This is a genomic window from Pantoea sp. NPDC088449, assembly GCF_044753225.1.
In the GTDB taxonomy this organism is placed as follows: domain Bacteria; phylum Pseudomonadota; class Gammaproteobacteria; order Enterobacterales; family Enterobacteriaceae; genus Pantoea; species Pantoea floridensis.
The window spans coordinates 115,344-172,687 of record NZ_JBIVMT010000005.1; the positions used below are offsets into that span (position 1 = coordinate 115,344).

Annotated in this window: 52 protein-coding genes and 1 tRNA gene (2 of these 53 cut by a window edge); 20 read left to right on the forward strand and 33 right to left on the reverse strand. The window is 55.7% G+C overall.

Going from position 1 to position 57,344, the window contains the following annotated elements; all coding sequences use genetic code 11:
- Positions 1–282, reverse strand: the 5' end (the start) of a protein-coding gene (locus ACIP6T_RS20535) for a xylose ABC transporter ATP-binding protein (protein ID WP_400458648.1). Its footprint begins 1,245 nt before the window's first position; 282 of the gene's 1,527 nt are visible here — the first part of the coding sequence; it begins with the start codon at positions 280–282; its stop codon lies off the left edge, out of view.
- A gap of 22 nt (positions 283–304) precedes the next feature.
- Positions 305–1,297 (reverse strand): D-xylose ABC transporter substrate-binding protein, encoded by a 993-nt coding sequence (gene xylF, locus ACIP6T_RS20540; RefSeq protein ID WP_400458763.1) that lies wholly within the window; start codon positions 1,295–1,297, stop codon positions 305–307.
- Positions 1,298–1,651: 354 nt separating this feature from the next.
- Between xylF and xylA the strand changes: the two genes are divergently transcribed.
- The 3 genes from xylA to ACIP6T_RS20555 all read left to right on the forward strand — a co-directional run bounded on the left by xylA (position 1,652) and on the right by ACIP6T_RS20555 (position 5,571).
- Complete coding sequence (gene xylA, locus ACIP6T_RS20545) at positions 1,652–2,974, forward strand: xylose isomerase (protein WP_097095417.1); 1,323 nt, start codon at positions 1,652–1,654, stop codon at positions 2,972–2,974.
- Positions 2,975–2,991: 17 nt separating this feature from the next.
- Positions 2,992–4,434 (forward strand): xylulokinase, encoded by a 1,443-nt coding sequence (gene xylB / locus ACIP6T_RS20550; RefSeq protein WP_400458650.1) that lies wholly within the window; start codon positions 2,992–2,994, stop codon positions 4,432–4,434.
- Positions 4,435–4,638: 204 nt separating this feature from the next.
- On the forward strand, positions 4,639–5,571 hold the full coding sequence (locus ACIP6T_RS20555; protein WP_400458652.1) for a GlxA family transcriptional regulator: 933 nt from the start codon (positions 4,639–4,641) through the stop codon (positions 5,569–5,571).
- Here ACIP6T_RS20555 and ACIP6T_RS20560 read toward each other — a convergent pair.
- The 10 genes from ACIP6T_RS20560 to ACIP6T_RS20605 form a co-directional block, all read right to left on the reverse strand.
- The gene (locus ACIP6T_RS20560) at positions 5,556–6,551 is read right to left on the reverse strand and encodes an acyltransferase (protein WP_400458654.1); all 996 of its coding nucleotides are present in this window, start codon (positions 6,549–6,551) and stop codon (positions 5,556–5,558) included. The genes ACIP6T_RS20555 and ACIP6T_RS20560 overlap by 16 nt on opposite strands.
- A gap of 154 nt (positions 6,552–6,705) precedes the next feature.
- A complete protein-coding gene (locus tag ACIP6T_RS20565; RefSeq protein ID WP_400458656.1) occupies positions 6,706–7,821 on the reverse strand; it encodes a mandelate racemase/muconate lactonizing enzyme family protein in 1,116 nt (371 codons plus the stop codon).
- A gap of 32 nt (positions 7,822–7,853) precedes the next feature.
- On the reverse strand, positions 7,854–8,615 hold the full coding sequence (locus ACIP6T_RS20570; protein ID WP_400458658.1) for a GntR family transcriptional regulator: 762 nt from the start codon (positions 8,613–8,615) through the stop codon (positions 7,854–7,856).
- A 1-nt stretch (position 8,616) separates the two neighbouring features.
- Positions 8,617–10,005, reverse strand: coding sequence for a dihydroorotase family protein (locus ACIP6T_RS20575; protein WP_400458660.1), 1,389 nt, complete (start codon positions 10,003–10,005; stop codon positions 8,617–8,619).
- Positions 10,002–10,928, reverse strand: coding sequence for an ABC transporter substrate-binding protein (locus ACIP6T_RS20580; protein WP_400458661.1), 927 nt, complete (start codon positions 10,926–10,928; stop codon positions 10,002–10,004). The genes ACIP6T_RS20575 and ACIP6T_RS20580 overlap by 4 nt, the downstream gene beginning before the upstream one ends.
- Positions 10,928–11,980 (reverse strand): alpha-hydroxy acid oxidase, encoded by a 1,053-nt coding sequence (locus ACIP6T_RS20585; protein WP_400458663.1) that lies wholly within the window; start codon positions 11,978–11,980, stop codon positions 10,928–10,930. The genes ACIP6T_RS20580 and ACIP6T_RS20585 overlap by 1 nt, the downstream gene beginning before the upstream one ends.
- Complete coding sequence (locus ACIP6T_RS20590) at positions 11,967–13,493, reverse strand: amino acid ABC transporter permease/ATP-binding protein (RefSeq protein WP_400458664.1); 1,527 nt, start codon at positions 13,491–13,493, stop codon at positions 11,967–11,969. The genes ACIP6T_RS20585 and ACIP6T_RS20590 overlap by 14 nt, the downstream gene beginning before the upstream one ends.
- 64 nt (positions 13,494–13,557) lie before the next feature.
- Entirely contained in the window at positions 13,558–14,454 is an 897-nt protein-coding gene (locus ACIP6T_RS20595; protein WP_400458665.1) for a transporter substrate-binding domain-containing protein, read from the reverse strand.
- A gap of 202 nt (positions 14,455–14,656) precedes the next feature.
- Complete coding sequence (locus ACIP6T_RS20600) at positions 14,657–15,628, reverse strand: D-2-hydroxyacid dehydrogenase (RefSeq protein ID WP_400458667.1); 972 nt, start codon at positions 15,626–15,628, stop codon at positions 14,657–14,659.
- The gene (locus tag ACIP6T_RS20605; RefSeq protein ID WP_336778571.1) at positions 15,628–16,020 is read right to left on the reverse strand and encodes a Rid family detoxifying hydrolase; all 393 of its coding nucleotides are present in this window, start codon (positions 16,018–16,020) and stop codon (positions 15,628–15,630) included. Before ACIP6T_RS20605 ends, ACIP6T_RS20600 begins: the two co-directional genes overlap by 1 nt.
- Before the next feature lie 347 nt (positions 16,021–16,367).
- On the opposite strand from ACIP6T_RS20605, the gene glyQ reads away from it, so the two are divergent.
- Positions 16,368–17,279, forward strand: coding sequence for a glycine--tRNA ligase subunit alpha (gene glyQ, locus ACIP6T_RS20610; protein WP_008105242.1), 912 nt, complete (start codon positions 16,368–16,370; stop codon positions 17,277–17,279).
- A gap of 9 nt (positions 17,280–17,288) precedes the next feature.
- The gene (glyS, locus tag ACIP6T_RS20615) at positions 17,289–19,358 is read left to right on the forward strand and encodes a glycine--tRNA ligase subunit beta (protein ID WP_400458669.1); all 2,070 of its coding nucleotides are present in this window, start codon (positions 17,289–17,291) and stop codon (positions 19,356–19,358) included.
- Between the two features lie 82 nt (positions 19,359–19,440).
- Here glyS and ACIP6T_RS20620 read toward each other — a convergent pair whose 3' ends face one another.
- The 9 genes from ACIP6T_RS20620 to fdnG form a co-directional block, all read right to left on the reverse strand.
- The gene (locus ACIP6T_RS20620; RefSeq protein WP_097095412.1) at positions 19,441–19,731 is read right to left on the reverse strand and encodes a type II toxin-antitoxin system RelE/ParE family toxin; all 291 of its coding nucleotides are present in this window, start codon (positions 19,729–19,731) and stop codon (positions 19,441–19,443) included.
- Complete coding sequence (locus ACIP6T_RS20625; protein ID WP_061719305.1) at positions 19,697–19,981, reverse strand: type II toxin-antitoxin system ParD family antitoxin; 285 nt, start codon at positions 19,979–19,981, stop codon at positions 19,697–19,699. Before ACIP6T_RS20625 ends, ACIP6T_RS20620 begins: the two co-directional genes overlap by 35 nt.
- Before the next feature lie 111 nt (positions 19,982–20,092).
- Positions 20,093–21,946, reverse strand: coding sequence for a selenocysteine-specific translation elongation factor (selB, locus tag ACIP6T_RS20630; RefSeq protein WP_400458672.1), 1,854 nt, complete (start codon positions 21,944–21,946; stop codon positions 20,093–20,095).
- Positions 21,943–23,322 (reverse strand): L-seryl-tRNA(Sec) selenium transferase, encoded by a 1,380-nt coding sequence (gene selA, locus ACIP6T_RS20635; protein ID WP_400458674.1) that lies wholly within the window; start codon positions 23,320–23,322, stop codon positions 21,943–21,945. The genes selB and selA overlap by 4 nt, the downstream gene beginning before the upstream one ends.
- Positions 23,323–23,330: 8 nt before the next feature.
- Positions 23,331–23,942, reverse strand: a complete 612-nt coding sequence (locus ACIP6T_RS20640) for a glutathione S-transferase (protein WP_400458676.1) — start codon at positions 23,940–23,942, stop codon at positions 23,331–23,333.
- Positions 23,943–24,011: 69 nt separating this feature from the next.
- Positions 24,012–24,938 carry a formate dehydrogenase accessory protein FdhE gene (gene fdhE, locus ACIP6T_RS20645; protein ID WP_097095408.1) on the reverse strand — a complete coding sequence of 309 codons (927 nt, stop codon included), beginning with the start codon at positions 24,936–24,938 and terminating at the stop codon, positions 24,012–24,014.
- Positions 24,938–25,579 carry a formate dehydrogenase cytochrome b556 subunit gene (gene fdoI, locus ACIP6T_RS20650; RefSeq protein WP_400458678.1) on the reverse strand — a complete coding sequence of 214 codons (642 nt, stop codon included), beginning with the start codon at positions 25,577–25,579 and terminating at the stop codon, positions 24,938–24,940. Before fdoI ends, fdhE begins: the two co-directional genes overlap by 1 nt.
- A complete protein-coding gene (fdxH, locus tag ACIP6T_RS20655; RefSeq protein ID WP_097095406.1) occupies positions 25,579–26,478 on the reverse strand; it encodes a formate dehydrogenase subunit beta in 900 nt (299 codons plus the stop codon). Before fdxH ends, fdoI begins: the two co-directional genes overlap by 1 nt.
- Positions 26,479–26,489: 11 nt before the next feature.
- Positions 26,490–29,537 carry a formate dehydrogenase-N subunit alpha gene (gene fdnG, locus ACIP6T_RS20660; protein ID WP_400458680.1) on the reverse strand — a complete coding sequence of 1,016 codons (3,048 nt, stop codon included), beginning with the start codon at positions 29,535–29,537 and terminating at the stop codon, positions 26,490–26,492.
- A 153-nt stretch (positions 29,538–29,690) separates the two neighbouring features.
- On the opposite strand from fdnG, the gene fdhD reads away from it, so the two are divergent.
- On the forward strand, positions 29,691–30,482 hold the full coding sequence (fdhD, locus tag ACIP6T_RS20665) for a formate dehydrogenase accessory sulfurtransferase FdhD (RefSeq protein ID WP_400458682.1): 792 nt from the start codon (positions 29,691–29,693) through the stop codon (positions 30,480–30,482).
- Here fdhD and ACIP6T_RS20670 read toward each other — a convergent pair.
- On the reverse strand, positions 30,479–31,255 hold the full coding sequence (locus tag ACIP6T_RS20670) for a DeoR/GlpR family DNA-binding transcription regulator (protein ID WP_345827553.1): 777 nt from the start codon (positions 31,253–31,255) through the stop codon (positions 30,479–30,481). The two genes, fdhD and ACIP6T_RS20670, sit on opposite strands and share 4 nt — an antisense overlap.
- A gap of 174 nt (positions 31,256–31,429) precedes the next feature.
- Here ACIP6T_RS20670 and ACIP6T_RS20675 point away from each other — a divergent pair, with 174 nt between their 5' ends.
- Entirely contained in the window at positions 31,430–32,770 is a 1,341-nt protein-coding gene (locus ACIP6T_RS20675; RefSeq protein ID WP_400458684.1) for an aspartate aminotransferase family protein, read from the forward strand.
- A 96-nt stretch (positions 32,771–32,866) separates the two neighbouring features.
- On the opposite strand, the gene alsE is transcribed toward ACIP6T_RS20675, so the two are convergent.
- From alsE to ACIP6T_RS20695, 4 genes are read right to left on the reverse strand one after another with little or no spacing between them, the layout of a single operon-like run.
- On the reverse strand, positions 32,867–33,547 hold the full coding sequence (gene alsE / locus ACIP6T_RS20680; RefSeq protein ID WP_400458686.1) for a D-allulose 6-phosphate 3-epimerase: 681 nt from the start codon (positions 33,545–33,547) through the stop codon (positions 32,867–32,869).
- 49 nt (positions 33,548–33,596) lie between these two features.
- Complete coding sequence (locus ACIP6T_RS20685) at positions 33,597–34,856, reverse strand: PTS ascorbate transporter subunit IIC (protein ID WP_097095400.1); 1,260 nt, start codon at positions 34,854–34,856, stop codon at positions 33,597–33,599.
- Positions 34,857–34,898: 42 nt separating this feature from the next.
- Positions 34,899–35,165, reverse strand: coding sequence for a PTS sugar transporter subunit IIB (locus ACIP6T_RS20690; RefSeq protein WP_097095399.1), 267 nt, complete (start codon positions 35,163–35,165; stop codon positions 34,899–34,901).
- 18 nt (positions 35,166–35,183) lie between these two features.
- Positions 35,184–35,624, reverse strand: a complete 441-nt coding sequence (locus ACIP6T_RS20695) for a PTS sugar transporter subunit IIA (protein ID WP_400458688.1) — start codon at positions 35,622–35,624, stop codon at positions 35,184–35,186.
- 292 nt (positions 35,625–35,916) lie between these two features.
- Here ACIP6T_RS20695 and ACIP6T_RS20700 point away from each other — a divergent pair, with 292 nt between their 5' ends.
- The 3 genes from ACIP6T_RS20700 to ACIP6T_RS20710 all read left to right on the forward strand — a co-directional run bounded on the left by ACIP6T_RS20700 (position 35,917) and on the right by ACIP6T_RS20710 (position 38,873).
- On the forward strand, positions 35,917–36,942 hold the full coding sequence (locus tag ACIP6T_RS20700) for a LacI family DNA-binding transcriptional regulator (protein WP_097095397.1): 1,026 nt from the start codon (positions 35,917–35,919) through the stop codon (positions 36,940–36,942).
- Between the two features lie 159 nt (positions 36,943–37,101).
- Positions 37,102–37,719, forward strand: a complete 618-nt coding sequence (gene sodA / locus ACIP6T_RS20705) for a superoxide dismutase [Mn] (protein WP_007893384.1) — start codon at positions 37,102–37,104, stop codon at positions 37,717–37,719.
- A gap of 191 nt (positions 37,720–37,910) precedes the next feature.
- Positions 37,911–38,873 (forward strand): VirK/YbjX family protein, encoded by a 963-nt coding sequence (locus ACIP6T_RS20710; RefSeq protein WP_097095396.1) that lies wholly within the window; start codon positions 37,911–37,913, stop codon positions 38,871–38,873.
- Positions 38,874–38,880: 7 nt separating this feature from the next.
- Here ACIP6T_RS20710 and ACIP6T_RS20715 read toward each other — a convergent pair whose 3' ends face one another.
- From ACIP6T_RS20715 to ACIP6T_RS20740, 6 genes are all read right to left on the reverse strand, one after another.
- Positions 38,881–39,243 carry a YibL family ribosome-associated protein gene (locus ACIP6T_RS20715; protein WP_097095395.1) on the reverse strand — a complete coding sequence of 121 codons (363 nt, stop codon included), beginning with the start codon at positions 39,241–39,243 and terminating at the stop codon, positions 38,881–38,883.
- Between the two features lie 181 nt (positions 39,244–39,424).
- Positions 39,425–39,970, reverse strand: a complete 546-nt coding sequence (gene mtlR, locus ACIP6T_RS20720; RefSeq protein WP_400458692.1) for a mannitol operon repressor MtlR — start codon at positions 39,968–39,970, stop codon at positions 39,425–39,427.
- 60 nt (positions 39,971–40,030) lie between these two features.
- Entirely contained in the window at positions 40,031–41,179 is a 1,149-nt protein-coding gene (gene mtlD, locus ACIP6T_RS20725; RefSeq protein WP_097095393.1) for a mannitol-1-phosphate 5-dehydrogenase, read from the reverse strand.
- Positions 41,180–41,273: 94 nt separating this feature from the next.
- Positions 41,274–43,208: a PTS mannitol transporter subunit IICBA gene (locus tag ACIP6T_RS20730; RefSeq protein WP_400458693.1), complete on the reverse strand. Its 1,935-nt coding sequence runs from the start codon at positions 43,206–43,208 to the stop codon at positions 41,274–41,276.
- A gap of 629 nt (positions 43,209–43,837) precedes the next feature.
- On the reverse strand, positions 43,838–44,551 hold the full coding sequence (locus tag ACIP6T_RS20735) for a DUF3053 domain-containing protein (RefSeq protein ID WP_097095392.1): 714 nt from the start codon (positions 44,549–44,551) through the stop codon (positions 43,838–43,840).
- 139 nt (positions 44,552–44,690) lie between these two features.
- Positions 44,691–46,289 (reverse strand): gamma-glutamyltransferase family protein, encoded by a 1,599-nt coding sequence (locus ACIP6T_RS20740; protein WP_400458695.1) that lies wholly within the window; start codon positions 46,287–46,289, stop codon positions 44,691–44,693.
- Positions 46,290–46,769: 480 nt separating this feature from the next.
- On the opposite strand from ACIP6T_RS20740, the gene ACIP6T_RS20745 reads away from it, so the two are divergent.
- Positions 46,770–47,066 carry an HTH-type transcriptional regulator gene (locus ACIP6T_RS20745; RefSeq protein ID WP_007893362.1) on the forward strand — a complete coding sequence of 99 codons (297 nt, stop codon included), beginning with the start codon at positions 46,770–46,772 and terminating at the stop codon, positions 47,064–47,066.
- Positions 47,067–47,112: 46 nt separating this feature from the next.
- Here ACIP6T_RS20745 and ACIP6T_RS20750 read toward each other — a convergent pair whose 3' ends face one another.
- Positions 47,113–47,706, reverse strand: a complete 594-nt coding sequence (locus ACIP6T_RS20750) for an HD domain-containing protein (RefSeq protein WP_097095389.1) — start codon at positions 47,704–47,706, stop codon at positions 47,113–47,115.
- Between the two features lie 62 nt (positions 47,707–47,768).
- Between ACIP6T_RS20750 and ACIP6T_RS20755 the strand changes: the two genes are divergently transcribed.
- The 9 genes from ACIP6T_RS20755 to dppF all read left to right on the forward strand — a co-directional run.
- The gene (locus ACIP6T_RS20755; RefSeq protein WP_097095388.1) at positions 47,769–48,233 is read left to right on the forward strand and encodes a MarR family winged helix-turn-helix transcriptional regulator; all 465 of its coding nucleotides are present in this window, start codon (positions 47,769–47,771) and stop codon (positions 48,231–48,233) included.
- Between the two features lie 95 nt (positions 48,234–48,328).
- Positions 48,329–48,757: an organic hydroperoxide resistance protein gene (locus tag ACIP6T_RS20760; protein ID WP_097095387.1), complete on the forward strand. Its 429-nt coding sequence runs from the start codon at positions 48,329–48,331 to the stop codon at positions 48,755–48,757.
- 267 nt (positions 48,758–49,024) lie between these two features.
- Positions 49,025–50,716 (forward strand): kdo(2)-lipid A phosphoethanolamine 7''-transferase, encoded by a 1,692-nt coding sequence (eptB, locus tag ACIP6T_RS20765; RefSeq protein WP_097095386.1) that lies wholly within the window; start codon positions 49,025–49,027, stop codon positions 50,714–50,716.
- A gap of 125 nt (positions 50,717–50,841) precedes the next feature.
- A tRNA-Pro gene (locus ACIP6T_RS20770) sits at positions 50,842–50,918 on the forward strand.
- Positions 50,919–51,617: 699 nt separating this feature from the next.
- Entirely contained in the window at positions 51,618–53,228 is a 1,611-nt protein-coding gene (gene dppA / locus ACIP6T_RS20775) for a dipeptide ABC transporter periplasmic-binding protein DppA (RefSeq protein ID WP_007890813.1), read from the forward strand.
- 198 nt (positions 53,229–53,426) lie between these two features.
- On the forward strand, positions 53,427–54,446 hold the full coding sequence (dppB, locus tag ACIP6T_RS20780) for a dipeptide ABC transporter permease DppB (protein WP_097095384.1): 1,020 nt from the start codon (positions 53,427–53,429) through the stop codon (positions 54,444–54,446).
- Positions 54,447–54,455: 9 nt separating this feature from the next.
- The gene (gene dppC / locus ACIP6T_RS20785; protein ID WP_061719333.1) at positions 54,456–55,358 is read left to right on the forward strand and encodes a dipeptide ABC transporter permease DppC; all 903 of its coding nucleotides are present in this window, start codon (positions 54,456–54,458) and stop codon (positions 55,356–55,358) included.
- Positions 55,359–55,370: 12 nt separating this feature from the next.
- The gene (dppD, locus tag ACIP6T_RS20790; protein WP_097095383.1) at positions 55,371–56,357 is read left to right on the forward strand and encodes a dipeptide ABC transporter ATP-binding protein; all 987 of its coding nucleotides are present in this window, start codon (positions 55,371–55,373) and stop codon (positions 56,355–56,357) included.
- On the forward strand, positions 56,347–57,344 hold the 5' portion of the coding sequence (gene dppF, locus ACIP6T_RS20795; RefSeq protein WP_097095382.1) for a dipeptide ABC transporter ATP-binding subunit DppF. It continues 13 nt past the right edge of the window; only the first 998 of its 1,011 coding nucleotides appear in the window; the start codon lies at positions 56,347–56,349; the stop codon falls past the right edge of the window. The genes dppD and dppF overlap by 11 nt, the downstream gene beginning before the upstream one ends.

Genomic DNA, 57,344 nt, shown 5'->3' on the forward strand with positions numbered 1-57,344 from the left:
TCGCACCAGCGCCAGCTCTTGATGAATAATCACAATCCCTTTGCGCTCGGTATCACGAATGGTCTGCGCCTGGATTTCATCACCTGCAAACTGGATAGTGCCATCGAAGTCACCGTGTGGATAAAGCCCGCACAGGATCTTCATCAGTGTCGATTTTCCTGAGCCGTTTTCACCGCACAGTGACATCACTTCACCCGCTTCCAGCCGCAGGCTAACGTCATCCAGTGCTTTCACCGTGCCGAAACGCTTTGTGATATGGTTCATTTCCAGCAACATCGACATCTCTCCTTCACCGGCTCACTTTTTAAAGTTCGCTCTGCTTGTGGAAGCCATCTTTAACAACTGTGCTTTCAATATTGTCTTTGTTTACGGAGATCGGTTTCAGCAGACGTGATGGCACATCTTTAAGGCCATTATTGAGTTTGCCGTTGCTGGTCGGCTGTTGATTGTCACCCAGTTGCACGGCGATTTTGGCTGCTTCGGTGGCAAGCTCTGTGATGGGTTTATAAACCGTCATGGTTTGTGTGCCGTTCATAATGCGTTTGATAGCGGCAAGATCGGCATCCTGCCCGGAGATGGCAACTTTGCCCGAAAGCCCCTGCGCACTAAGCGCCTGAATCGCCCCCCCGGCGGTGGCATCATTCGAGGCCACAACGGCATCAATATGGTTACCGTTAGCGGTTAACGCATTTTCCATAATTTTCAGGGCATTTTCCGGCAGCCAGGCATCAACCCACTGATCGCCCACCACTTTAATACTGCCATTATCAATATAAGGTTTTAACACTTTCATCTGACCTGCGCGGAACAGGCGAGCATTATTATCAACGGGCGACCCCCCCATTAGAAAATAATTCCCTTTTGGTACCTGTTTCACAATGCTTTCAGCCTGCAATTCGCCAACCTTTTCATTATCAAAAGAGATATAAAAATCAATGTCAGCGTTATTAATCATGCGGTCATAGGCCAGAACTTTAATACCTTCACGTTTCGCTTCTGCCACGACATTACTTAAAACCTGGCCGTTATAAGGGATGATGACTAACACATCGACGCCGCGATTTATCATATTCTCAATTTGCGACATCTGGGTTTCTTCATTGCCGTTTGCCGATTGCACAAACACTTTGGCACCCATAGATTCAGCTTGTTTAACAAAGATATCGCGGTCTTTCTGCCAACGCTCCAGGCGTAAATCATCAATGGCCATACCGATTTTTACTTCTTTAGCACTACCAGCATGACTAAACAGAGCCAGTGCTGCGCAGACGGCTAACAGTGAATGTTTTATCTTCATGGTGTTCATCCTGTAGGTTGAGGCTATTGTCGTTGTAAGGAAAAACCAGGCCGATGAATTGTTGCGCTGAGTTTCTGACAACATCAATTACTGATTTTTATCTGGCCATTACGTTTTTTGGTTTATTTGCGATTTTATGAGCGCGATCGGGATTTAATTGTTTTCAGAAAAAGGAATGGTGTGGAGTAGATGAAAGGGGATAATGAAAATAACAACATTATTTTGCGAGCTGGCGCACAAATAATAATTATCTCACTGCGAGTGTTAAATATCGTAATTGAGAAGCAGTAAATTACATTATCACAATGAAGGCTCAAAGCTGACCATTCGGGTCCTCATGCTAAGGAGCTTTATATGCACGCCTATTTCGACCAGCTTGACCGCGTTCGTTATGAAGGGACCGCAACGCATAATCCGCTGGCGTTCCGCCATTACAACCCAGAAGAAGTGATCCTGGGGAAAACCATGGCTGAGCATCTGCGTTTTGCGGCCTGTTACTGGCACACTTTCTGCTGGAATGGCGCGGATATGTTTGGCGTTGGCGCATTTGATCGACCTTGGCAGAAGCAGGGCGATGCGCTCACGCTGGCGCAGCAAAAGGCGGATGTCGCTTTTGAATTTTTCCAGAAGCTGAACGTACCCTATTACTGCTTCCATGATGTAGATGTCTCTCCGGAAGGCGACTCGCTGCAACGCTATCGAGAGAACTTTGCCGTCATGACGGATAAGTTGCTGCAAAAGCAGCAGGAAACCGGCGTGAAGTTGCTGTGGGGAACCGCAAACTGCTTTACTCATCCGCGCTACGGCGCCGGGGCGGCCACTAATCCGGATCCGGAAATTTTTGCCTGGGCGGCGACTCAGGTGTGCAGTGCGATGCAGGCGACACAAACCCTTGGCGGCGAAAATTATGTGTTATGGGGCGGCCGCGAAGGTTATGAAACCTTGCTGAATACCGACCTGCGCCAGGAGCGCGAGCAGATTGGCCGGTTTATGCAGATGGTGGTGGAACATAAGCACAAAATCGGTTTCAACGGCATGTTGCTGATTGAGCCGAAGCCACAGGAGCCTACAAAACATCAGTATGATTATGATGTGGCGACGGTTTATGGCTTCCTGAAGCAGTTTGGGCTGGAGAAAGAGATTAAGGTGAATGTGGAGGCTAACCACGCCACGCTGGCGGGTCACTCGTTCCACCACGAAATTGCTACCGCTATCGCGCTCGGTATTTTTGGTTCGGTAGATGCAAACCGCGGTGATGCTCAGTGCGGCTGGGACACTGACCAATTCCCCATCAGCGTCGAAGAGAACGCTCTGGTGCTGTACGAAATTATCAAAGCGGGCGGATTTACCACCGGCGGCTTAAACTTTGATGCCAAAGTGCGGCGTCAGAGCACGGATAAATATGATCTGTTCTATGGCCATATCGGGGCGATGGATACGATGGCGCTGGCATTAAAAGTTGCGGCACGCATGGTAGCGGATGGCGAGCTGGATAAGCGCGTAGCACAGCGTTATAGCGGCTGGAACGGGGAGTTTGGTCAGCAGATTCTGAAAGGAGAGTTCTCACTTGCAGCGCTGGCAGAGCAAGCAGAACAACAACAGTTCAATCCACAACATCGCAGTGGCCGTCAGGAACAGCTGGAAAACCTGGTGAATCACTATCTGTTTGATTTTTAAATTTTCAGGAGCGCAGCATGGTTATCGGCATCGATTTGGGCACCTCCGGCGTGAAAGTGGTGTTGCTGGATGCAGTCGGCAAGGTGATTGCCGTGGCGAGTGCGCCGCTGGAGATCTCACGCCCGCAGCCGCTGTGGAGCGAACAGGATCCGGAAAGCTGGTGGCAGGCGACAGATAAAGCCATGCAGACGCTGGGGCAGCAGCACGATCTCAGCGGCGTTAAGGCGATTGGCCTGAGCGGCCAGATGCACGGTGCTACCTTGCTGGATAGCGATAATCAGGTGCTGCGCCCGGCGATTTTATGGAATGACGGGCGCAGCGGCGAGCAGTGCCGCGAGCTGGAGCAGCGCGTGCCGGATGCGCGTCACATCACCGGCAATCTGATGATGCCCGGCTTTACCGCACCCAAGCTGCTGTGGGTGAAACAGCATGAGCCGCAGCTGTTTGCGCAGGTGGCTAAGGTGCTGCTGCCGAAAGATTATCTGCGCTGGCGTATGAGCGGTGACTTCGCCAGCGATATGTCGGATGCGGCGGGAACCCTGTGGCTGGATGTGGCACAGCGTGACTGGAGCGATGTGATGCTCAACGCCTGTGATTTGCAGCGCAGCCAGATGCCGCAGCTGTTTGAGGGCAATCAGATCACCGGCAGCTTATTGCCGGATGTTGCCACGCGCTGGGGTATGCAAGCCGTACCGCTGGTGGCGGGCGGTGGCGATAATGCGGCGGGCGCCGTGGGTGTTGGTATGGTCGAGCCGGGACAAGGCATGCTTTCACTTGGCACGTCCGGTGTTTATTTCGTAGTGAGCGACGGCTATCTCAGCAATCCAGCGCGTGCCGTGCACAGCTTCTGCCATGCGCTGCCACAGCGCTGGCATTTGATGTCAGTAATGTTAAGCGCTGCGTCCTGCCTCGATTGGGCAGCGGCGCTGACCGGCTGCGAGAGTGTGCCGCAGCTGCTGGCCGAAGCAGAAAACGCGCGCAGCGATGCCTCGCCGCTGTGGTTCCTGCCGTATCTCTCTGGTGAGCGTACGCCGCACAACAATCCGCAGGCGCAGGGCGCATTCTTTGGTTTAACGCATCAACATGGCCGACCGGAGCTGGCGCGCGCGGTGCTGGAAGGCGTGGGTTTTGCATTGGCTGAAGGCATGGATGCGGTGCACGAGTGTGGTGTGCAGCCAAAAACCGTGATGCTGATTGGCGGCGGCGCGCGCAGTGCATACTGGCGGCAGATGTTGGCCGATATTAGCGGGCTGACGCTGGATTATTGTCACGGCGGCGAAGTCGGCCCGGCGCTGGGTGCGGCGAGATTAGCGCAGCTGGCAATTGATGCAGATAGCGAATGGCCGTCGCTGGCGTTGGCGCAGCGGCATCAGCCCGATGCGGCGCGTCATCAGGCCTATCAGCCGCAGCGCGACAAGTTTGCGCGCTTGTATCAGCAGTTAAAGCCGTTGATGTCTTAATGATGGCTGGATTTGGCAGGTGCTGGGGATTTTTATTAGATATGATAAGTGAGTAATGTCAGATGGTGTGGCCTGATTTGGTCGCCATGAATGGCGACCCTACGCTGTAGGGGCGGCATTCATGCCGCCCTGGCCGAACGTCGCACCTAATTTGGCATTTATGCTGCCCTGGCTGAAGACCTCACCCCTAACCCGGAGCCCATCATGCCACAACACGTCTTCTTCCTTGTCCTTCCCGGCGTGATGGCGCTGGATCTCACCGGCCCGGCGGAAACCCTGCAGCTGGCCGACGGTCACTTCGCGCTGCACTACGTCGGCCCGCAGCCCAGCGTGCTGTGCTCCACCGGCATGACCATCGCAGACGTTGCGCCTCTACCGGCACAGCTTCCTGAAAACAGCCTGCTGGTGGTGCCAGGCGTCTATGATTCACGCGTATGGTTTGATACCGCACCGGCGGCGCTGGCGCGTGACTGGCTGCGTCAGCAGCAAGCGGACATTGATGCTAAGCGCATCACATTGATCTGTATCTGTTCTGGTGCTTTGCTCTCCGCTCAGGCGGGATTGCTGGATGGCGTGCAATGCACCACCCATCATGATGTTCTGCCACGTTTGAAAGCCGCCGCACCCGCTGCATTGGTGAAAGATAACCGCGTGTTCGTGGAAGATGGTGGCATCTGGACCAGCGCTGGCATTACCGCGGGGATCGACTTGGCGCTCCATCTGATCAATCGCTTATGTGGTGCGCAACAGGCGCTGAAGGTGGCGCGCGAGATGGTGGTGTGGTTCCGCCGTTCGGGCGATGATCCGCAACTCTCGCCGTGGCTGCGCTATCGCAACCATCTGCATCCGGCGATTCATCGCGCGCAGGACCTGATGATTGCCCATCCCGAGCACGACTGGTCGCTTACCGCACTCGCCGAGCGGGCGCACGTCAGCGAGCGTCATCTTACGCGGCTGTTCCGTCAGCATCTGGGGATCAGCGTACGTGAGTATCATGAGCAGCTGCGTTTGGTGATTGCACGTCAACGTCAGCAGCAGGGCGAAGCGGCGGAAAAAGCGGCGCTGGCGGCCGGATTCTCCTCGGCACGCCAGCTGAAGCGAGCGTATCAGCGTTGGGACGATCAGCTCACCAGATGACGTTTATCGATGCGTTTTAACAGCATCGCTAGCAGCAAACTGCCAAGGAGCGTAACGCCCATCACCCAAGGTAAATCGAGCCACGGCCGCGACATGTCGTCGTAATGATGGGTGCGCAGATAATGGATAAACAGCGCGTGGAAACCATAAATCGGCAGTGAAAAGCGCGAGATCGTCGCCAGCCCCGGCAGGGCGCGCTGATTCAACCTATTTTTGAACACTATCAGTAGGCTAATTGCAGCAATAAACACCAGCGGTCCGCAGTAGAGATACCATGTATCATTGAACGCGCCGTTGATTTTCAGCATCTGTTTAGTGCCGAGTGCAATGCCAATCACGCAGGCGATAAAGCCTAATCCAGCCAGCCAGCTAATGCCGCGCTTATCCGTCTCCATACAGCCAATCGCGCGACCGAGCAGCGCATACAGCAGGTAATAAATGCTGTCGCCGCTGACATAAAGATTCACCGGCAGCCAGTGGAATGGCCCCAGCGACTGGCTCACGGTATTGGGATTCGCCAGTACCGCCAACACGATGACCAACATGGCCACGTAGCGCGGCGCCACGCTTTTCACCTGAATCAACGGTGAAAGCAGATAGATGCCGATAATGGCGAAGAAGAACCACAGGTGATAGAAGACCGGTTTTTGCAGCAGTTTGAGCAGCGATCGTCCTTCACTGATCGGCGTCAGCCAGGTGATATATGCCAGCGCCACCGCGCTGTAAAACAGCAGGCACAGCACGATGCGCAGCAGATGCCGCCCCTGCGCGCTGCGTTCGCCGAAGAACAGATAGCCTGAGATCATAAAGAATAGCGGAACGCAGACGCGCGACGCCGAGTTAAGCAGGTTCGCCACATCCCAGCTGGTGCCGGTTACCGCCATGGGCCCGGTGATGTACCAGGTGGTGGTGTGAATGACGATCACCATCAGGCAGGCAACCGCGCGTAAGTTATCGATCCAGTAGATTTTTTGCTGCATGGCGTCCTCTTGCATTCACTGCGAAGAAGGGTAGCCAGTGAGCCGCGCGCCAACAACCTTTTGCGTTGGAATTCAGATCACTCTGTTACCAGGTGCGCATGAATGCGCACCCTACGCTGGATCCGTCGTAGGGTCGCCATTCATGGCGACTCGATTAATCGCGCACCAAAAACTTCTCGATCACCGCTTCATCGGGCTCAACGCCAAGGCCCGGCTCGCTCGGCAGCCACGCGTAGCCGTCGGCGATGCGCACCGGATTTCTCGCCAGCGAGCGGCTGATCTCGCCCGGCTCAACGCAATACTCCATCACCAGCGCATTCTCGATCGCGCAGAGGAAATGCAGCGAAGCGGCGGTATTGATGTCGGTGGTGAAGTTGTGGTTGCACACTTTGCGGCCACGGCTGTGTGCGTAGCTGGCGATCTCCATCGCCTGCGTAAAGCCGGTGCGCGTCAGGTCGATCTGCACGATATCGATGCCGCCTTCATCAATCAGGCGCTGGAAGCCAACGACCGAACACTCTTGCTCACCGGCGGCGATATGTTGCTGGCAGGCGGCGGAAACCTGGCCGTAACCGGCGTAGTTATCGGGGTGCAGCGGCTCCTCGATCCAGAACAGATTGAGATGTTCATAGCGCTGGCTGCGGCGAATTGTGGTTTTGGCATCCCAAACGTGACCAACGTCCAGCATCAGATCCACGTTATCACCCATCGCGTTACGCAGCGCTTCAAGGTAGCGCAGGTCCAGCGCTTCGTCGGTGCCAAACGGCTCCCAGCCAAACTTCACGCCGCTGTGGCCGGTGTCGATGGCGTGCTGGGCACGGGCAACGGTCTCTTCCACGCTGAACTGGAACATGTTGGAGGAGTAAACGCGCATCTTGTCACGTAGCGCACCGCCCAGCAGTTCGACGATCGGCTTACCAAGGGCTTTACCTTTGATGTCCCACAGCGCGATGTCGATGCCGGCCATCGCCTGCAACACCGCGCCGCTGCGTCCGTAGTAGATGGTAGCGCGGTGCATTTTCTTCCACAGCCGACCGGTTTCCAGCGGGTTTTCGCCGATCAACAGCGATTTCAGGCCGGTTACCATGGTGTGCGAATAGGGCGCTTCGATGATGGCTTTGGTGACATACGGGCTGCCATCCACTTCGCCCCAGCCGGTAATGCCGGCATCGGTGGTGATTTTGATCAGCAGCGCATCCTGAGAACTGTCGGTGCGTTGCTCAATGACGGGCAGGCGCAGGTAAAACGCCTCAACGTTGATGATTTTCATGCTGTTTTCCCTGGTGTAAAGGCACTTCAAAATTAGCCGAGAGCGGAACGGTGCTGCCGGCGCTGCGTTATCAGGGTTTCGTAATCCACGTCCAGCGCCTGAATGCGGATGTGGTTCTCAACCTCGTCGGTCATTTTGGCGATGTCGCCATCGGCAAACACATTGATCAGCCGCTGGTGCTCTTCAATGATGTCGCTCATCGATTTGCCCATGGTGGAGAGACCAAAAATCACCGTCAGCTGACGGGCAATTGACTCCCACAAGTTGCTCAGCACCGGGTTGTGCGCAAAGCTGCACAGCGTGCGGTGGAAATCGGTATCGGCTGAGGCAAAACCGTAAACGTCATCGTTTTGCATCATCGCCTGCATCTGCGCCACGCCCTGATACAGCTGGTTAAGCTGCTCGGTGCCGTTGCGTCCGGCCTCAATGGCGCGGCGACAGGCCAGCGTTTCCAGCGGGATGCGCACATCGATAATCTGCTCCAGCCGCTGATGCGAAATCTCCATCAGGCGGATGCCTTTGTACGGCTCGCTGGTGACGATGCCCTGGCTCTCGAGAATGCGCAGCGCTTCACGAATCGGCACGCGGCTCATGCCCAGCCTGGCCACCAGTTCCGGTTCGGCGATGCGGTCGCCGGGCAAAATCAGGCCGCGTGACGCCGCGCTGAGAATGGCATCCACGGCGTGATCGACCAGCGTGCGCGGACGTGCCGCACTCCAGCTGTTATCGGTTGCCGCTTCCTGCGCCAGCGGAGCGCTATTTATACGACTAGCGGTAGACGGTTTTCCTGCCATGTTATTTTCCTGTTTCAACCTGTCGGGTCACGAACTGACCGAAGCCGGGCTCAACCTGCATCTGGTCATCCTCGAATACCGTGACGCCACGAATCAATGTGCGCACCACTTTACCCTGACAGCGCATCCCTTCAAATGCGCTCCACTTGCCGAGACCCTGGAAATTCGCCCCTTCCACCGTCCAGCTCTGGCGGGCGTCGTAGAACACCAGATCGGCGTCGAAGCCTGGTGCAATCGCGCCTTTTTTGCCCCACAGCTGGAAGGCCTTGGCGGGGCCGCTGGCGGTCATGCGCGCGAACTCGCTGAGTGATACGCCGCGCTCGATATGGGCGGCGCTGAAGAACATCGGGCTGAGCGTTTCCACGCCGGTCAGGCCCATGCCCGCCTCCCAGATGCTGGCTTCACCCGCCTGTTTTTGTGCGGGCGTGTAGGGGCAATGGTCGGAGGCGATCATGTCGACATCGCCGCGCAGCAGCACCTGCCATAGCGCATCCAACACCGGACGCGGGCGGATGGGCGGTCCGCAGCGCGCGTTGGGGCCGATGCGCACCAGGTCGTCCTCGTCAAGCAGCAGATAGTGCGGACAGGTTTCGAAACTGGCGCGCACGCGGCCTTTGGCGGCAACGATGGTTTCCGCCGCCCGCGCCGAGCTGACGTGCACGATATGGCAGCGCGCGCCGGTCTCTTCGGCGATGGATAAAACGCGTCCCACCGCTTCAATCTCTGCGATTTCCGGACCGGCCTGCGCGTGGGCGCGGATATCTTTGCGCCCGGCGCGGCGCAGTTCGCTGCCGGCCCCGATGAGAATCTCGTGGTTTTCGGCGTGCACGCCAATCAGCCCGTCGAAGGTTGCCAGCTCGCGCATGGCGCGCAGCAGGCCATCGTCGTCGAGACGCGGCAAACCTTTCTCGTCGGTGGCTTCGCCATTGGGTGCGCCGCTGCATAGAAAGGCTTTGAACGCCAGCGCACCGGCCTGATCCAGCGCCGCCAGTTCGTGCACGTTGCGGCCATCAAGGCCGGCCCACATGGCGTAATCCACCGAACAGTTGTCGGCCAGCCAGCTTTTTTTAGCGCTGAAGTTGGCCAGTGAAGTGGCGGGCGGCAACGAGTGCGGCATCTCAACGATAGTAGTCACGCCGTGCGCAGCCGCGCCGCGTGTGCCTTCGCGCAGCTCCTGCTCGGGAAAGTCGTGCGAGCCAGTGAAATGGGTGTGCACATCGATGGCGCCGGGTACGATGATCAGGCCCTGCGCATCAATCACCTCATCAACGCCGTGGGTGATGGCACCGGGCGTTAACAGCCCGCTGATTTTGCCGTTTTCCAGTAACAGATCGGCCGGGGCCGCACCGCTTTCGCTGACCACCAGGCCATTAATAATTAACTGTTTCATCGTTGTGCTCCTGCCTGCGTGACCAGCGCCGTATACGGCACCGGTTGTGAAGGATCGAGCCAGCCGATAGCGCCTAACAGCTGGCTGAAATGGTCAAACTCAGCGCGCGGAATCACGCCGTCCGGCGCAAAAACGTTGGCCTGCTGATAGGCCTCCAGGCCGCGCACCAGCGCATCGTGCGGATAATCGGGATAAAAGGGCTGCACCTGCTGCGCCAGTTCAGCGGCACTGTGCGTGGCGATCCACGTTAACGCCTGACCAACGGCATGAGAAAAGGCGGCGAAGGCGGGCGCTTTCTCCTGCAACACATCGGCGCGCGCAATGTAGGCGCTCCACGGCACGTGGCCGCATAAGGTGGCGAGGCTGCTGATGCTGCTGAGCTGCCCGGCGGCGATGGCGGGCGCCAGCATGTGCATGGCGTGCAGCGCATAATCGACCTCTCCGCACGCCACCGCCGCCAAATCGCGCGCTTGATCGCCGCTGCCAGCAACCAGCTCAACCTCATGCTGCAAGCCGTGGCGCGCCAGCAGCCAGCGGAAGGTCAGCGTGGCGGTGCCGACATTGCCGACATCCAGCACGCGCTTGCCGCGCAGGTCGCTAAGCTGGAAATCCGGCTGCGGCTGAGCCGCCGCGAGAAACCACGGATTGGCGGCCACCGAGGCGCAGAAACATTGCAGCTCCGCACCGTGCTGCTGGAAATGCTTCATCACCACCATCGGGCCACCGAGCGTCAGATCGGCCGTGCGATCTAACACCGCAGGGACTTGCCCGCCCTGCACGGTGTGTCCGCCCGATTCGCTGGTAGTGAAATGCACCTGCAGCTGCTGTGCGGCGAACAGGCCGAGGCTGTGCGCCAGATAGTGGGCGCAGTAATAGATGCGTGATTCACTGGCATCGCCCTGATTGAAAATTAACGTCTGCATCAGCTGCGTACCTCGGTGAGAAAACTGCCGTTAAGTGCCGCCATGTCGCTGACGCCGCACCAGTGGCTGATGGCGGTAATCTCATTGATCCAACCGGAGAGCAGCTCGAATACTGCACTCTCGCCACCGGCGACTAACGCACTGATGATCGGTCGCACGCTGAGAGACAGCGACGCGCCGAGACAGCGCGCTACCACCGCATCGCTGCCGCAGCGTACGCCGCCATCCAGCAGCAGCGGCAGCCGGGTTACCGCCTGCAAATCGGGCAGCTGATCGACCGGCGTAGCCCAGCGCGCGCTCTGGCGCAAACCAATATTGGAGGCAATCAATCCGCTGACGCCGTGCTGCGCCGCCTGCGCGGCATCGTCATGATGCAGAACGCCTTTCAGCCACAGCGGCAAGTGATGATTGGCGCAGTGCGCCGCCACCTCGTCAATCTCCTGCCAGCGCCACACCGGAAAAGCCGGCAGCGGCTCAACACCTGGCTGCGTGCCGCCGATGGTGTGCCAGCCGCGCTGTTTTAAGGCGTCGCCGATGGAGAAGCCGCCGGGCTGTAATCCGGCCACCGGATGCACCGGCGCCAGCACCGTCAGCACGATGTTTTGAAATCCGGCCTGCGCGGCCTGGTCGATTAACGCTTTGATGCGGCCGACATCGCCCGCCGCGCGCAGCTGCAGCCAGCAGCGATGGTACTCCGCGCCAATCTGCTCCAGCGGCGTGACGGTCTCCTCGGAGATCACCAGCGGCAGCTGTAGGCGTTTGCAGGCGCGGGCAATCGGCAACAGGCCTTCTTCATGGAAAATGCGGTCACCGGCGAAGGCGCCGACGCCAATCGGCGCGGACCAGCGCTGTTCATGCAGCGAAATCTGTGTGTCGATGCTGTCATTGCCTTGCAGAACGCGCGGCAGCAGACGATAGCGGCGCAAAGTTTGCTGATTGGCATCCGCTTCGTTACCGCGCGCATCGGCAGGCTGGCCTTGCATATAGCGGAACAACGCATCGCCGAGGCGCGCGCGCGCGGTCAGTTCAAACGGCAGTTCAGGCGTTGGCATGCTGCACCTCCGCCGCATTTTCATGTTCAAGGAAGGTGGCGAAGGCTGGCGTTTGCGGATTTTGCAGAATTTCTGGTGTGCCTTCTTCAATCAGTGCACCGTTTTGCAGAAACACCACGCGATCGGCAACGCCCGCCGCAAAGGCGATGTCGTGGGTGCTGATGATCATGGTGATGCCGGTTTGCGCCAGGCTGCGCATGGTTTGGTTCACTTCGCGCACCAGTTCCGGATCGAGCGCCGAGGTGGGCTCATCAAACAGCAGAATTTGCGGTTCGGCCGCCAGCGCACGCGCAATGCCAACGCGCTGTTTTTGTCCGCCGGAGAGCTCATGCGGCAGCGAGGCGGCAAAATCACCGAGTCCTACCATCTTCAGCGCACGCATCGCTTTGGCGCGGGCGATTTCCGGCTGCGCACCTTGTACGCGCAGCAGAATGCTCATCACGTTTTCCAGCGCGGTGAGGTGATCGAATAATGCGAAGTGCTGGAACACGATACCAATGCCCGATTTGGCGCGGTTCACCGGCAGATGACGCTGCGCCAGCGCGCGACCTTTTTCGTCGCTGCCCATGAAATGGCCTTCGGTTTGAATGGTGCCGCTGCTGCGCGGCGTCAGCGCCAGAATCGATTTCAGCAGGGTGCTTTTACCGGAACCGGAGCGACCGAGCAGCACCACCACTTCACCGCGACGCACGGTTAACGACAGCGATTTCAGCACCGCTTTCCCGGCATACTCAACGCACAGCTTATCCACTTCCAGCACCGGCGCGGCGGTTTGCGTATCCCAGCGCCGTTTCGGTAGTTGCATCGGCATCACGTCTGCTTCCGGCGGCAGTTTCGCCAGGCGTGCGCGTGCCCGACGTGCGCGTTCATCGAGATTGTAGAACTTCTCCAGCCACCATTGGCCGCCCGCCAGCAGGGTGGAAAGAATCAGGTAGATGCCGCCTGACGCGACCAGCACCGGAATAAACAGGAAGTTTTGCGACACGATTGCCTGGCCGCGCATCGTCAACTCATTGACGCCCACCACCGACGCCAGCGAAGTGGATTTCAGCAGCCCAACGGTTTCATTACCCATGGTGGGCAGAATGGCCCGCAGCGCCTGCGGGATCACCACGTGGATCATCTCTTTGCTGCGCGAATAACCGAACGCCTGCGCCGCCATGCTCTGATCGCGATCGGTCGCCATGATGCCGCCGCGAATGATTTCGGCGCAGAAGGCGGTTTCATTGATCATCAGGGCGACCAGCGCGCTGGTAAACGGGCTTAAACGCAGGCCGAATTCCGGCAGCACGTTGTACAGCAGAATCAGCTGCAGCAGCACCGGTGTGCCGCGCAGCGTATAGATGTAGATTTTCACCGGCACGCGGATAAACCCGTGCTTTGAGCTGCTGGCTAACGCCAGGAAAAAGCCAATCAAAATGCCGCCCGCCAGCGCACCAACCAACAGCTGCACGGCAATTACGGCACCTTCCCAGAGGTAGGGGAAAGTCAGGTACTTAAGAAATTCATCCAAGGCGTTATCCTCCTCAACGCCTCGCTTGAGTGGTTTACCCAAACGAGGTGGCTGAGTTTATGCATTAACCACGCGCAACCACCGGGCGTTCGGCAGCGCTGCCCTGGCCCCAGTAATCCAGCAGTTTTTTCTGTACGCCGCTCTCCTGAATCACCTTCATCGCGTCCAGTACCGCAGCGCGCAGCGTGGCGTTGTCTTTGGCAATCGGGAAGCCGACCATGATCGGCAAATCCACGGTGAAGCCGCTCTGCAGCGTTTTGTCTGCTTTGGCGATGGCGATGGCTGAACCGGCTTCGGTCAGATACACATCGGCGCGACCACTTTTCACCGCCTGAATGCTGTTGTCGGTGTTCTGCACCATCAGCATGCTCACTTCCGGTTTACCGGCAGCGCTGCATTTGGCGCTCTGCTCCGGCACCAGCTTATTGGCTTCGTAGGAACCCGCCGCGGCGGCTACGGTTTTGCCGCACAGGTCATCAACACTGTTGATTTTCTTCGGGTTGCCCTGGGCCAGAATCGAACCATCCTGTACCTGCATTGAGGCGACGAAAGCGATCTGTTTCATGCGCTCTTCAGTGACGTACAGCATTGGACCGATGTCGGCGCGGCCGCTGGCGATCGAGGTGAGCAGCACGTTAAACGAGCCGCTTTGATAACTGTGTTTGGCGCCAAGGCAGCTGCTGATGCGCTCGAACAGGGAGGGATCGAGACCTTCAATGATGCTGGGATCTTTTTCCGAGGGCGCTTCAAAGCCTTTGGTGTAGCCGCCGAGGCCAACCACCAGATCTTTGCCTTTCAGCGCGGGATACTTGGTTTGCAGCGCTTTGCACTGCGCCATGGCGGCGAAGTCGCTGGCGGTGGGCGTGATGGGATCGGTGCTGGCGGCGTGAGCGCTGGAGATGCCCGCCAGTAAGCTGCCGGTAAGGCCAGAGACTAATAAAGCAATGCGTGCAAATTTCATAATAAGGTTCCCCTGGTGCTGGTGAATGAGAAAGCGATGACCTTGTGTTTTATGAACGTCTTTGGTGTGTGTGGGTGCTGCTTGTCCCTCACCCCAGCCCTCTCCCGCAAGCGGGAGAGGGGGCCGATAGTGCGGGCTGGAAATCTTTTCATCCCCTCTCCCATAAATGGGAGAGGGTTAGGGTGAGGGGAAAAGCGCACCCTTAATATCCTCTTGCCGCATCAACCTGGTTGCGCAGCGGTTGTCCTTGGCGAAATCGCGCCAGATTATCGAGAAACACCTCAAGACAACCGGCGAGGTAAGCGCTGTGATCGTCGAGGCTGCAGTGCGGCGTCATCACCACCCCGGGCGTGTGCCACAGTGGGTCGTCGGCCGGTAATGGCTCTTGCGGATACACATCCAGCACCGCGCCCGCCAGTTCACCTGCCTGCAGTTTTTCGCGCAGGGCGGAGTAATCGAACACATCGGCGCGGCCGACAATCACGATACCGGCGCGCGCGGGCAAGCGATCCAGACGCTGGCGATCGAACAGGTTGTGCGTTTGTGGCGTCAGCGGCAGCGTAGAAACCACCACATCAACCTGCGGCAGCACGTCATCCATGGCATCAATGCGGATGCAGCGCGCCACGTTGGCATCGCACTGGCCGCTGCGCGTCACGCCAATCACGCGGTACCCTTGCGCGCTCAGCAGATTCGCCGCCGCCGCACCAATGCCGCCCACGCCCAGCAGCAGCACGGTTTTTCCGCGTGCGCAGCCGCCAAACGCCGGATGCCATACACGCTGCGCCTGATCCTGCAGAAAACCGGGAATGCCAAAGTTAAACATCAGCGCCGCCATCAAAATGAACTCGGCCCCTTTATCACCATGCACGCCGGAGGCATTAGTGAGCGTTACGCCCGGTGGCCAGTGCGCCAGCCACTGCTCAACGCCAGCGGACATCACCTGCACCCAGCCGAGGCGTGGCGTGCTGAACTGGTCGAGCGCCAGCTTGCGGCCGCTCCACAGAATGTCGCAGCGGGCAAGGAAGCTGGCGGTCTGCGCCGCATCGCTGTTTTCGCTTAGCGTGAAGTGATTACGCAGTTGCGCATGCGCATCCAACTGCTGTTGCAACTGCTCGAGCGAAAGATGGAGCGCGTGCGGGGCGCTGGCGTCGTTCTCGATGTGGATATGCATCAGCGCATCGCCGTCACTTCCATCTCGACCAGCAGGTCTGGATGGTTGAGCTGAATACCTACGGTGGCGCGTGCCGGGAAGGGGAACTGAAAGAATTCACTGTAAGCAGCATTCATCTCGCTGAAGGTGCTGAGGTCGGTGAGGTAGATCGTTACGCGCACCACGTTGTCGAAGGTCATTTGCGCTTCGCTCAGCAGGTCGCCGACGTTTTTCAGCACCTGGCGCGTCTGGCTGGCGATGTCATGACCTACAATCTCGCCACTGTAAGGATCAATCGCCACCTGGCCAGAAATAAACAACATCGGTTCATGTAGCACGGCAGCGGAGAGCGGCGCAGGCCCCATGGGGCGGTCGCTGGCATTCATTCCGGGATAACTAAGCGCAATCTTCATGGTGAAATCTCAGGTGAAACTGTTTCACCGCAATTTCGTATACGATTATACAAGTGTCAATGTGCGATTTTAAACCATTGGGTCAAAAAGGTGATGTGCATCACGTAATAGGATTTGCTGATAATTAAATCAATATCATGAATTAAATGGGTTTATTGAGTTCGTTATGCTGTGTAGTAGCGGCTTGTTTGAATCGTATACGATTTTCTTATCCATACGTTTTAGCCGTTTAAACCGCGCGGTAATTGCGCTTTTGCTGGCCTGGATTTCCGGCTGCACAATCTGCGGTCAAAGGGTATACTGGCGCACTCTTTTTTTAACCGATCCGTATCGCGTGCGAATTCAACATGCAAAAGTTTGATACCAAGACCTTTCAGGGCCTGATCCTGACCTTGCAGGATTACTGGGCGCGTCAAGGCTGCACCATCGTCCAACCGTTGGACATGGAAGTGGGCGCCGGCACCTCTCACCCGATGACTTGCCTGCGTGCCTTAGGCCCAGAGCCGATGGCCACCGCCTACGTGCAGCCATCGCGTCGTCCAACTGACGGACGCTACGGTGAAAACCCGAACCGTTTGCAGCACTATTACCAGTTCCAGGTGGTGATTAAGCCCAACCCGGACAATCTTCAGGAGCTGTACCTTGGGTCGCTGAAAGAGCTGGGTATGGATCCGACCATTCACGATATTCGCTTTGTCGAAGATAACTGGGAAAACCCAACGCTCGGTGCGTGGGGACTCGGTTGGGAAGTGTGGCTGAACGGCATGGAAGTGACGCAGTTTACGTACTTCCAGCAGGTGGGCGGCCTTGAGTGTAAGCCGGTAACCGGCGAGATCACTTACGGCTTAGAGCGTCTGGCGATGTACATCCAGGGCGTAGACAGCGTTTACGATCTGGTGTGGAGCGATGGTCCGTTCGGCAAAACCACTTACGGCGAAGTGTTCCATCAGAACGAAGTGGAGCAGTCGACCTACAACTTCGAATACGCTGACGTCGACTTCCTTTTCACCTGCTTCGAGCAGTATGAGAAAGAAGCGCAGCAGCTGCTGGCGCTGGAAAAACCGCTGCCGCTGCCTGCCTACGAGCGCATTCTGAAAGCGGCACACAGCTTTAACCTGCTGGACGCCCGCAAGGCGATTTCAGTCACCGAACGCCAGCGCTATATCCTGCGTATCCGCACCCTGACGAAAGCCGTGGCGGAAGCCTATTACGCGTCCCGCGAGGCGCTTGGCTTCCCAATGTGCAATAAAAACAAGTAAGAGGCAGCCATGACCGATAAAACTTTCCTGGTGGAAATTGGCACCGAAGAGTTGCCTCCGAAAGCGCTGCGCAGCCTGGCAGAAGCCTTTGCTGCGCACTTCACCGCTGAACTTGATAGCGCCGGTCTGGCGCATGGCGAAGTGAGCTGGTTTGCCGCGCCGCGCCGTCTGGCGCTGAAAGTGGCTACCCTTGCCGCCGCGCAGCCGGATCGCGAAGTTGAAAAACGTGGCCCGGCTATCGCCGCTGCGTTTGATGCCGACGGCAAGGCGACCAAAGCGGCCGAAGGCTGGGCGCGTGGCAACGGCATCACCGTTGATCAGGCTGAGCGCCTGAGCACCGATAAAGGCGAATGGCTGGTGCATCGCGCAGCGATCACTGGCGAAAGCGCGCAGGCGCTGCTGCCCGCGATGGTCGCGACTGCGCTGAGCAAGCTGCCGATTCCTAAGCTAATGCGCTGGGGTGCGAGCGACGTGCAGTTTGTGCGCCCGGTACACACCGTTACGCTGCTGCTCGGCGATGAGTTGATTCCCGCGAAGATTCTCGGTATTGAGTCCGATCGCGTGATTCGCGGTCATCGCTTTATGGGCGAGCCAGAGTTCACCATCGACAACGCCGATCAGTATCCGCAGCTGCTGCTGGAGCGTGGCAACGTTGTCGCTGATTACGCCGCGCGTAAAGCCAAAATCAAAGCGGATGCTGAAGCGGCAGCGCATAAAATTGGCGGCATCGCCGATCTGAGCGAAAGCCTGCTGGAAGAAGTGACCTCGCTGGTGGAATGGCCGGTGGTGCTGACGGCGAAGTTCGAAGAGAAGTTCCTCGCGGTACCGGCTGAAGCGCTGGTGTACACCATGAAAGGTGACCAGAAGTACTTCCCGGTGTACGACGCGGCGGGCAAACTGCTGCCGAATTTCATCTTCGTAACCAACATTGAATCCAAAGATCCGCAGCAGATCATCTCCGGTAACGAGAAGGTGGTGCGCCCGCGTTTGGCGGATGCGGAATTCTTCTTCAACACTGACCGCAAACAGCGTCTGGAAGATAACCTGCCGCGTCTGGAAACGGTCCTGTTCCAGAAAGAGCTGGGTACGTTGCGCGATAAAACTGACCGCATTCAGGCGCTGGCTGGCTGGATTGCGGCGCAGATTGGCGCCGATGTCAATCACGCGACCCGCGCCGGCTTGCTGTCGAAATGTGACCTGATGACCAACATGGTCTTCGAGTTCACCGATACGCAGGGCGTGATGGGCATGCACTACGCGCGCCACGATGGCGAAGCGGAAGATGTGGCCGTGGCCCTGAACGAGCAGTATCAGCCGCGCTTTGCCGGTGACGATCTGCCGTCGAATCCTGTCGCCTGTGCTGTAGCGATTGCTGACAAGATGGATACCCTCGCGGGCATCTTTGGTATTGGTCAGCATCCTAAAGGCGATAAAGACCCGTTCGCATTGCGTCGCGCGGCGCTGGGCGTGCTGCGCATCATCGTTGAGAAAAACCTGCCGCTCGATCTGCAAACGCTAACCGAAGAAGCGGTGCGTCTGTACGGTAGCAAGCTGAGCAACGCGAAAGTTGTCGATGAAGTGATCGACTTTATGCTGGGCCGTTTCCGTACCTGGTATCAGGAAGAGGGCCACAGCGTTGACACCATTCAGGCGGTGTTGGCGCGTCGTCCAACTCGTCCGGCAGACTTCGATGCGCGCATGAAGGCGGTTTCGCATTTCCGTACGCTGGAAGCCGCAGCCACGCTGGCCGCGGCCAACAAACGCGTGTCGAATATCCTGGCGAAGTCGACCGAAACCCTGAATGACAGCGTGCAGGCGTCCCTGCTGAAAGAGAACGAAGAGATCCAGCTGGCGACCTTCGTGACCGCGCTGGGCGATAAGCTGCAGCCGTTCTTTGCAGAGGGTCGCTATCAGGATGCGCTGGTGGAACTGGCACAACTGCGTGAAGCGGTGGACAACTTCTTCGATAAAGTGATGGTTAACGCTGACGATCAGGCGGTGCGTATTAACCGTCTGACGCTGCTGGCACAGCTCCGTCAGCTGTTCCTGCAGGTAGCGGATATTTCGCTGTTGCAGTAATTGGCTTGGTCGCCATAAATGGCGACCCTACGCTGTAGGGGCCGGATAAATCGGAAGGGACGAGAAATCGTCCCTTGTTGTTTTAAAATTCGGCGCTGATTTCCTGCGAGTGGTGCAAGATGCGGCCGATAAAGATTTCATCCACTTCAGCGCGATAGATCACAACATGCTGTCCGAGAGGCAGCGAATAGATCTGCTTACCTAAATCTGGTCGTTTGCGACCTAAATCAAACATGGCGAGTTTGTCGAAGAGCTGAGCAAATCTGGAGCTATAATCATCAGCTAACTGCTCGCCATAATTCCAGTATCCATAAATCCAGATCTTCATCAGATCCGCATCAGCTTCCGGTTTTATCGTGATGGTCCTTTTCATAAATGCCTACCCTGGCTTTTGCACGTCTTAGAAAATCTTCATGATCCCACTCTTTTCCTGGGCCGCTTTCGAAACCCTCTCTGACTAACTCTCTGAGCTTCTCCAGCTTCGATTCCGCCTGTTTCTCACGCAGCAAACGCAGCGAGTCGCGTACCACTTCGCTTTGCGTACGGTAGTCGCCGGACTCAACCAGAGATTCAACAAACTCGCGCAGTTCATCGCCTAAATCGATCGTCATGGTACGTGCCATTATCGTTATCCACTGTAAGAGTATTTCTTACATTCTGGCACTTTTTTGCGCAACGGGGAATGCGCGTTGCAGCGCAGTTACAGATAAAACTGCGAGGCAACGCGAGAGATTTTAAGCAGAAGAGGTGGGGAACAGGCGTGCGTCGCGCAGCAGATGATCGTTGCCACGACGGCGGGTGAAGCCGCTGCGGTCAAAGAATTCCAGAATCTGCACCGCCACTTTACGCCCGGTACCGAGTTGGTTGCGGAAATCGGCGGCGCTGGTGCTGCCACCTTGCGCGGCGCGCTGGCGAATCAGATCGGCGAAGATCTGGATCTGGTCGCTGCGATAGTAGCGATCGCGCACGATCGCTGTAATGTGCCCGAGGCGGGCAGCGGTAAGCAGCAGCGAGCGAATGGTCTGCTCATCCTGCTGTAACGTCAGCGCGATATCGCGTACCCATAGCGGCTGGTCGCTAAACAGCGGGCCAACCTGCTGCCACACTATTTCTTCCTGCGGGTTAAAGCGCGGTTCGAAATCAGGCAGATGGAGCCAGCCCTGTCGCTGTTGCAGCTGACCTTGTGCCAGCAGTTGCTCAATCAGCGCGAAGACCCATGCGGCCGGTTGATGCGACATTGCTACCCGGCGCAGACGATCCTGCCCGATGCCCGGCACTTCCGGATGCTGCTGATGAAAATGCGCCAACGCCTCCAGCAGCGTCTGTTGCCACGCTGCGGCCTGTTCGGCACTCATTAGCGCGTTGCCAAGCTGCACCGGTGCAATATGCTCGATTAATGCGTTCAGCGCGGGAGCGGTGAGCTGGCGTGCCCAGCTCAGCTCAGCCGATTCGGTCGGTTGATACGTCAGATGCGCGCGCAGGTTGGCGTCATCGCCTTCTGATGCGGCCAGTTGTTGCAGCCAGGCAAGGTAATCCGCCTGACGTTTGCCGCGCTTTTTGCTGTTAAGCAGCAGCACGCGCGCGCCGCCCAACGTTTGCTGGGCGTTGCTGTCGCGGATAATCAGCCGATCGTTCTCTGCCAGCCAGAGCGGTTCATTCAGCACTATTTCTGCCAGATTATCGGCCAGGAGCATAATGCGTCCGGTAACGTGGCTGGCGGCATGATGGACATGAATGGGCTGCGAGGTGCTTTTTAGCGGCTGCAGCAAGCGCAGCGCCACGGTTAAACGCGTGGTGCCTTGCGGTTGTGGTTCTGCCAGCAGCCAGTCGCCGCGGGCGATCTGCGCTTTTTCCACATCGCCAACGATATTCAGCGCGATGCGCTCACCGGCCTGCGCCCGCGTCACCGATTGGTTTTGCGCATGCAGCGCGCGCACGCGCAGTGGCACATTCAGGCTGCTAAGCCACAGCGTGTCGCCGACGTTGATCTCCCCCGACAGCGCGGTGCCGGTAACCACTAAACCGGTGCCTTTTAGCGTGAAGGCGCGATCGATGGCGAGACGAAAACGGTAGCGAGTGTCGAACGCCGGCTCCTGCAGGGGGCTGAGATGCCGCCGCAGCGCATCGATGCCGTGCTGCGTGTGGCTGCTGGTGACAAATTGTGGCACCGCCAGCCAGCCAAGCTGTTGCGTGAGCTGAGCTACCTGCTGCTGCACTTCGGCGATGCGCGCTTCATCCACGCGATCGGCTTTGGTCAGCGCCACGCTGAGCGGCGGCTGGCCGGCCATGCTCAGCAATTGCAGATGTTCGCGCGTTTGCGGCATCACGCCATCGTCACAGGCCACCACCAGCAGCGCATGATGAATGCCGCCAATGCCGGCCAGCATATTGGCGAGGAATTTTTCGTGGCCCGGTACATCAATAAAGCCGAGCACGCGCCCATCCGGCTGCGGCCAGTAGGCGTAGCCGAGATCGATAGTCATACCGCGCCGTTTCTCTTCCGGCAGGCGATCGGCATCGACGCCGGTTAATGCTTGCAACAGTGCGGTTTTGCCGTGATCGACGTGCCCAGCGGTGGCAATAATCATGCGACTAACGCCTGAATCAGGGCGGTTTCATCATCGAGGCAGCGTAAATCCAGCCACAGTTTGCCTTCCTGAATGCGACCAATCACCGGGCGCGCCAGGCTACGCCAGCGTTGCGACAAGTGGTTTAGGTGACTGCCGCGACCATCGCGCGGTGTAAAGGTGATGGCATAACTAGGAATGCGCTCAACCGGCAGCGATCCGCTACCAATTTGTGATGAACACGCCGCGATCGCCAGTGAAAAATCAGCGCTATAACGTTGCGCTAAGGGCGGCAGTACCCGTTCAGCCTGCTGCAGAATATTCTGCGAGCTGCGCGTCAGCAGCCGTAGCGTCGGCAAGACTTCACGCAAGGTTTCTGGCTGACGATACAGTTGCAAGGTCGCTTCCAGCGCGGCGAGCGTCATTTTATCAACGCGCAGAGCACGCTTCAGCGGATGCGATTGCAGCTGCTCAATCAGCGCTTTTTTACCGATGATGATGCCAGCCTGCGGTCCGCCTAACAGCTTGTCGCCAGAGAAACTGACTAAACTGACGCCGGCGGCAATCAGCTGCTGCGGCATCGGCTCGGCAGGTAGGCCAAACCCGGTCATATCTATTAGCGAACCGCTGCCAAGATCGGTAATCACCGGCAATTGATACGCTTCGCCTAACTCAACCAACTCCGCTTCGGTTACCGCATGGGTAAAGCCCTGAATCTGGTAATTACTGGTATGCACCTTCATCAACAGGCCGCTATTTTCTGCGATCGCGGCGCGATAATCCTTCAGGTGAGTACGATTGGTGGTGCCAACTTCAACCAGTGTGCAGCCCGCTTGACGCATTACGTCAGGAATACGGAAAGCGCCGCCAATTTCGACCAGCTCGCCGCGCGAGACTATCACTTCACGCCCCGGCGCTAAGGCCGCCAGCATCAGTAAAACTGCCGCCGCGTTGTTATTGACGATGCATGCCGCTTCGGCGCCGGTTAACTCGCACAGCAGCGCACTGACGGCATTATCGCGATGGCCACGGGCCGCCTCATCCAGCGCGTATTCCAGCGTTACCGGCTGGCGTAAACAGTTAACCACCGCTTCAATGGCGCGATCGCTCAGTTGTGCGCGGCCGAGATTGGTGTGCAGCACCGTGCCGGTGAGATTAAACACCGGGCGTAGCGCACTTTGCTGCTGTCGTGCTGCACGCCGTAATGCTTCCTGCGGCCAGTTGGCGTGCCAGGCGGGCAAGGTTTGATGCTGCTGAATGTGTTCACGCGCTTCCTGCTGCATGGCGCGTAGCTGATGGGTGGTAAAGGCGGTACCGGTTTGAGCAAGCAGCGGCTGCAGCGCGGGATCGCGCAGCAGGCTATCGATCGCAGGTAGTTGGCTGTACAGGGTTTTCATCGGATGGCTTAACAAGTGGGGGGGACGGTGCGGGCAAAACTTTCCCGTTCAAACAGGGTTTCAGCCAGCTTCACCAGCGCCGGGCGATTAACGCACCAGTTTGGCATGACGCGGCGGAAGTTGAGATAGCCAAGCATACAGCCGGTGGCAATATCGGCCAGATTGAGCGCGCCGCTATTGAGCAGTTCCCCCTGCGCGGCGGCGGTTTCCAGTGCATCAAGGCCGCGCTGGATTTTATCGCGATTGCGCAGCAGTACCTCCTCGGATTGCCGATCGCCGGGACGCATTTGCTCACGCACGATCATCACCGCGGCGTCATTGATGCCGTCGGCCAGTTTTTCCAGCTGACGGATTTGCAAAGCGCGGAGGGGATCTTCGGGCAGCAGGGCGGGCGCGTCACCGCGCAGTTCAATTACCTGCGCAATGATGGAGGAGTCAAACCAGGTGAGCTGATTGTCATCAATTAGCGCCGGCACTTTGCCCAGCGGATTGTATTGCGGCACATGAGTGTCGTCGGTCCACGGAGATTGATTCACGAATTCAAAAACCAGACCTTTTTCCAGCAAAATCACTGAGATTTTGCGTACAAAAGGGCTGGTGTAGCTGCCAATCAATTTCATCGTTCGCCTCCGTGTTGAATGAACTCATGAAGAAGGTCGCCATGAATGGCGACCCTACAAACGGAACGTTTAATCGCCGGGGAACATAAACGGATTCAAACTGCTGCGTGCGAATCCTTCCTGCTCCATGCGGGCATCCAGCACCAGCGAGGCCAAATCATCGGCGACGGGCTCCACGGCGGGATCCTTCTCCTGATACAGCATCTTCAGGTAGGTGCCGCAGTCGCCGCAGCTTTCTGCTTTCACCGCCGCTTTTTCACTGTCCAGCGACCAGTAATGCAGATCGCCAGTTTGTTCGCAGTTGGAGCATTTGCTGCGCACTACATACCATTCGCTTTCACACAGATTGCAGTGCAGATAGCGTAATCCCTGCTGGCCCACGCTCATGTGCACCACGCTGGTCACCGGCACGCTGGCGCACACCGGACAGAACTGGCGATGCTCGCCATATTCCGCGCGCGCTTTGCCAGGAATCAATGCCGCCATCTGCGCCCAGTAGATCGACAGCGCCGCCCAGATAAAGGGCGATTTGTCGCTGCTGACCTGGGCAAAATCACCTTCCAGCAGCGCCTGTGCCAGATTTTCCAGCTCGGTGGTGGAGGCTTTTTCCAGATTCTCCAGCACCGCCAGCGCCTGACCGCTCATCTCCGGCTTCAGCTCGGCAATCAGCGAATGCAGCAGACGTTGCCAGTGCGCATCGCGCGGATAGGTGTGGATATCGAGCGGCGGTTTGCCCTGCTCGGCGCTTTGCGCCAGCCGCTGCTGCAGATCAAGCTGCAGCGGATGGTCATACAGCACGATCTCCTGCGCCTCGGCGATCACCGCGGCAAAGCGCAGGTAATCACCCAGCGGATTCTTCGCGGCCAGATCGCGCAAACGCGCCGCGCGGCGGCTATACAGATTTTTCAACCGGGGGAAAAGTAACGGCGGAACCTGCTCCGCCGTGTGCTTTTCGCCTTTCTCCAGCTGGTCCTGCGGGATGATGCGAATACTCATCAGGGACGTTTTTCCTGTTGTGTTTGGCGTTGGCGCTGCTCGCGATACCAGCGTGGATGATGTTTCTTCGCCCACGCGGCCGGAACCCAGCCCTCAACCATGGCGGTAATGGTGCCTTTTACCCACAACGCGGCGTAAATGTGCACCATAATCACCACGATCAGCGCCACAGCTGAGACCGAATGCACCACTAAGGCGGCGCGAATCAGCGGAATGGCAAAGGCGCCGGCAAAGTAAGGGCGCCAGATGGCAATCCCGCTCACCAGCAGCAAGACTAAGCTGATGATAGCAGCCCAGAACACACACTTCTGCCCGAAGTTGTATTTGCCGGTGTCGCCCACCTCTTCGTTTTGCACGATTTTGCGGATGTTTTTCGCCCACACCAGGTCTTCACGGTTGATCAGATTATGTTTCCAATAACGTAAGAACATGATGATAAAGGCGGCAAACATCACTACACCGACAAACGGATGCAGGATGCGCGCCAGCTGCGGCGTGCCAAGAACGTGCATCAGCCAGTTAAACGAAGGGAAAAAGAAACCCAGTCCGCTCAGCGCGGCGAAGACAAAACAGAACGCCACAATCCAGTGATTGATGCGTTCCGGTGCGCTGTAGCGCACCAGACGATCGCGTTTTTTCATTATTCGCGCTCCTCTTTTTCGTGCAGGTTCTCGTCTTCATCCTCTTCCACGCGGTTCGGACCTACGCCGACGTAGTGGAACACCGAGGCAGCAAAGGTGGCGGCAAAACCGATGGCCGCCAGCGGTTTCCAGATCCCCTTCCAGAACGTCACCGCCGGGCTGATGCTCGGATTTTCCGGCAAACCGTGATAGAGCTGCGGCTTGTCGGCGTGATGCAGCACGTACATCACGTGTGTGCCGCCTACGCCTGCGGGATCGTACAAGCCCGCATTGGCATAACCGCGCGTGTTGAGCTCGGCCACGCGTTCACCCGCCAGCGCCTGCATATCGCTTTTGCTGCCGAAATGAATCGCACCGGTCGGGCAGGTTTTCACGCATGCCGGTTCCTGGCCCACATTGACACGATCGACGCACAGCGTGCATTTATACACGCGGTTATCATCTTTATTCAGACGCGGCACGTCGAACGGACAGCCCGCAATGCAGTAGCCGCAGCCAATGCACTGTTCGGACTGAAAATCGACGATGCCGTTAGCGTACTGAATAATCGCACCTTCAGAGGGGCAGGCTTTCAGACAGCCGGGATCGGCGCAGTGCATGCAGCCATCCTTGCGGATCAGCCACTCTAACTTGCCGTTCTCCTCCACTTCTGAGAAGCGCATCACCGTCCAGGATTTGGCGGTCAAATCGGCGGGGTTGTCATATACCCCCACGTTATGCCCCACTTCATCGCGGATATCGTTCCACTCTGAACACGCCACCTGACACGCTTTGCAGCCGATACAGGTGGTCACGTCGATCAGTTTCGCCACTTCCTGCTGATGGTTACGCGCCTGCGGGGCAGGCGTGAGTCCATTGGTGGCGGAGCGGCGGATAATGTCTTGAGATTGATAAGCCATATTCGTTCTCCTTACACCTTCTCGACGTTGACCAGGAACGCCTTGAATTCTGGCGTTTGCGTGTTGGCATCACCGACAAACGGCGTCAGGGTATTAGCGATAAAGCCTTTCTTCGCCACGCCCTGATAGCCCCAGTGAATCGGAATGCCGATGGTATCGACGATTTTGCCGTCGACGTTCAGTGGACGGATGCGCTTGGTGACCACCGCTTTGGCTTTGATATAGCCGCGATTGGAGCTCACTTTCACCGTATCGCCCTGCGCGATGCCGAGCTTATTGGCCAGCTTCTCGCCGATTTCAATAAACTGCTCCGGCTGCGCGATGGCGTTGAGCCGCGCGTGCTTGGTCCAGTAATGGAAATGCTCGGTGAGACGATAGGTGGTGCCGACATACGGGAACTGCTCCGCCTGGCCCATCGAGGCCAAATCGTCCTTGAACACGCGCGCCGCCGGGTTGGATATCACATTCGGATGCAGTGGGTTGGTGCCAATCGGCGTTTCAAACGGCTCGTAGTGTTCCGGGAACGGACCTTCGGCCATTTTGTCGAGCGCAAACAGGCGACCAAGACCTTCTGGCTGCATGATGAACGGCCCGACATCGCTGCCCGGCGCGGCGGCGCTGTAGTCCGGCACATCCATGCCGCCCCATTTGCTGCCATCCCACTTCAGGATCTGACGTTTCGGATCCCACGGATTGCCTTGCGGATCCGCTGAGGCGCGGTTGTAGAGAATGCGGCGGTTGAGCGGCCATGCCCAGCTCCAGTTCAGCGTGTTGCCGAGTCCGGTTGGATCGGTGTTGTCACGGCGCGCCATCTGGTTGCCTTCTGGCGTCCAGCTGCCGGCGAAAATCCAGCAGCCGCTGCTGGTACTGCCGTCATCTTTCAGATGGGCAAAGGTGCTGAGCTGTTGGCCTTTTTTCACCAGCAGCGTGCCTTTGTCATCGAACACGTCCGCCAGCGCTTTACCGTTGCTCTCCATCGCCACTTCTTCCGGGGCAGGATTTTCAGGCGTTTTATAGTTCCAGCTCATGTTCAGCACCTGCTCAGGCAGCGCACCGCCTTCACTGGCGTACATCTTGCGCAGGCGAGAGTAAATGCCGGAAAGAATCTCGCCATCATTCAGCGCTTCGCCTGGCGCATCCTGGCCTTTGAAGTGCCACTGCAGCCAGCGACCGGAGTTAACGATGGAACCGTTCTCTTCGGCGAAGCAGGTGGACGGTAAGCGGAACACTTCGGTTTGAATCTGTGACGGATCAACATCATTAAATTCGTCGTGATTCTCCCAGAAGGTGGCGGTTTCGGTGTTGAGCGGGTCAATGGTGACCAGGAACTTCAGCTTCGACAGCGAAGCGATCACTTTGCGCTTATTCGGGAACGACGCCACCGGGTTAAAGCCCTGACACAGATAGCCGTTGACCTTACCTTGCGACATCATTTCGAAGTACTGCAGCACATCGTAGCCTTTGTCCCACTTCGGCAACCAATCGAAGCCCCAGCTATTTTCCTTCTGGGCTTTGTCGCCGAAGAAGGCTTTCATCTGGCTGACAAAGAATTTCGGATAGTTGCTCCAGTAGTTCACCTGATCCGGCAGCAGCGCTTTTGGCGTATTGGCAGCCAGATAGGTTTGCAGATCGGCTTGTTTCTCCGAAGGCAAAGTCATGTAACCCGGCAGGCTTTGCGACAGCAGGCCGAGATCGGTGAGCCCCTGAATATTGGAGTGGCCGCGCAGCGCATTTACGCCGCCGCCAATCATGCCCATGTTGCCGAGCAGCAGCTGAATCATCGCCATGGTGCGGATGTTCTGCGCGCCCACCGAGTGCTGCGTCCAGCCGAGCGCATACAGGAACGAGGTGGTACGATCGCGCGCGCTGGTTTCGCCAATCAGTTCGCAAACGTGCAGGAAGTCTGCTTTCGGCGTACCGCAGATACGTTCGACGATCTCCGGCGTGTAGCGGCTGACGTGCTGTTTCAGCAGGTTCCACACGCAGCGCGGATGGGTGAGCGTGGCGTCGCGTTTGGCGAAGCCGTCGTCGCCCATCTCGTAGTTCCAGCTGGTTTTATCGTATTTGCGATTCTCTTCGTCGTAGCCGCTGAACAGGCCATCTTCAAAGTGATAATCCTCACGCACGATCAGGCTGGCATTGGTGTACGCCTGCACATATTCATGCTGGATTTTGTCGTTTTGCAGCAGCCACAGCAGTACGCCCGACAGGAAGGTGATGTCGGTGCCCGAGCGAATCGGCGTATAGAAATCAGCGACCGATGCCGTACGCGTAAAGCGCGGATCGATAACTATCAGTTTGGCTTTGTTGTGAATCTTGGCTTCCATCGCCCAACGGAAACCGACAGGATGCGCTTCAGCCGCGTTCCCGCCCATCACAACGATCAGATTGGCATTACGGATGTCGACCCAGTGGTTGGTCATCGCACCGCGACCAAATGTTGGAGCAAGACTTGCTACCGTTGGTCCGTGTCAAACGCGTGCCTGGTTGTCGACCGCTAACATGCCGAGCGATCGGGTAAATTTCTGGGTTAAATAGCCGGTTTCATTGCTGGATGCCGAAGCGCACAGCATGCCGGTGGAGAGCCAACGGTTAACCGTCACGCCCGCCGCATTTTGCGCGATGAAATTGGCATCGCGGTCAGCTTTCATCAGCTTGGCGATGCGATCAAAGGCATCATCCCAGCTAATGCGCTGCCATTTATTGGAGCCTGGTGCGCGATATTCCGGGAAATGCAGACGACTGTCGCTGTGCACGAAGTCGAGCAGGCCTGCGCCTTTCGGGCACAATGCACCGCGGCTCACCGGATGATCCGGATCCCCTTCAATATGGAAAATGGTCTCTTTGGCGTTTTTCGCGCCGTCGCCGAGGCTGTACATTAACAAGCCACAGCCGACTGAGCAGTAAGTACAGGTATTACGGGTTTCGCGGGCACGCAGCAGTTTGTACTGTCGTGTTTCCGCCAATGCCACTTCCGGCGCAAAGCCGAGCAGTGCTGCCGTTGTCCCTGCCATACCGCCAGCGCATACTTTGAAGAATTTTCTTCGGCTGACATTCATGGATTATTATCCCTCTATATTCTTGCGATATACGGTGCAAGAATGACCCGACTAAACTTGTGACAATAGCGGCTAAATATTACCACAGCTTTAATGTGGTTGTTGCCCGAGACGAAAAAAGTGAAAGCGAATCAGCCAGAATGTAACGAGAGTGTGAATAAGATCTCAGGTGCGGTGCAGTCGCCGGTGTGGCAGCGCCGTACTATCGATAGCGCAGAAACCGACTGGCTGGCGCAGGAAGTGCCGATCGCGCTGGTCTATAACGGCATTTCGCACGTGGTGATGATGGCGACGCCTAACGATCTCGAAGCCTTTGCGCTCGGTTTTTCGCTATCGGAAGGGATTATCGAGCAGCCGAATGAGATTTTCGGCATGGACGTGGTGCCGGGTTGCCAGGGTATTGAGGTGCAGATTGAGCTCTCCAGCCGCCGCTTTATGGCGTTAAAAGAGCAGCGTCGCGCCATGGCGGGTCGCACCGGCTGCGGCGTATGCGGCGTGGAGCAGCTCGATCAAATCGGCAAACCGCTGCAGCCGCTGCCGTTCAGCCAAACCTTTGATTTAGAACATCTTGATAAAGGGCTGGCGCAGCTGCGCGATTATCAGCCGATTGGTAATCTCACCGGCTGCACACACGCGGCGGCCTGGATGTCGCCGCAGGGCGAGTTGCAGGGTGGTTACGAAGATGTGGGACGTCATGTGGCACTGGATAAACTGCTCGGCAGTCGCAGCCAGCAGCTGTGGCAGCAGGGCGCGGTGCTGGTTTCCAGCCGCGCCAGCTATGAGATGGTGCAGAAATCCGCCATGTGCGGCGTTGAAATTCTGTTTGCGGTATCGGCGGCGACACAGCTCGCCGTTGAGGTAGCCGAGCGTTGCAATCTCACGCTGGTTGGCTTCAGTAAACCGGGTCGCGCCACCGTTTACAGCCATCCGCAACGCCTGCGTTAAACCACCTGTACCTGCGGCAGCGCCTGTTGCAGTGCCGCCAGCGCGCCGGGTTTTGCCGGGCCGCTGTCGCAGATCAGCAAATCGACATCGGCAATCGGAGCGTAAACCGTGCGGCTAACCACCCCGAGCTTGCTGTGATCCGCCAGTAAAATCGTGCGATTCGCCTGCTGCACCATAGCGCGGGCAATCGCCGCTTCATGGGGATGGAAGCTGCTGGCACCGTTTTTAGCATCAATGCCGACCGGCGAAAGCAGCGCGACATCAGCGCGATAACGATAAATCTCGCCGAGGGTCATTTCGCCGCGCGTTTGCTGTGCGCCTGCCATCATCATGCCGCCAATCAAAATCACCTGATTATTCAATGTCTCATGCTCTTCGGCCGCGCTCAGCGCCAGCGCGGCCTGCAGGCTGTTGGTGATGATGGTCAAACCCGACATGGTGCGCAGCGCTTCCGCCAACATGGTTGTCGTGGTGCCGGCATCAAGGAACAGGGTTTGTCCCGGCTGCAAATGCTGCGCGGCGGCGATGGCGATGGCGCGTTTCTCTTTCGCCTGCGCGTTGCGGCGCACCTGCAGCGGCGGCTCTGGCTGACTATCAACGGCCACCAAACCGCCATGCACCCGCCGCGCCAATCCTTGCGCTTCCAGCTCAATAATGTCGCGCCGTGCGGTTTCACGCGAGATGCCAAGCTCTTTAATAATGCGCTCGGTACTGACCTGATGTTGCGTGGTCAGCAGCGCACGAATGCGGTGTAAGCGAGTTTCCTGCAGCATGACTTTTCCCTGGGGCGTGTTCAATCTGGGCCTAAGCTTACCTGAGTGTCATCAGGCCGTCATGTGTATTTGGTTGTATTTGTGTATTTGGTTGCATTTGTCGCTAAAGCAGGCATGATAGCGACAATTGGCTATTTCGCATGCACCCCTTTCACCTTCGCAACGGGAGTTACCATGGCTACACGTTCTACCATCATGGACACCAACAGTTTTCGTGCAGAGCACGCCAACGATTTGGATGCGGAAACCCGCAAGCTGACCGATAAACGCAGCAAAGTGTTGGGCGAGTCATATCGTCTGTTTTACCGCAAGCCAGTGCATCTGGTGCGCGGCGAAGGGCAATATCTATGGGATGCCGCTGGCCATAAATATCTTGATGTGTACAACAACGTGGCGAGCATTGGTCACTGCCATCCGGCGGTGATTGAGGCGGTCAATCAGCAGATGAAGATGCTGAATACCCATACGCGTTATCTGCATGAGCGCATTCTCGATTATACCGAAGCGCTGCTGGCGACCACACCGGATGCCATCGACCGCGCGATGTACATGTGCACCGGTTCGGAAGCCAACGATTTGGCGATTCGCGTAGCGCGTGCCTTCAGCGGCGGCACCGGCATTATTGTGTCGCAGGAGGCCTATCACGGCACCAGCGATCTCACGTCGGGGGTTTCACCGGCGCTCGGCAGCGGACAGCCGTTAGCAGCAACCACGCGTCTGGTGCCGCCGCCGGATGCCTATCGCGTCAATGCGCCCGATCTCGGCGAGTGGTTTGCCAATGAAATCCAAAAGCAGATCGACGATATGAAAGCCCACGGTATTAAGTTTGCCGGCTTCCTCGCTGATTCCATCTTCTCTTCAGATGGTGTGCTGCCTAACCCGCGCGGCTTCTTACAGAAAGCGGTCGATGTGGTGCATGCCAACGGCGGGATTTTTATCGCCGATGAAGTGCAGCCAGGCTTTGGCCGTACCGGCGATGCGTTTTGGGGCTTTGCACGCCACGGCGTGGTGCCGGATGTGGTCACCACCGGCAAGCCAATGGGCAACGGTATTCCTGTTTCCGGCCTGCTGGCGAAAAGCGATGTGCTGGCGGCGTTTAGCGATGAAATTCCTTACTTCAACACCTTTGGCGGTAATCCGGTGGCAATGGCCGCAGCGCAGGCGGTGTTGACGGTGATTAAAGAAGAGGACCTGCAGGAGCATAGTCGCGTAGTCGGGGCTAAGCTGTTGAGCGAATTGCAGAAACTGATGGATCGTCATGAATCAATTGGCGATGTGCGCGGCGCCGGGCTGTTTATTGGTTTCGAACTGGTGCAAGACCGCGCCAGTAAAACACCGGATAAAGCGCTGGCGCTGGATTTGATTGAGAAACTGCGTGAGCACCGCGTGCTGACGTCAGTTGCGGGCCCGTACGGCAACGTGCTGAAGCTGCGTCCGCCGTTGGCGTTCCAGGAGGCGGATATCGATTGGCTGGTGGGGGCGCTGGATAAGTCGCTGAGCGAGCTGGGACGGTAGAACAATCGTCATAAATAAGGTGCGATTATTAACAAGGTCGCCATGAATGGCGACCTTACGGATTTTGTAGGGTGGTCATTTATGGCCACCTCATTCTCAGACTGTGGCGGTTTCAGCGGCGAAAATGCGCTCCATCTTTTGCCACGCCTGTGCTACATCGTCATGCAGATTAAATAATCCCGATGTGCCCACGATAAACACATCAACACCCGACGCCGCAATCTGCTTGAAGGTGCGCGCATTGCACGAACCATCAATTTCGGTCAGATAGTGATAACCCTGCTCTTCACGCATCGCAATCAGCTGGCGGATCTTATTCAGCGTTTCCGGTATAAATTTCTGTCCAGCAAAACCGGGATCTACTGACATCACCGTTACTTTATCCAGCAGATGCGCGTATTCACGAATGGTTTCCGCTGGGGTTGCCGGATTTAACACCACGCCGCAACGCCGTCCGGCCTCTTTAATCTGCGTAAGTAAACGGAAGATTTTATTATTGGCGGTTTCGGGGTGAAAGCTAATAATATCCGCACCCGCCTCAATGCACATTGGAATAATATCTTCCGGATGATTCACCATTAAATGCACATCAATCGGCACTTCAGTAATTTTACGCAGGTTCTCAATAAAGAACGGCGATAGGGTAATATTTTTGACGTAGCTGCCATCCATAATATCGACATGATAAAACGCAGCGGTGCTATTCATCGCCTCCACTTGCTCGCGGAAGCGGGTAAGGTCCATGCACATTAATGACGGCGAAAATTTTGCACTCATAACTCTTTCCTCATTACAAAAACAGCGCCCGCAGGCGCTGTTGATGACATCAATGGAAGAACGAAATAATGTGGCCGAGCACGATACCGACAATGCCGAAATCCGCGTCACCAAAGGTGGTGGAGGCGAAGCCGAGGTCACCCATCATCGGCAGCAGAATCGCGGGCAGGAAGGAGATCAGTAACCCTTGCACAAAGGCGCCGATCACCGCACCACGACGTCCGCCGGTGATATTGCCGTAGACGCCAGCGGTGGCACCGCAGAAGAAGTGTGGCACCAGGCCGGGAACGATCACGCTCAGACCAAACAACGGGCACAGGAACATGCTGATCAAACCGGCGGAGAAGCTCGACAGGAAACCGATGATCACCGCATTAGGCGCGAACGGGAACACCGTTGGGCAATCCAATGCCGGCTTGGCGTTAGGCACCAGTTTATCGGCAATGCCTTTGAAGGCGGGGACGATCTCCGCAATCACCATACGTACGCCGGCCAGAATAATGTAGACGCCGGCCGCAAAGGTAATCGACTGGATGATGGCGAACACAATGTAGTTCTGGCCGCCACTGATGGTTTCGGTAAATGCTTTACCGGCGACCAACACCAGCGCGATGAACAGAATCATCATGGTCAGCGAAATTGCTACCGATGAATCGCGCAGGAAGTTGAGCGTTTTTGGTACCTTCAACTCTTCAATCGACGGGCTGCCTTTACCGACCACTTTACCTACCAGCGCAGAGAGCAGGTAACCGGTTGAGCCAAAGTGGCCGAGCGCCAGATCGTCCGAATTGGTAATCTTGCGCGTAAAGGGCTGCAGAATTGCCGGGCACACCACCATCATGGTGCCGAGAATCAGTGATCCAATTACGACTAACCAGAATCCGTGCACACCACCCACTGACAGGATTACCGCCAGCATCGCCGACATATACAGAGTATGGTGGCCGGTCAGGAAGATGTATTTCAGCGGCGTAATGCGTGCCAGCAGAATGTTCACCAACATGCCGAACACCATGATCATCGCGGTTTCCGTGCCGTAGCTTTTCTGCGCCAGCGCCGCCATTGCGTCGGTGTTTGGCACCACACCCTGAATATTAAACGAGTGTTCAAAGAGTTGACTAAAAATGGTCAGTGTGGCCGCAATTAAATTGGCCCCGGCGATGAGAATAACAAAACCCATAATGGTTTTAAGCGTACCTGAAATAACATCAGAGACCGGTTTCTTTTGCAATAATAAACCAAACAGGGAAAAAAGGCCGACAAGTATAGCGGGTGTTCCAAGAACATCCTTAATAATAAATTGCAGCATAACTTACTCCGTGGTGAGTAAAGTTTTCGGGGTGTTGTGTTGTTATATATTCTCAGCCAGTATTTCTTTAATTTTGGCATTATCCAGCAGGTTAGTCAGGCCAACCACTTTCGCGCTGTGCCCCGCTAACTGATCGGCAATATCTTTGGCGGCAATAATTAAATCGGCATGTTCAGATTTCGCAGAGGTTAAATCGGTATGACCGACTTCGGCTTCTTTGCCCAATTCCGCTACAATCTTCTTCACATTCATTTCAACAATGAAGCTGCTACCTAAACCATTGCCACACACAATCAGGATTTTTTTCATCGTAGGGTTCTCTGGTGATTAATTTTGAATGACAGCGTTTATGGCTGACAGAGTAGAAGCCGACAGCAGCTGCTGCAGGCGAGATTCGTCACTAAATACCTCCGCTAATGCGGTGATCATTTGAATATGATCGTCGCCTGATACCGCGCATAGCATGATGACGACATACACAGGATCGTTTTCATCTGCCTGAAAACTCACACCCTTTTTCACGTGCAGCAGCGACAAGCCATTTTTCTGCGCACCCTGTTCCGGACGAGCATGTGGCATCGCCAGTCCCGGAGCCAGCACGTAGTAGGGGCCCAGTTCTGCATGCGAGGTGAAGATGGCATCAAGATAAGCCGGACTGATTGCCCCTTCCGCCAGCAGCGGTTCAGCGGCTAAGCGCACCGCTTCCTGCCAGTTGCTGACCTGCTCGACGACACGAATATGTTGTGGCGTTAGCCATTGAGTGAGCATCAGTAATTCCTCTTTATTCTTCGATGGGGTGCAATGTAGGTTATTTTCTCGCCCATTTTCTGTGATGATTGTCGCAAAAGTTAGCGCTAACACTGAGATTGTTAAAAAACGTGTTATCGCTAACATTTTCATGTGATGGGTTTGTCATTGTTGCAAGCACCTGACATGCTCACGCATTCTGGCGAGTTCGCGGGTGAGGGATGACCGAATCTGTGGTTTTTAACATGGCGCGTTAACAATTTTGGTTTTAAGCTGCGTCCTGGCACAAGCGGTGAGTAATGCAGGAGAGTGCATGACAGAAAAAAAACGGCGCAGTACCGGCAAAAGCACCCTGGCCGATGTTGCCCGTTTGGTGGGCGTAAGTACCATGACCGCATCGCGCGCGCTGCGCATGCCGGAGAAGGTTTCGCCTGACATTCGCGCCAAAATTGATGCGGCGGTCATTGAGTTGTCGTACGTGCCTAACGTGCAGGCAAGCAATCTGGCATCGGCAACTTCGCGGCTAATCACTATGGTGGTGCCCTCATTTGCCACGCCGGGCAGTACCATTGTTTCGGAAGCGCTGCAGGAAGTGCTGCGTCCACAGGGTTACAACATGATGCTGGCAGAAGCCAATCATTCGGCTGCGGAAGAGAGCGAACTGATCGAAATGCTGCTCTCTTATAATCCGGCGGCGATGGTGCATTTCAATTTCGATAACGCTGCCGAGGCGCATCGTTTGCTGAGCAATTCCGGGCTGCCGGTGATGGATATTGGCGGCGTACATCAGGATTCGGCGGGGATCAGCATTGGCGTCGATTACGCCAAAGCGATTCGCCAGCTGGTGCAGAGCCTGGTAGAGCGTGGCTATCGCAACCTCGGCTTGCTCTGCACCCAAAGTAACAACACCATCTTTCGCCAGCTGCTGAATGGCTGGCACAGCGGCATGTTAGCGCTGAATCAAGCGCCACATCGCGTGGTAACGTCACCGAAGATGCCGACCTTTGCTGCGGGACATAGCCTGCTGGCGGAGATCCGCATGACCTGGCCCGAACTGGATGTATTGATTTGCACCAGCGATGAAGTTGCCTGCGGTGCCATTATGGCGTGTCATGCAGCAGGGATCTCGATTCCCAGCCAGTTAGCGATTGCCAGCATCGGAGGGGGTCCGTTAGCGGCAGTGTGTTCGCCACCGCTTACCAGCATTGTGCTGCCGTATGAAGAGATGGGGCGGACAGCGGGCAAACGTCTGCTGTCGGCGCTTAAGGGCGACGAGCCACCTGCTATCAATGAGCTGCCGGTTCAACTCAAATTGCGCGCCAGCACGCATAAGGTGTAGCGGTAAGTGCGCACCTTTTCCCAGATTCATCAAATCCTTATCAATTCTAAGGCATTGATAACCCTTTTACGGATCATGTTTTTAACTATAATGATCCGACTGCTTACGCGGCACACCCAGTGAGGTAGTGCTGCAAAACACTAAATGGAGAGGAAGAACATGAGTTATTCACTGCCATCCCTGCCGTATGCCTACGACGCACTGGAACCGCACTTCGACAAGCAGACGATGGAAATCCATCACACTAAACACCACCAGACCTACGTTAACAACGCTAACGCCGCGCTGGAAGGTACCGAATTCGCCAACCTGCCGGTAGAAGAGCTGATCACCAAACTGGATCAGCTGCCAGCAGATAAAAAAGGTCCACTGCGTAACAACGCGGGCGGCCATGCCAACCACAGCTTCTTCTGGAAAGGTCTGAAGCTGGGCACCTCGCTGCAAGGCGACCTGAAAGCAGCAATCGAAAAAGATTTCGGTAGCGTTGAAGCTTTCCAGGCTGAGTTTGAGAAAGCCGCGACCACTCGCTTCGGCTCAGGCTGGGCGTGGCTGGTGAAAAAAGGCGACAAACTGGCTGTGGTTTCTACCGCAAACCAGGACAGCCCGCTGATGGGTGAAGCCGTCGCTGGCGTTTCAGGTTTCCCAATCATCGGTTTAGACGTGTGGGAACACGCTTACTACCTGAAGTATCAGAACAAACGTCCTGATTACATCAAAGCATTCTGGAACGTTGTGAACTGGGACGAAGCTGCAGCGCGTTTTGCTTCTGCTAAATAAGTTCTGGCTAACGCCCGCAATATAGGTAACCGGTGGAGTTGTTCACCGGTTTTTTTTCGCTTTAATTAAACCATTCCTAAACGACGCGGATATTTTTCCGCACGATTATTACGCTGCGAAAGCTATTAACCTGCCGTTGATAATTTGGGGCATATAGTAGCGATAATTTGTCTCGCAAAGCCTAAATAATCATGTCTATTATCACAACTTCTGTGACGAATAATGATTCGTCAGCATCACTGTTTTTGCCATTAATTAGTGGGAAGTTCAGACCGGATAAATTATGGAATAGCAGTAGTTTCCGCACAAAATTTGCCTTAAGGTCGTTGGTATTTCCTATTACTACCTTCAGTTACCTTAATAAATTAGCGAAGTTACCAGCGCTGCCGCAATTATTGAGCCTACAAGGCCTGCTGCCGGCCAAACCTCATCGTCCCTACTTGCGCGCAGGTTTTAGCGTTGCGCAGCGCGCGCAGGCCATCATCGATCACTATATGTTGATGGACCAGCTGGATAACGCAACCTTGCGCCAGCTTTTGCAGAGTCCGGGCGACAATTTGCTGGCCAATTTAAGCGGCAAAAATGATGAGTCATTTTTGATTTATTGCTGTCCGGGCCGCTTCGACCGTGAAGGTGAAATTACACTGGAGTTGCGTTACGAAACCCAGTTAATTGCGTCTCTCTCGTTCTCTATTATTGGTGAGCGCCAGAAGCGCACCTTATTAATCGGTGGTTTACAGGGGCCGCGTAAACATATCTCTAACGATGTGATTCGCGATGCCACGAAAGCCGCACACGGCGTATTCCCAAAACGTCTGCTGATGGAAGCCGTATTTAACCTGGCGGAGCAGTGTGGCGTAGAAGCGATAACTGCCGTTGGTGATACCACACACGTGTTCCGCAGCCTGCGCTATCGTCACAGCAAGAGCGACAAGTTTTTTGCGAGCTACAGCGAGTTTTGGCTATCTCTGGGCGGGGTGATGCGGTCGGATGAGCTGTTTATGCTGCCTTTGCGCGCAGAGCGGAAAGAGTTGGAAGAGATTGCCAGCAAGAAGCGCGCCGAGTACCGCCGTCGCTATGCCTTGCTGGACAGCCTAAATGAACAAGTTCATCAGGCGGCAGGCATCCAACGCGACGTCTCACACGCCGCGTAAGTCATGATTAGAACGGCTGCTTCGCGTAGCCGGTCATCACTTTTAGTCCCATCTCACGTCCGAGCGCGGTCATTGGGTGCACTACCACCAGGCCGCGCACACTTTTCTTGAATGCGCCCATGTTGGCCTGCTCTTTTTTGGTAATTTCGCGGCTAAAGCCCAGCTTCTGCAGCTGTTGCGCTTCTTTGCTTAGCTTCTCTGTACGTACACCACGCAGGCGCTCAATTTCCAGCTCCAGCTTCTCTTTTTCACGCAGCAGCTCTCCGAGCTTTTCGGCATCGCCAGACGCTAACAGCGGGGCTTCTTTGCGGTTGAGTGCGTCCAGCTGATCGCTGAGAAGTTTGATCTCGGCTTTTTCTTTTTCTTTCATTGGGGGAAACTCGTTAAGGAAAACAGGGAAAGGATACACAAATCTGCGCCGTTTTGCAGCGTGGAGCGTAGGGGGCGCATTCATGCGCACCTGGTCACCATGAATGGCGACCCTACAGTGGTTTGGCGAGGTTTTCGTAGGGGGCGCATTCATGCGCACCTGGTCGCCATGAATGGCGACCCTACACCACCGGCTTTTTAAACACCTGTTTGTGCGAGATGCGGGAAATCAGCTCGGTCAGCGACAGCACCATGGTTGATCGTACCATTTGCAGATAACGCTGCTGCTGCATTGACCGGAGTTGATCGTCATCGCGGTTGAAATCCGGCTGCGGCGGCCAGGCGACCACGCAGTGCAATTCGCCAAACGGTCCAAGGATCTCATCGTCAGTAAAACGATAATCGCTGATGTCATGATTCAGTTCCTCGCGCAGCGCCAGCAGCAGTTCACAGTCTTCATACTCATGCCGGTTGATGACGCCAAGGCCGTAAATCAACTTGAGACGAACGGAGAGTTCGCCCAGCGGACCATCACCGAGCAGCAGCGGTTCTACCGCATATTTAACCGCGTAATCGTCCTTACGAAACACTTGCAGCACCAGCAGGTTAACCGCTTCGGTCAGCAGTTCAACGGCGGCGATCAGAAAGCTTCTCACCGAACGACCGGCATTCAGGCGCTCAAGCACCCGGTTTTCAAAAGCCTGCTTCTCTTCCATTATTGCCTGCATCGTTCAGCTACCGCCAACGGGCACGAAGACGTGCCCGAGTTAACCACTAAAGGGCGCGCATTATGCCATAGCGTTGTAAGCGCTCACCACTGAGGTGACCACATCGCTATTGGCATCCAGGCCGGAAATCTCAGCCAGCGTGGCCTGCGGGCCTTTTTCTGCCAGCAAAGCGACCAGCTCTTGCGCTTGCGGATCGGCTTCGCTGCGATAGTGCATCGCGGCGGCGATGCCCTGCACCAGATTGTCGTGAGACAGCTGATACTCCAGCGTGCCCAGCGTTGGCTTGATCAGGCGATCGCCCGCACTCAGCTTACGCAGCGGCTGACGGCCAACGCGCTCAACGTCATCTTTCAGGTAGGGGTTTTCGAAACGACTGAGGATCTTCTGGATGTAAGCCGCATGTTTATCGGCTTCAAAACCATAGCGCTTAATCAGTACCGCACCACTTTCCTGCATGGCACCTTGCACGATGGCACGGACTTTCTTATCCAGAATCGCATCACGAATGGTCGCGTGACCTGCAAGTTGGCCGAGATAAGCGGTGATCGCATGGCCGGTGTTGAGGGTGAACAGCTTGCGCTCAACGAATGCCATCAGATTATCGGTCAGTTCCATGCCTGGGATATTCGGCAGCTCGCCTTTGAACTGGGTTTTATCAACAATCCACTCGCTGAAGGTTTCAACGGTGACTTCCAGCGGATCGGTGGTGCCGGCTTCTGACGGCGGGACGATGCGGTCTACCGCAGAATCAACGAAACCAACGTGCGCTTCTACCCATGCGTGATACTGCTCTGGCAGGGCTTTCAGCACGTGCTGTTTCAGCTGGCTGGTACCGCGCACCATATTTTCACAGGCGATGATATTTAGTGGGCGGACGTTACCGCTGTCGCTGCGTTTGGCCAGACCTTTAGCCACGCCACCGGCGATGCGTTCCAGAATTTGCGGACCAACCGCAGTCGTCACAATATCCACTTCAGCAATCAGCGTAACGATATCGTCGCTGGTGCTGTTTACGGCGCTAACGCCTTTTACGATTTCGACTTTCGCCTGCTCGCCAACCACATGAACCGGATACTCATGACGGGCGTTAAGGGCATCAAGCACCACCTGATTGACGTCAGCAAACACCAGCTCGATTCCGGCATCTGCCAGCAACTTACCGATAAAACCGCGACCGATGTTACCTGCTCCAAAATGTAACGCTTTCATAAATTTGACCCATATCAAATGACGAAAGGGCGGGCAAGTCCGCCCCGGAAATGTGGGACGGGCTTACCCGCCCCAGGGAAGGTAAAACGTGCTGTTACGCTTTAACGGTGCTGCCTGAGAGCAGATCCAACACGTCCTGCACGCTGGTGGTGTTTGCCAGCTTCTCAATCACGCTGTCATCGTCCAGTGCGTTGGTCAGGCTGGTAATCACCTGAATGTGCTCATTGTTACGAGCGGCGATACCGATCACCAGACGCGCTACATCTTCTGACTCTTCGCCAAACTGTACACCTGCCGGATACTGGCAGAACACCACGCCGGTTTTCAGCACGCGATCTTTCGCTTCCACGGTACCGTGCGGCACAGCGATCGACTCACCCAGGTAAGTTGGCGTCAGCTTCTCGCGTTCCAGCATCGCTTCAACGTATTCCGGCTGGACGTAGCCGCCTTTCACCAGCTGCTCACCGGCAAAACGAATCGCCTGCTCTTTATGCGTGGCGCTCAGGCCGAGGAACACGTTATCTGCGCCCAGTTTGAACAGGTGCGCGTTGCCTTCGTCGTAGCTGTCCGCCAGTGTGGTCTGCACGGTTTCACGATGTGCTTCACTGCGATTAGCGGCAACCAGACGTTCAGTCAGATTGCTGTACAGCGCGCTATCAAGGAAGTTGTTCAGCGAAATATGCTGCGCCTGTGGCGCCTGGCGCATCGCACGTTCCGTCAGATCGCGGTGGGTAATCACCAAATCGACATCGCCCGGCAGCGAGTTAATCGCGCTGTTAGTGACAGAGATATTGCTCAGGCCGGCGTCCTGCACTTTCTTACGCAGCACACCTGCACCCATCGCACTTGAACCCATACCGGCGTCACAGGCCACGATGATTTTGCGCACGTGGTTCAGGTCAACGCTCATGGCATCGCCAGCGACCGGTGAACCCGCAACGGCCTGGCCTTTTGACTGCGCTTTCATATCTTTCATGCGCTGAGTCGCGGCTTCGATATCGTCATCTTCTTTCACTTTGCTGGTTTTCAGCAGGATTGAAGAGACCACGAAGGAGACAGCAAAGGCTGCGATAATTGCCGCAATGTTAGCGAAGTAGGCACCTTTTGGCGTCATCGCCAGTACCGCCAGGATGGAACCTGGAGATGCTGGTGAAACCAGACCTCCGTTCAGCAGCGTCAGGGTGAACACGCCAGTCATACCACCGAGGATAACCGCCAGCAGCAGACGCGGCGCCATCAGCACGTACGGGAAGTAGATTTCGTGGATACCACCGAGGAAGTGGATAATCGCTGCACCGCCTGCAGATTGTTTGGCGCTACCGCGACCAAAAATCATGTAGGCAACCAGCACGCCCATACCCGGACCTGGGTTGGCTTCAATCAGGAAGAAGATTGATTTGCCCGCCTCGCTCGCCTGCTGGATACCCAGTGGAGAGAAGATACCGTGGTTGATGGCGTTATTGAGGAACAGGATTTTCGCCGGTTCAACAAAGATGGAGGTCAGTGGCAGCAGGTTGTTCTGCACCATCAGGTTCACGCCAGCGGCGAGAATGTGTGACAGACCTTCAACCAGTGGACCGATCGCCAGGAACGCCAGCAGCGCCAGCAGCATCCCGATGATACCGGCCGAGAAGTTGTTAACCAGCATCTCGAAGCCGCTTTTGATCTTGCCATCTACTACGCGGTCAAAGGATTTGATCGCCCAGCCGCCCAGCGGACCGGCAATCATTGAGCCAAGGAACATCGGCATATCGGCACCGACGATCACGCCCATGGTGGTGATTGCACCCACCACGCCACCGCGATCGCCGCCTACCAGACGTCCACCGGTGAAACCAATCAGCAGCGGCAGCAGGTAAGTAATCATTGGGCCGACGAGTTTCGCCAGCGTTTCGTTTGGAATCCATCCGGTTGGGATGAACAGCGCAGTGATGATACCCCAGGCGATAAACGCACCGATGTTAGGCATCACCATATTACTCAGAAAGCGACCAAAGCTCTGAACCTTGACCTTTACTGATGAGGACATAAACCCACCCCTTATTGAGACGCGCTGCAATAAGAGAGCGCGTTTGTTTTTGTTTGAACGTTACGGCGGGGGCCGTGGCATTACTGTATGCAGGCGGACTCTAGCACTAGTTTATTACGCTGCGTAGAGCACGGGCTTAGTGTGATGCAGATCACGCTAATTTGGGGTGGTGAGGGGGCTATAAGGTGACATCGATCACAAAAAAGAGCTGTAAGAAAGCAACGATGACGGATTTTTAAGCAAAACAAGGTGATGAATGTGACTTGAATCACCTTTTATTGGCGTTGGTTTGTTGTGTAAATGTGATCTTTATCACAAACAATTTGTGGTCGAAAATGCGTCAGATCACACTATCGTGCAGCAGAAAAGCGCGCTGTAAGGAAGTGACGAAAATCTGAAAAGAGGTGAACCCATCAGGAGACGAGAAAGGGCGGGTTGTAGGGCCGCCCTTTATGGCGTAATGCCACTGACTTAAGCAAAAAAAGGGCTTTTTATGCAGGTGCGCATGAATGCGCACCCTACGAAAACCCGGCTATATCCACGTAGGGTCACCATTCATGGTGACCGATTCACGCTTAACTAACGGGTATTACGCCATTTATGGCGACCCCGGAAAATGACTCAACGTTTTACAAACCGCCTTGCACCGCGTTTTGCGCTTGTGTGAGCGCCTGCGCGTTACTGGAAAGATTGCTCATTAGCGTGTTGTACTGCGTCGCCTGATCCTGCGTTGGGAATTGCACGCCGCCGTCATTAAAGGTAACGCGTGCGCCTTGCGATTGCAGATAATCCCCGGTTTGCACTGCCGCCTGGCTTAATGCCTGCAGCTGCGGCAGTAGCGGAATCAGCGTGCTGGCCGGCTGTGTGACGACTTTAGCGAAGGCGGCATCGTAGACTTTTTTCAGATCGTCCGGCTGCTTCAGCGTGGCTTTGCTGCTGTCGGCCTGCATTTTGGCGCTCTGAATCTGCTGTGTCAGCACACTCAAATTACTGCTCGCCTGGCGCAGGCTGTCGCGGCGGGTTAAATAATCCTGCGGTACACGAATCGCGGCCAATTCATCGACAACGGGACGCATACCTTGATCAATTGCCTGGTTCGCCTGCTGTGAGAAGCCATACAGGATGGCGTAATCGCTGGCGTAGTTACCGAAGGTCTGCTTCTGGTTTTCACTCAGGCTGGGCAGATGCTCGCCGCTACGCATCACGGTATTTTGAAGGAAATCACTGAAAGCTTTACGCTGATCGCCCTCTTTGTCGCCACAGGCGGTGAGTTGCAACACCACCAATGCGCTGACCATCAGCATGCCGGTACGCATCCAGATGCGGGATAATCCTGACGCCATAATTCAACTCCTGTGATAATGGCTTTATCCCATCCTATTCCAAGCCAATGCTCGAATTATTCGGGATTAAAATTTTTGCGAAAATGGTCCTAAAGAATAGTGCAATGGTCTGGTGTGTACAACGGGCGCACCGGGCAAATTAAAACACCAGCGCCTGTCCATCTTTGCGGCTTTCCGTTGCGGCGATATAGAAGCCTTGTGGATCGCGAACAATCGCCTGCGCGCCGCCGAAGTTATAGCCGAGAAGGGGATCTTCGAGCGTGATCAGATGCCCCATTTCACGTAATTTCGCCAACACGTTGCGATCGATACCCGGTTCGACCACCACTGAACGCCCTTGCTCAACGCGCCAGCGCGGTGCATCAATCGCCGCCTGCGGGTTTTGTTTATGCTGCATGATGCGTAGCGCCAGCTGCAGATGGCCTTGCGCCTGCATTGGACCGCCCATCACACCAAACGACATCAGCGGCTGTCCCGCAGCATCTAAAGCAAACGCCGGAATAATGGTGTGGAACGGACGTTTACCGCCTGCCACCACGTTTGGATGTTGCGCATCGAGCGAGAACCCACAGCCGCGGTTTTGCAGACTGATGCCGGTGCCTGGCACCACCACGCCCGAGCCAAAGCCCATAAAGTTGGATTGTATAAAGGAAACCATCATGCCACTGGCATCGGCGGTGGAAACATAGACCGTGCCGCTCTGCTGCGGTGCGCCAAAGGTAAAATCTCCGGCTTTATCAGGATCGATCAGCTGTGCACGTTGCTGAAGATAGCGATCGCTCAACAGCAGTTCGGCAGGGAATTCAAGGTGATCGTAATCGCTGACGTAGCGATCCAGATCGACCAGCGCCAGTTTCATCGCCTCAATAGAGAGATGCAACCACGGCACCGAATCCGGCGTATAGCGGCCAATATCCCATTGCTCGAGAATGCCCAGCGCAATCAAGGTGGCGATGCCCTGGCCATTGGGGGGCAGTTCCTGCACCGATCCACCGGCAAACGGACGCGACAGCAGATCAACCCAATCGGCGCAATGGTTATCCAGGTCAGACATACTGAGGGATGCGCCGTGCTGTTTGGCAAACGCCACCATCTTTTCGGCGAGTTCGCCGCGATAGAAAGCTTCGCCACGCGTTTCGGCGATTTTTTGCAAGGTAGTGGCTTGCGCCGGATTACGGAAGAGCTCACCGGCGCGTGGCGGCCGGCCATCGGGCGCAAAACACTCGGCGAAGCCGGGTTGATCTTTCAGTTTGTTATAGCCGCGCTGCCATAGGTGACCTATCAGCGGCGAAACCGGGAAACCTTCACGTGCATACGCTATCGCCGGCTGTGCCAGCGTGGTGAGCGGCAGGGTGGCAAAGCGTTCAGCCAGGGTTACCCAAGCCGATACCGCGCCAGGCACCGTGACGGATTCCCAACCGATTTCCGGCATCGCGTTATATCCGGCGAAACGTGCTGGGCTCCATGCCGCCGGTGAACGTCCTGAAGCATTCAATCCATGCAGCTGTTTGCCATCCCAGATAATGGCAAAAGCATCGCTACCGAGGCCGTTGCCCGTCGGCTCTAACACCGTGAGCGCCATTGCGCTGGCGATTGCGGCATCTACCGCATTGCCACCCTGTTGCAGCATGCGAATACCTGCCTGTGCTGCAAGCGGCTGCGAGGTAGCAACCGCGTTGCGGCCCATCATGGGTACGCGGTGTGAGGCATAGCTGGCGGTAAAATCCAAATCGCTCATAACCCTTTCTCTTTGCGTCATGCTGGTGCGGGAACGCTGCAGCGCTGTGCAGCACCATGAATGTGGGGGATAAGTGTTTAATAATAAGTCAGATAATTCATGCTGATAGCGAATTGGCACTTTTTTTGAATAGATTTTAATCAAGGCACTGCTTAACGCTACTGACTCGTAGTTTTAGGCACTGGTTGGGTAGCAAGTGCTGGTGGGTCAATCGGTTATGATGATCGATCGGGTAATGGCATAAGAAAGAATAAAAAATAATCAGGAATCAAGCAGCAAAGTCGGGGATCTGACCCATACTTAGAAACCCGGACAATTGTTGCATTGCCCTGGCATCTTTTTGCAGTGCACAACAGGCTGTGTCCCGCATCGGTTTAATAATAACTCCGCGATACAACCTAAACGGGTCGGTTTCAGCACCATTTGGTGCTTACGTCTCTACTTTCACGTGCTTCATAGTGAGTTTTTAAGGAGTTCTCTATGGAATTTAAAGATCCAATGGTCGAGTTGCTCAGCAGCCTTGAGCAGATTGTTTTGACACGTGATGCTCAGCCTTCCGTATCAGAAATTACACTCAATCAGGCTTCAGTTCCCGAGCCGCAGCGTTTACGCGAGATGACCGGCATGCAGGTGGATGAATTCGCCCGCGTGATGGGGGTGAGCGTCTCGTCAGTTAAAAGCTGGGAGGCGCAACGTACGCGCCCTTCCGCTACGGCGCGCAAACTGATGAAGCTGCTGCAAGCAAACCCCTATCTGGGGCGTCAACTGCTGGAGTAACACCAGGCTTTTTTTGGTGCTCCAACCCGCCTAAACGGCGGGTTTTTTAATTTACGTCGCTATACTTCGCCGCCTGTTTCACGAACCAGCTTTCCGGCACGCTGTGCGGCGGCTGTGCTAATTGAGCAAGACCCTGCTTAATTGTCTGTTCCGCCTGCTGCCACAAATGCCGATCCCCTTCGCGCAATAGTTGAATCTGAATCTGTTTTTCAACCAGATAGACGCGGGCAAAGTGAGCATCGTATTGCACGATGGCGCGGGTGTTATCGATGATATCGGCCAGTTTGATGGTTTGCGCCTCGGGTGAGGCCGCAGCGGTATGACGAAAATGCGCCAGCTTACGAGCGGCACGATTTTTTGCGGCGGGCTGCTCGCTGTCAGTGAGCATATCCACCAGTTCAGCCACCCGCGCGCCGAAATGACGTTCAATGTCTTCTAAAGTGGTGGGGGTATCTTCAACCGTATCATGCAGCCAGGCGGCGGCAATCATCTGTTCGTCATCGGTAACGCTCCGTACCAGTTCGGCGACGGCAGCGGGATGAACAATGTAAGGTTCATCCGTATATTTACGGCGCTGGCCCGCAGCAGCATGCGCTTCTGTGGCATAACGGCGCGCTTGCTCTTCCAGTGAATCTCGCATATTCCACTCTCCCAGAGAAAGATTGCTTGCAATTATCTAGCGCGCTATCTATATTGAACCTCATGAACAGTAATCAAGATGACAAAAAAGTGAAGCAGGCGCCACTTCAGTTAGATCAGCAGCTCTGCTTTGCGCTGTACTCGGCGAATCTCGCGATGCACAAAGTCTATCGTCAGCTGCTGTCAACGCTGGAGATTACCTATCCGCAATATCTGGTCATGTTGGTGCTGTGGAATCAGGATGATGTCACGGTATCGGAGATTGGCGAGCAGCTGTTTCTTGATTCGGCAACGCTGACGCCGCTATTGAAACGTCTGGAAAGCGCCGGCTTATTGCGCCGCCAGCGTTCACGTCAGGATGAACGCCAGGTGGTGGTAACGCTAACCGATGAGGGGCGTGCGTTACGTGCCAAAGCCGCAAGTATTCCGGAAGCCATTCAGTGCGCGACCGCCTGCGATGATGATGCGATGGCGTTGCTGAAAGGCCAGTTGGACGATTTGCGCGACAGTTTGTCTCGCGCTAAGTAATTCGGGAAGTCGCTGTCTCGACATCCCACACCATGAAGTTCAGGCTTGCGCATAATAAGTAGTGCGCGATTATATAGCGAATTAATGAGGTTATTATGTCTTTAGAGAAAGTTGTTTACACTGCAAAAGCTAAAGCTACCGGTGGTCGTGATGGTCGTGCTACTTCTTCAGATAACGTGCTGGATGTAAAACTGGGCGTGCCAAAAGAGATGGGTGGCGCAGGCGGCGAAGTGACTAATCCAGAGCAGCTGTTTGCTGCGGGTTATTCGGCGTGTTTCCTTGGCGCGATGAAATTTGTTGCCGGCCGCGATAAAATTACCATGCCAAAAGAGGCGTGGATTGAGGGTGAAGTGGGCATCGGCCCGATCCCGAACGGTTTCGGTATTGAGGCCAAACTGAATATCCATCTGCCAGACATGGATGCTGCCGAAGCACAGAAACTGGTTGATGCGGCGCACATTGTTTGCCCTTATTCCAATGCTACGCGCGGCAACATTGACGTAACGCTGAATATCATCAACTAATTGATGTTGATAAAATAAAAGGCTCCTGCGGGGGCCTTTTTCACGTCTGAATAAAACGCCGATTGGTCCGATGAAAAAATTTTTCTGGTCTAACCATTGGTTAAATGTTCTACTGCTCCGCTTCGCGTCATCGCCCTATCGCCAATCAGAATCGTCCCGATCCTGCACGTTGCGTCACGCTTTTTCCGCGGTTTAGCGAACTCTACTGCCTTTAAATAGTCACATAACGGTTGATACAACGACACCAGGTCGGGAATAAATATTTTCATGAATTATATTAAAAGTTTAACGCAGCAAAAGCTGTCACTGCTGCTTGCTTTGTATCTCGGCATCTTATTGAATTTGCCGATATTTTATCGCCGTTTTGACGGTTTTCTAACCCAATCGACGCTCTCTAACTGGCTCTCTGCTGCCGCGGAAGTGATGGCGGCCGTGTTGCTGACTTTCTTCCTGATGCGCTTGCTGTCGCTGGGCGGTAAATGGGCTTATCGCGTTCTGGCCAGCCTAATTGTGGTGATTTCGGTTGCTGCAGCCTATTACATGGCGTTCTTCAATGTGGTGATCGGCTACGGCATCATTGCTTCGGTGATGACTACCGATGTCGATCTCTCTAAAGAAGTGATTGGCCTGCGTTTCGTGCTGTGGATGGTGCTGGTGAGTGCGCTGCCGCTGTTGCTAATTTGGAGTAATAACCTTAGCCAAACGCTAATCGAACAGTTGAAAACGCCGGGTCAACGTCTTAAACCCGTCGTGATTCTGTTGCTGAGCGTGGCGCTGGTGTGGCTGCCTATTCGCTATTTTGACAAGTTGCAGAAAGTTAACGAAGAGATCACTAACATCGATTTGCCGAGTTACGGCGGGGTCGTGGCGCACTCCTATCTGCCATCAAACTGGATCGCGGCGCTAGGACTGTTCGCCTGGACCAAAGTGGATGAAGAGTGGGATGGCAAAGAGCTGCTGGATCCGGCGAAGAAGTTTACCTACGTTGCGCCACCGGGCATTGACGATACTTATATGGTGTTTGTGATTGGTGAAACCACGCGCTGGGACCATATGGGGATGCTGGGCTACGATCGCGACACCACACCGAAATTGTCGAAAGAGAAAAACCTGGTCGCTTTCCGCGGCGAATCATGTGATACCGCTACCAAGCTCTCGCTGCGCTGCATGTTTGTGCGCGAAGGCGGCACCATGGACAACCCAGGCCGCACGTTGAAAGAACAAAACATTTTTGCGGTACTGAAAGAGCTGGGCTTCACCTCTGAGCTGTTCGCTATGCAGAGTGAAGTGTGGTTCTACGATAATGCAGACACCAACAACTTCTCATTCCGTGAGCAGATTGGTTCTGAGAAGCGCAATCAGGGCAAAGCGGTGGATGACATGCTGTTAGTGCCTGAACTGCAAGCCTCGCTGCAGCGTTTCCCGAAAGGTAAGCATGTAGTGATTCTGCATACTAAAGGTTCGCACTACCTTTATTCCCAGCGCTACCCGCGTGATTTCGCGCGCTATAAACCAGAGTGCATGGGGGTTGATGAAACCTGCAGTAAAGCGCAGTTGATCAATGCTTATGACAACTCCGTTTTATACGTGGATACCATGCTGGATAGCGTGCTCGATCAGCTGCGTGATAAGAAGGCGATAGTGTTCTACGCCGCTGACCACGGTGAATCGATCAGCGAGAATATGCATCTGCACGGTACCCCGCGCGAGATGGCACCGCCAGAGCAGTTCCGCGTGCCGATGATTGTCTGGGCTTCCGATAAGTATCTGGCAGACCCAACCAACCGCAGCAACTTCGAGCGCTTGCAGGCGCAGCAGCGCGTAGGTAAAACGCATCGTCATGTTGAGCTGTTTGATACGATTTTAGGTTGCCTCGGTTATACCTCTCCAGATGGTGGAATTAAAGCTGCCAATAACTGGTGCCAGGCACCTGCGGGCGCACCGGCTAAAACGCTGTAATATTTACCTGGAAGCTATTGAGCAGCAGGGCTTTTTAATGCACTGCTTGCTTTCCAGGCGATCGGGCGGAATTTAGGTAAAAGGGATTGACGCTTTTTTAGCAGCGCAGTAATATGCGCCCCCATCGGCGAGTAGCGCAGCTTGGTAGCGCAACTGGTTTGGGACCAGTGGGTCGGAGGTTCGAATCCTCTCTCGCCGACCATATTTGAAGAAACCTGCTTTTATAAGCAGGTTTTTTTTCGTCTGACATTTGGACGGGATCGCTGCACCTTTCCTGAGCAACGCAGCGGGCAAACAGCAAAAACCGTAAATACACCCTTTCCGCCAGCTAAACGCTAAATACTCAGTATTATGTCCACTTTACACGCTGCACCCCACGCCAAATCGAAGCCGCACGCTTAATCCGTGACACATTCTTCTTATGACCGGTTTATGCATCATGCTGATTTCTTATGCCATTTTACTAGCAGAATCCGCTGCCTGAACGTCATAACGCACGAAGAATCGTTCAGATATTCAACATTTACCAATAACTTTTGTATGATTTTTAGCGGTGATAATCACTGTCATTTGGCTGTATAGCCAGATAATCACGCGGCATTGAGCGCTTTATCACCTTTTTTAATTTTGGCTTAGCGCCAGAAGGGTGTTTTTTATCGTTGCTTGCACTTACTCACACTCTGTGTAAATAACCCCACACTGTATTGACGTTCATTGCAACTGTTGACAAATTGATGCGTCAATCAAATGTAGAGACGGACGTGCCTGACAGATTCCACGGTGCCAGCGCAACAACTATAACCGCTCACATTTTGCTTACTCTTAATTGACCTGCCCGAACCGCATAAAAAAATCAGAGGTCGGGCGACGCACACAACATCACATCACAATGGAGCAAAACATGATCAACTCCCTGGCTAAATCCAGGATGCTGAAGGTCGGTCTCAGCCTGATTGCTATGACCGTTGCCGCTGGTGTCCAGGCGAAAACCCTCGTTTATTGTTCTGAAGGTTCGCCGGAAGGTTTCAACCCGCAGCTCTTCACCTCGGGCACCACCTACGACGCAAGCTCTGTACCGATCTACAACCGCTTGGTTGAGTTCAAAACCGGTACTACCGAGCTGCAGCCAGGTCTGGCAGAAAAATGGGATGTTAGCGCGGACGGTAAAACCTATACCTTCCATCTGCGCCAGGGCGTGAAGTGGCAATCGACCAAAGACTTCAAGCCAACCCGCACCTTCAATGCCGATGACGTCGTGTTCTCCTTCGAGCGTCAGCTCGACAAAAACAACAAATATCACGGTGTTTCTGGCGGCAGCTACGAATACTTCGAAGGCATGGACATGCCTAAGCTGATCGCCAAAATCGAAAAAGTTGACGATTACACCGTACGCTTCACCCTGACCCGTCCAGAAGCGCCGTTCATCGCCGACCTTGGCATGGACTTCGCTTCAATTCTGTCAAAAGAGTACGCCGACAACATGCTGAAAGCGGGCACGCCAGAGAAGCTGGACCTCAATCCAGTGGGCACCGGTCCGTTCGTACTGCAGCAGTACCAGAAAGATTCGCGCATTCTCTACAAAGCTAACCCAGACTTCTGGGGCACCAAGCCGAAGATTGATCGCTTAGTGTTCTCCATCACGCCAGATGCGTCAGTGCGTTATGCCAAACTGCAGAAAGGTGAGTGCCAGGTGATGCCGTACCCGAATCCGGCCGACATCGCCAGCATGAAGAAAGACGACAAAATTAATCTGATGGAGCAGCCAGGTCTGAACGTTGGTTACCTGTCGTTCAACACCGAGAAAAAACCGCTGGATAACGTGAAAGTGCGTCAGGCACTGACCATGGCGGTAAACAAACAAGCCATTATTGATGCCGTTTATCAGGGCGCTGGCCAGGCCGCGAAAAACTTGATCCCGCCAACCATGTGGGGCTACAACGACGACATCAAAGATTACGCCTACGATCCTGAGAAAGCGAAAGCGCTGCTGAAAGAAGCAGGTATGCCGGATGGTTTCTCAATCGACCTGTGGGCCATGCCGGTTCAGCGTCCATACAACCCGAACGCACGCCGTATGGCGGAAATGGTTCAGGCTGACTGGGCGAAGATTGGCGTGAAAGCCAAAATCGTCACCTTCGAGTGGGGCGAGTACCTGAAGCGTGCTAAAGCCGGTGAACACCAGACCGTGATGATGGGCTGGACCGGTGATAATGGGGATCCGGATAACTTCTTCGCCACGCTGTTCAGCTGTGCAGCAGCGAAAGACGGTTCTAACTACTCACGTTGGTGCTACAAGCCGTTTGAAGATCTGATTCAGCCAGCACGTGCTGAAGCCGATCACAACAAACGTATTGAACTGTACAAACAGGCTCAGGTAGTGATGCATGACCAGGCACCAGCGCTGATCATCGCTCACTCAACCGTGTACGAGCCAGTGAGCAAGAAAGTATCGGGTTATGTGGTTGATCCATTAGGTAAACATCACTTCGAAAACGTCGATATCCAGGAATAACCTTTCGGATTATCGCGGTGAGGGCCAGCGCTGCTGGCCCTCGGGCGACCTCTTCGTCGCCCGCACTCCGCACTTTTTTTCCGGCTAATTCTACTATTGAAGCGCTTCTTGCGTCGCGTCCGCCCATGGCTGGCTGCGAGTGTTGAGCAATGTTGTCCCCGGCGGTAACGCCATGGGAAATGTCAGAGAACCAGGCTTATGCTGCAATTCATACTCCGACGTTTGGGCCTTGTCATCCCAACGTTCATCGGTATCACGTTATTGACCTTCGCGTTTGTCCACTTGATCCCCGGCGATCCGGTCCTGATCATGGCCGGCGAACGCGGTATCTCTCCGGAACGTCATGCCCAGCTGATGGCGCAGTTTGGCCTCGATCAGCCGATGTGGAAACAGTACATCACCTACATCAATGGCGTACTGCACGGCGACCTCGGCATCTCGCTGAAAAGTCGCATCCCAGTCTGGGACGAATTCGTACCACGCTTCAAAGCTACGCTGGAACTGGGTATCTGCGCCATGCTGTTCGCGATTGCTGTCGGTATTCCGGTGGGCGTGCTGGCGGCGGTTAAACGCGGCTCCATCTTCGATCACACCGCCGTCGGCATCTCCCTCACCGGTTACTCGATGCCCATCTTTTGGTGGGGCATCATGCTGATCATGCTGGTTTCGGTGCAGTTAAACCTCACGCCGGTCTCTGGACGCGTCAGCGACACCATCTTCCTTGATGACACTCATCCGCTCACCGGCTTTATGCTGATTGATACGCTGTTGTGGGGAGAAGAGGGTGATTTCAAAGATGCGGTAATGCATATGATTTTGCCCGCTATCGTGCTCGGCACCATCCCGCTGGCGGTGATTGTGCGTATGACGCGCTCCTCGATGCTGGAAGTGTTGGGAGAAGACTACATCCGCACCGCGCGTGCTAAAGGCCTGACGCGTATGCGTGTCATTGTGGTGCATGCGCTGCGTAATGCCATGCTGCCGGTCGTCACCGTCATTGGTTTGCAGGTCGGTACCCTGCTGGCCGGTGCGATTCTGACCGAAACCATCTTCTCGTGGCCGGGACTCGGTCGCTGGCTGATCGAAGCGCTGCAACGCCGTGACTATCCGGTGGTGCAGGGCGGCGTATTGCTGGTGGCCATCCTGATCATCGTGGTCAACCTGCTGGTTGATCTGTTGTACGGCGTGGTCAATCCACGTATCCGTCATAAGAAATAAGGGGGAATCATGTCTGCTGTTGATCCCGCAAGCGTAACTGCTGCACCCAAGCCGATGACCCCGTTGCAGGAATTCTGGCACTACTTCAAACGTAATAAAGGCGCAGTCATCGGCCTGGTTTACATCGTTCTGATGCTGTTAATCGCCATCTTTGCCGATGTGCTGGCACCGCATGCCCCGGCCGAACAGTTCCGCGATGCCCTGCTACATCCGCCGGTCTGGCAGGAAGGCGGCAGCTGGAGCTATATCCTTGGTACCGATGACGTGGGCCGCGATGTGCTGTCGCGGCTGATGTACGGCGCACGCCTGTCGCTGCTGGTCGGCTGCATGGTGGTGGTGCTGTCGCTGATTCTCGGCGTGATCTTTGGGCTGATGGCCGGCTACCTCGGTGGCGTGGTCGACGCCATCATTATGCGCGTGGTCGATATCATGCTGGCGCTGCCAAGCCTGCTGTTGGCGCTGGTGTTAGTGGCGATCTTTGGTCCGTCAATCGTCAACGCCTCGCTGGCGATTACCTTCGTGGCGCTGCCGCACTATATCCGTCTGACGCGTGCTGCGGTGCTGGTTGAAGTCAACCGCGACTACGTCACCGCGTCAAGCGTGGCGGGGGCCGGCACGCTGCGCCAGATGTTCATCAATATTCTGCCTAACTGCCTCGCACCGCTGATCGTGCAGGCATCATTAGGTTTCTCCAACGCCATCCTTGATATGGCGGCGTTGGGCTTTCTCGGTATGGGGGCGCAACCGCCAACGCCGGAGTGGGGCACCATGCTCTCCGACGTGTTGCAGTATGCGCAAAGTGCCTGGTGGGTGGTGACGTTCCCTGGCGTGACCATTTTGCTAACGGTTCTGGCATTCAACCTCATGGGCGATGGTTTGCGTGATGCACTCGACCCGAAACTCAAGCAGTAAAGAGGCACCGAGATGGCGTTATTAAATGTAGATAAGTTATCGGTGCATTTCGGCGACGAAAAGACACCGTTTCGTGCAGTTGACCGCATCAGCTACCAGGTCGAACAAGGCCAGGTGGTGGGCATCGTGGGTGAGTCGGGTTCCGGTAAATCGGTCAGCTCGCTGGCGATTATGGGCCTGATTGACTATCCCGGCCGCGTGATGGCCGAAAAACTGGAATTCAATGGGCGCGATCTGCAGAAAATCTCCGAAAAAGAGCGCCGCCAGCTGGTGGGCGCTGAAGTGGCGATGATCTTCCAGGACCCAATGACCAGCCTCAATCCGTGCTACACCGTAGGTTTCCAGATTATGGAAGCGTTAAAGGTGCATCAGGGCGGCAGCAAACGGACCCGTCGTCAGCGCGCGATTGATTTGCTCGACCAGGTGGGTATTCCCGATCCGTCATCGCGTCTGGATGTTTATCCGCATCAGCTGTCGGGCGGGATGAGCCAACGCGTGATGATCGCCATGGCGATTGCCTGCAAACCGAAACTGCTGATTGCCGATGAGCCGACGACGGCGCTCGACGTCACCATTCAGGCGCAAATCATCGAACTGCTGCTGGAGTTGCAGAAGCAAGAGAACATGGCGCTGATCCTGATTACTCACGATCTGGCGCTGGTGGCCGAAGCGGCACAGCACATCATCGTGATGTATGCCGGTCAGGTGGTGGAAAGCGGTAAAGCGGTGGATATCTTCAAAGCGCCGCGTCATCCCTACACGCAAGCGCTGCTGCGCGCGCTGCCGGAGTTTGCTGCCGACAAAGCGCGTCTGGCGTCGCTGCCGGGCGTGGTGCCGGGTAAATACGATCGTCCAACGGGCTGCCTGTTGAACCCGCGCTGCCCGTACGTGACCGATCGCTGCCGCCGCGAAGAGCCGGAGCTGCGCGACATTCCTGGCCGTCAGGCCAAATGCCACTTCCCACTGGATGATGCCGGGAGACCAACTTATGAGTCTTGATAACACTCAGCAGGAATACCTGCTGCAGGCTATTGACCTGAAAAAACATTACCCGGTGAAGAAAGGTCTGTTCGGCCAGGAACGTCTGGTGAAAGCGCTGGATGGCGTGTCGTTCAACCTCGAGCGCGGCAAAACGCTGGCGGTGGTGGGGGAATCCGGCTGCGGAAAATCGACGTTAGGCCGCCTGCTGACCATGATTGAAACGCCGACCGAAGGCCAGCTCTTCTGGCACGGTCAGGATCTGTTAAAGCACGATCCGCAGGCGCAGAAGCTGCGTCGTCAGAAAATCCAGATTGTGTTCCAGAACCCGTACGGTTCGCTCAATCCGCGTAAGAAAATCAGCCAGATTCTTGAAGAGCCGCTGGTGATCAACACCTCGCTGACCAAAGCGGAACGCAAGGAAAAAACGCTGGAGATGATGGCTAAGGTGGGCCTGAAAACCGAGCATTACGATCGCTATCCGCACATGTTCTCAGGCGGCCAGCGTCAGCGTATCGCTATCGCACGTGGCCTGATGCTCGATCCCGATGTCCTGATTGCCGATGAGCCGGTTTCTGCACTCGACGTCTCGGTGCGCGCCCAGGTGCTCAATCTGATGATGGATTTGCAGCAGGATTTGGGGCTGTCCTACGTCTTCATCTCGCATGACCTTTCCGTGGTAGAACACATTGCCGATGAGGTGATGGTGATGTATCTCGGTCGCTGCGTGGAGAAGGGGAGTAAAGAGGCGATTTTCAGCAATCCGCGTCATCCTTATACCCAGGCGCTGCTGTCGGCGACGCCACGTCTTAATCCCGACGAGCGTCGCGAGCGCATTAAACTGACGGGCGAGCTGCCTAGTCCGTTAAATCCGCCGCCGGGCTGTGCGTTTAACGCGCGCTGCCGTCGCCGTTTTGGCACTTGTGTCCAGCTGCAGCCAAAACTGAAACAATATGGCGATCAGCAAATTGCCTGCTTCGCGGTAGATCAGGATGAAAACCAGCCGGT

Excerpts from the sequence above, each read along its gene's own strand:
- fdhE (WP_097095408.1), bottom strand. The coding sequence starts at position 24,938 with ATGAGTATTCGCATCATCCCGCAGGACCAGCTGGAGAAAGGCGAAAAG.
- ACIP6T_RS20600 (WP_400458667.1), bottom strand. The coding sequence starts at position 15,628 with ATGCATATCCACATCGAGAACGACGCCAGCGCCCCGCACGCGCTCCAT.
- ACIP6T_RS20640 (WP_400458676.1), bottom strand. The coding sequence starts at position 23,942 with ATGAAATTGATTGGCAGCTACACCAGCCCTTTTGTACGCAAAATCTCA.
- dppB (WP_097095384.1), top strand. The coding sequence starts at position 53,427 with ATGCTGCAATTCATACTCCGACGTTTGGGCCTTGTCATCCCAACGTTC.
- ACIP6T_RS20580 (WP_400458661.1), bottom strand. The coding sequence starts at position 10,928 with ATGCAGACGTTAATTTTCAATCAGGGCGATGCCAGTGAATCACGCATC.
- dppD (WP_097095383.1), top strand. The coding sequence starts at position 55,371 with ATGGCGTTATTAAATGTAGATAAGTTATCGGTGCATTTCGGCGACGAA.
- dppA (WP_007890813.1), top strand. The coding sequence starts at position 51,618 with ATGATCAACTCCCTGGCTAAATCCAGGATGCTGAAGGTCGGTCTCAGC.
- selA (WP_400458674.1), bottom strand. The coding sequence starts at position 23,322 with ATGAAAACCCTGTACAGCCAACTACCTGCGATCGATAGCCTGCTGCGC.
- ACIP6T_RS20675 (WP_400458684.1), top strand. The coding sequence starts at position 31,430 with ATGGCTACACGTTCTACCATCATGGACACCAACAGTTTTCGTGCAGAG.
- glyS (WP_400458669.1), top strand. The coding sequence starts at position 17,289 with ATGACCGATAAAACTTTCCTGGTGGAAATTGGCACCGAAGAGTTGCCT.
- ACIP6T_RS20570 (WP_400458658.1), bottom strand. The coding sequence starts at position 8,615 with ATGGCAGGAAAACCGTCTACCGCTAGTCGTATAAATAGCGCTCCGCTG.
- mtlD (WP_097095393.1), bottom strand. The coding sequence starts at position 41,179 with ATGAAAGCGTTACATTTTGGAGCAGGTAACATCGGTCGCGGTTTTATC.
- ACIP6T_RS20560 (WP_400458654.1), bottom strand. The coding sequence starts at position 6,551 with ATGCAGCAAAAAATCTACTGGATCGATAACTTACGCGCGGTTGCCTGC.
- glyQ (WP_008105242.1), top strand. The coding sequence starts at position 16,368 with ATGCAAAAGTTTGATACCAAGACCTTTCAGGGCCTGATCCTGACCTTG.
- dppC (WP_061719333.1), top strand. The coding sequence starts at position 54,456 with ATGTCTGCTGTTGATCCCGCAAGCGTAACTGCTGCACCCAAGCCGATG.
- ACIP6T_RS20605 (WP_336778571.1), bottom strand. The coding sequence starts at position 16,020 with ATGAAGATTGCGCTTAGTTATCCCGGAATGAATGCCAGCGACCGCCCC.
- ACIP6T_RS20575 (WP_400458660.1), bottom strand. The coding sequence starts at position 10,005 with ATGAAACAGTTAATTATTAATGGCCTGGTGGTCAGCGAAAGCGGTGCG.
- ACIP6T_RS20760 (WP_097095387.1), top strand. The coding sequence starts at position 48,329 with ATGTCTTTAGAGAAAGTTGTTTACACTGCAAAAGCTAAAGCTACCGGT.
- xylB (WP_400458650.1), top strand. The coding sequence starts at position 2,992 with ATGGTTATCGGCATCGATTTGGGCACCTCCGGCGTGAAAGTGGTGTTG.
- ACIP6T_RS20595 (WP_400458665.1), bottom strand. The coding sequence starts at position 14,454 with ATGAAATTTGCACGCATTGCTTTATTAGTCTCTGGCCTTACCGGCAGC.
- fdxH (WP_097095406.1), bottom strand. The coding sequence starts at position 26,478 with ATGGCTTATCAATCTCAAGACATTATCCGCCGCTCCGCCACCAATGGA.
- ACIP6T_RS20695 (WP_400458688.1), bottom strand. The coding sequence starts at position 35,624 with ATGCTCACTCAATGGCTAACGCCACAACATATTCGTGTCGTCGAGCAG.
- ACIP6T_RS20730 (WP_400458693.1), bottom strand. The coding sequence starts at position 43,208 with ATGTCCTCATCAGTAAAGGTCAAGGTTCAGAGCTTTGGTCGCTTTCTG.
- xylA (WP_097095417.1), top strand. The coding sequence starts at position 1,652 with ATGCACGCCTATTTCGACCAGCTTGACCGCGTTCGTTATGAAGGGACC.
- fdoI (WP_400458678.1), bottom strand. The coding sequence starts at position 25,579 with ATGAAAAAACGCGATCGTCTGGTGCGCTACAGCGCACCGGAACGCATC.
- ACIP6T_RS20585 (WP_400458663.1), bottom strand. The coding sequence starts at position 11,980 with ATGCCAACGCCTGAACTGCCGTTTGAACTGACCGCGCGCGCGCGCCTC.
- ACIP6T_RS20710 (WP_097095396.1), top strand. The coding sequence starts at position 37,911 with ATGTCTATTATCACAACTTCTGTGACGAATAATGATTCGTCAGCATCA.
- alsE (WP_400458686.1), bottom strand. The coding sequence starts at position 33,547 with ATGAGTGCAAAATTTTCGCCGTCATTAATGTGCATGGACCTTACCCGC.
- xylF (WP_400458763.1), bottom strand. The coding sequence starts at position 1,297 with ATGAAGATAAAACATTCACTGTTAGCCGTCTGCGCAGCACTGGCTCTG.
- ACIP6T_RS20750 (WP_097095389.1), bottom strand. The coding sequence starts at position 47,706 with ATGCGAGATTCACTGGAAGAGCAAGCGCGCCGTTATGCCACAGAAGCG.
- ACIP6T_RS20745 (WP_007893362.1), top strand. The coding sequence starts at position 46,770 with ATGGAATTTAAAGATCCAATGGTCGAGTTGCTCAGCAGCCTTGAGCAG.
- ACIP6T_RS20740 (WP_400458695.1), bottom strand. The coding sequence starts at position 46,289 with ATGAGCGATTTGGATTTTACCGCCAGCTATGCCTCACACCGCGTACCC.
- mtlR (WP_400458692.1), bottom strand. The coding sequence starts at position 39,970 with ATGCAGGCAATAATGGAAGAGAAGCAGGCTTTTGAAAACCGGGTGCTT.
- ACIP6T_RS20700 (WP_097095397.1), top strand. The coding sequence starts at position 35,917 with ATGACAGAAAAAAAACGGCGCAGTACCGGCAAAAGCACCCTGGCCGAT.
- ACIP6T_RS20565 (WP_400458656.1), bottom strand. The coding sequence starts at position 7,821 with ATGAAAATCATCAACGTTGAGGCGTTTTACCTGCGCCTGCCCGTCATT.
- eptB (WP_097095386.1), top strand. The coding sequence starts at position 49,025 with ATGAATTATATTAAAAGTTTAACGCAGCAAAAGCTGTCACTGCTGCTT.
- ACIP6T_RS20735 (WP_097095392.1), bottom strand. The coding sequence starts at position 44,551 with ATGGCGTCAGGATTATCCCGCATCTGGATGCGTACCGGCATGCTGATG.
- ACIP6T_RS20690 (WP_097095399.1), bottom strand. The coding sequence starts at position 35,165 with ATGAAAAAAATCCTGATTGTGTGTGGCAATGGTTTAGGTAGCAGCTTC.
- ACIP6T_RS20555 (WP_400458652.1), top strand. The coding sequence starts at position 4,639 with ATGCCACAACACGTCTTCTTCCTTGTCCTTCCCGGCGTGATGGCGCTG.
- ACIP6T_RS20620 (WP_097095412.1), bottom strand. The coding sequence starts at position 19,731 with ATGAAAAGGACCATCACGATAAAACCGGAAGCTGATGCGGATCTGATG.
- ACIP6T_RS20625 (WP_061719305.1), bottom strand. The coding sequence starts at position 19,981 with ATGGCACGTACCATGACGATCGATTTAGGCGATGAACTGCGCGAGTTT.
- ACIP6T_RS20715 (WP_097095395.1), bottom strand. The coding sequence starts at position 39,243 with ATGAAAGAAAAAGAAAAAGCCGAGATCAAACTTCTCAGCGATCAGCTG.
- ACIP6T_RS20670 (WP_345827553.1), bottom strand. The coding sequence starts at position 31,255 with ATGCTGCAGGAAACTCGCTTACACCGCATTCGTGCGCTGCTGACCACG.
- ACIP6T_RS20755 (WP_097095388.1), top strand. The coding sequence starts at position 47,769 with ATGAACAGTAATCAAGATGACAAAAAAGTGAAGCAGGCGCCACTTCAG.
- selB (WP_400458672.1), bottom strand. The coding sequence starts at position 21,946 with ATGATTATTGCCACCGCTGGGCACGTCGATCACGGCAAAACCGCACTG.
- sodA (WP_007893384.1), top strand. The coding sequence starts at position 37,102 with ATGAGTTATTCACTGCCATCCCTGCCGTATGCCTACGACGCACTGGAA.
- ACIP6T_RS20685 (WP_097095400.1), bottom strand. The coding sequence starts at position 34,856 with ATGCTGCAATTTATTATTAAGGATGTTCTTGGAACACCCGCTATACTT.